General features: G+C 59.4%; 40 protein-coding genes and 2 tRNA genes (1 of these 42 running past the window's edge). 4 read left to right on the forward strand and 38 right to left on the reverse strand.

What is annotated here, in order from left to right; all coding sequences use genetic code 11:
* The 3 genes in view from FVE66_RS18620 to FVE66_RS18630 are tightly spaced (each overlapping or abutting the next) and all read right to left on the reverse strand, a layout consistent with a single transcriptional unit that may run on beyond the window.
* Window positions 1–1607: the 5' portion of a DUF262 domain-containing protein gene (locus FVE66_RS18620; RefSeq protein WP_151448967.1), read on the reverse strand. It extends 265 nt beyond the left edge of the window; 1607 of the gene's 1872 nt are visible here — the first part of the coding sequence; its start codon is at window positions 1605–1607; its stop codon lies off the left edge, out of view.
* Window positions 1604–2863, reverse strand: a complete 1260-nt coding sequence (locus FVE66_RS18625) for a restriction endonuclease subunit S (RefSeq protein WP_151448968.1) — start codon at window positions 2861–2863, stop codon at window positions 1604–1606. The genes FVE66_RS18620 and FVE66_RS18625 overlap by 4 nt, the downstream gene beginning before the upstream one ends.
* Window positions 2854–5319, reverse strand: coding sequence for a type I restriction-modification system subunit M (locus tag FVE66_RS18630; RefSeq protein ID WP_151448969.1), 2466 nt, complete (start codon window positions 5317–5319; stop codon window positions 2854–2856). The genes FVE66_RS18625 and FVE66_RS18630 overlap by 10 nt, the downstream gene beginning before the upstream one ends.
* 246 nt (window positions 5320–5565) lie before the next feature.
* Here FVE66_RS18630 and FVE66_RS18635 point away from each other — a divergent pair, with 246 nt between their 5' ends.
* Entirely contained in the window at window positions 5566–6147 is a 582-nt protein-coding gene (locus FVE66_RS18635; RefSeq protein WP_151448970.1) for a hypothetical protein, read from the forward strand.
* Between the two features lie 329 nt (window positions 6148–6476).
* On the opposite strand, the gene FVE66_RS18640 is transcribed toward FVE66_RS18635, so the two are convergent.
* Window positions 6477–6552, reverse strand: a tRNA-Arg gene (locus FVE66_RS18640).
* 205 nt (window positions 6553–6757) lie between these two features.
* Between FVE66_RS18640 and FVE66_RS18645 the strand changes: the two genes are divergently transcribed.
* The gene (locus FVE66_RS18645; protein WP_151448971.1) at window positions 6758–7621 is read left to right on the forward strand and encodes a c-type cytochrome; all 864 of its coding nucleotides are present in this window, start codon (window positions 6758–6760) and stop codon (window positions 7619–7621) included.
* Window positions 7622–7716: 95 nt separating this feature from the next.
* Here the strand turns inward: FVE66_RS18645 and FVE66_RS18650 are convergent, their stop codons facing one another.
* The 12 genes from FVE66_RS18650 to dinB all read right to left on the reverse strand — a co-directional run bounded on the left by FVE66_RS18650 (window position 7717) and on the right by dinB (window position 16938).
* Window positions 7717–9039: a type II toxin-antitoxin system HipA family toxin gene (locus tag FVE66_RS18650; RefSeq protein ID WP_151448972.1), complete on the reverse strand. Its 1323-nt coding sequence runs from the start codon at window positions 9037–9039 to the stop codon at window positions 7717–7719.
* The gene (locus tag FVE66_RS18655; protein ID WP_151448973.1) at window positions 9040–9444 is read right to left on the reverse strand and encodes a helix-turn-helix domain-containing protein; all 405 of its coding nucleotides are present in this window, start codon (window positions 9442–9444) and stop codon (window positions 9040–9042) included. It lies immediately after the preceding gene.
* Between the two features lie 254 nt (window positions 9445–9698).
* A complete protein-coding gene (locus tag FVE66_RS18660) occupies window positions 9699–10376 on the reverse strand; it encodes a YiaD family glycine zipper/OmpA-like lipoprotein (RefSeq protein ID WP_151448974.1) in 678 nt (225 codons plus the stop codon).
* Window positions 10377–10477: 101 nt separating this feature from the next.
* On the reverse strand, window positions 10478–10897 hold the full coding sequence (locus FVE66_RS18665) for a hypothetical protein (RefSeq protein ID WP_151448975.1): 420 nt from the start codon (window positions 10895–10897) through the stop codon (window positions 10478–10480).
* Complete coding sequence (locus tag FVE66_RS18670; protein ID WP_151448976.1) at window positions 10894–11274, reverse strand: phage holin family protein; 381 nt, start codon at window positions 11272–11274, stop codon at window positions 10894–10896. Before FVE66_RS18670 ends, FVE66_RS18665 begins: the two co-directional genes overlap by 4 nt.
* Window positions 11275–11289: 15 nt before the next feature.
* Window positions 11290–11592 (reverse strand): ElaB/YgaM/YqjD family protein, encoded by a 303-nt coding sequence (locus FVE66_RS18675; protein WP_151448977.1) that lies wholly within the window; start codon window positions 11590–11592, stop codon window positions 11290–11292.
* A 186-nt stretch (window positions 11593–11778) separates the two neighbouring features.
* On the reverse strand, window positions 11779–12912 hold the full coding sequence (locus FVE66_RS18680) for an ABC transporter substrate-binding protein (RefSeq protein ID WP_161993341.1): 1134 nt from the start codon (window positions 12910–12912) through the stop codon (window positions 11779–11781).
* A gap of 208 nt (window positions 12913–13120) precedes the next feature.
* Window positions 13121–13927: a YdcF family protein gene (locus tag FVE66_RS18685; RefSeq protein ID WP_151448979.1), complete on the reverse strand. Its 807-nt coding sequence runs from the start codon at window positions 13925–13927 to the stop codon at window positions 13121–13123.
* Between the two features lie 7 nt (window positions 13928–13934).
* A complete protein-coding gene (locus FVE66_RS18690) occupies window positions 13935–14447 on the reverse strand; it encodes an energy transducer TonB (RefSeq protein WP_151448980.1) in 513 nt (170 codons plus the stop codon).
* Window positions 14448–14681: 234 nt separating this feature from the next.
* Window positions 14682–14758: transfer RNA gene (locus FVE66_RS18695), tRNA-Asp, on the reverse strand.
* Between the two features lie 88 nt (window positions 14759–14846).
* Window positions 14847–15764, reverse strand: coding sequence for a recombination-associated protein RdgC (locus FVE66_RS18700; protein ID WP_151448981.1), 918 nt, complete (start codon window positions 15762–15764; stop codon window positions 14847–14849).
* A gap of 73 nt (window positions 15765–15837) precedes the next feature.
* Window positions 15838–16938 carry a DNA polymerase IV gene (gene dinB, locus FVE66_RS18705; RefSeq protein ID WP_277753174.1) on the reverse strand — a complete coding sequence of 367 codons (1101 nt, stop codon included), beginning with the start codon at window positions 16936–16938 and terminating at the stop codon, window positions 15838–15840.
* Between the two features lie 141 nt (window positions 16939–17079).
* On the opposite strand from dinB, the gene FVE66_RS18710 reads away from it, so the two are divergent.
* A complete protein-coding gene (locus FVE66_RS18710; RefSeq protein WP_241673281.1) occupies window positions 17080–17532 on the forward strand; it encodes a hypothetical protein in 453 nt (150 codons plus the stop codon).
* A gap of 35 nt (window positions 17533–17567) precedes the next feature.
* Here FVE66_RS18710 and FVE66_RS18715 read toward each other — a convergent pair whose 3' ends face one another.
* The 3 genes from FVE66_RS18715 to FVE66_RS18725 are packed head-to-tail and all read right to left on the reverse strand — an operon-like array spanning window position 17568 to window position 20190.
* Complete coding sequence (locus tag FVE66_RS18715; RefSeq protein WP_151448983.1) at window positions 17568–17873, reverse strand: DUF2288 domain-containing protein; 306 nt, start codon at window positions 17871–17873, stop codon at window positions 17568–17570.
* Window positions 17874–17883: 10 nt separating this feature from the next.
* Entirely contained in the window at window positions 17884–18090 is a 207-nt protein-coding gene (locus FVE66_RS18720) for a SlyX family protein (RefSeq protein ID WP_151448984.1), read from the reverse strand.
* 36 nt (window positions 18091–18126) lie between these two features.
* Complete coding sequence (locus tag FVE66_RS18725) at window positions 18127–20190, reverse strand: UvrD-helicase domain-containing protein (RefSeq protein WP_151448985.1); 2064 nt, start codon at window positions 20188–20190, stop codon at window positions 18127–18129.
* A 148-nt stretch (window positions 20191–20338) separates the two neighbouring features.
* Between FVE66_RS18725 and FVE66_RS18730 the strand changes: the two genes are divergently transcribed.
* Complete coding sequence (locus FVE66_RS18730) at window positions 20339–20821, forward strand: SRPBCC family protein (RefSeq protein WP_151449023.1); 483 nt, start codon at window positions 20339–20341, stop codon at window positions 20819–20821.
* 37 nt (window positions 20822–20858) lie between these two features.
* Here the strand turns inward: FVE66_RS18730 and FVE66_RS18735 are convergent, their stop codons facing one another.
* The 19 genes from FVE66_RS18735 to FVE66_RS18825 all read right to left on the reverse strand — a co-directional run bounded on the left by FVE66_RS18735 (window position 20859) and on the right by FVE66_RS18825 (window position 40074).
* Window positions 20859–21968, reverse strand: coding sequence for a GGDEF domain-containing protein (locus tag FVE66_RS18735; protein WP_161993342.1), 1110 nt, complete (start codon window positions 21966–21968; stop codon window positions 20859–20861).
* Between the two features lie 167 nt (window positions 21969–22135).
* A complete protein-coding gene (locus FVE66_RS18740; RefSeq protein WP_151448987.1) occupies window positions 22136–24247 on the reverse strand; it encodes a primosomal protein N' in 2112 nt (703 codons plus the stop codon).
* Between the two features lie 621 nt (window positions 24248–24868).
* The gene (gene hemE / locus FVE66_RS18745; protein WP_151448988.1) at window positions 24869–25948 is read right to left on the reverse strand and encodes a uroporphyrinogen decarboxylase; all 1080 of its coding nucleotides are present in this window, start codon (window positions 25946–25948) and stop codon (window positions 24869–24871) included.
* Between the two features lie 57 nt (window positions 25949–26005).
* Window positions 26006–26782, reverse strand: coding sequence for an SGNH/GDSL hydrolase family protein (locus FVE66_RS18750; RefSeq protein WP_241673282.1), 777 nt, complete (start codon window positions 26780–26782; stop codon window positions 26006–26008).
* 178 nt (window positions 26783–26960) lie between these two features.
* Window positions 26961–27383 carry a F0F1 ATP synthase subunit epsilon gene (locus FVE66_RS18755; protein WP_151448989.1) on the reverse strand — a complete coding sequence of 141 codons (423 nt, stop codon included), beginning with the start codon at window positions 27381–27383 and terminating at the stop codon, window positions 26961–26963.
* A 78-nt stretch (window positions 27384–27461) separates the two neighbouring features.
* Window positions 27462–28862, reverse strand: a complete 1401-nt coding sequence (atpD, locus tag FVE66_RS18760; protein ID WP_151448990.1) for a F0F1 ATP synthase subunit beta — start codon at window positions 28860–28862, stop codon at window positions 27462–27464.
* A 45-nt stretch (window positions 28863–28907) separates the two neighbouring features.
* Window positions 28908–29777 (reverse strand): F0F1 ATP synthase subunit gamma, encoded by an 870-nt coding sequence (gene atpG, locus FVE66_RS18765; RefSeq protein WP_151448991.1) that lies wholly within the window; start codon window positions 29775–29777, stop codon window positions 28908–28910.
* Window positions 29778–29807: 30 nt separating this feature from the next.
* Window positions 29808–31343, reverse strand: coding sequence for a F0F1 ATP synthase subunit alpha (gene atpA, locus FVE66_RS18770; protein ID WP_151448992.1), 1536 nt, complete (start codon window positions 31341–31343; stop codon window positions 29808–29810).
* A gap of 58 nt (window positions 31344–31401) precedes the next feature.
* Window positions 31402–31935, reverse strand: a complete 534-nt coding sequence (locus tag FVE66_RS18775) for a F0F1 ATP synthase subunit delta (RefSeq protein ID WP_151448993.1) — start codon at window positions 31933–31935, stop codon at window positions 31402–31404.
* Between the two features lie 2 nt (window positions 31936–31937).
* Complete coding sequence (locus tag FVE66_RS18780; protein WP_151448994.1) at window positions 31938–32408, reverse strand: F0F1 ATP synthase subunit B; 471 nt, start codon at window positions 32406–32408, stop codon at window positions 31938–31940.
* A 78-nt stretch (window positions 32409–32486) separates the two neighbouring features.
* On the reverse strand, window positions 32487–32729 hold the full coding sequence (gene atpE / locus FVE66_RS18785) for a F0F1 ATP synthase subunit C (protein WP_151448995.1): 243 nt from the start codon (window positions 32727–32729) through the stop codon (window positions 32487–32489).
* 82 nt (window positions 32730–32811) lie between these two features.
* Window positions 32812–33651, reverse strand: a complete 840-nt coding sequence (atpB, locus tag FVE66_RS18790) for a F0F1 ATP synthase subunit A (protein WP_151448996.1) — start codon at window positions 33649–33651, stop codon at window positions 32812–32814.
* 1 nt (window position 33652) lies between these two features.
* On the reverse strand, window positions 33653–33991 hold the full coding sequence (locus FVE66_RS18795; protein WP_151449025.1) for an ATP synthase subunit I: 339 nt from the start codon (window positions 33989–33991) through the stop codon (window positions 33653–33655).
* Window positions 33992–34211: 220 nt separating this feature from the next.
* On the reverse strand, window positions 34212–35108 hold the full coding sequence (locus tag FVE66_RS18800) for a ParB/RepB/Spo0J family partition protein (RefSeq protein WP_151448997.1): 897 nt from the start codon (window positions 35106–35108) through the stop codon (window positions 34212–34214).
* 17 nt (window positions 35109–35125) lie between these two features.
* Window positions 35126–35896: a ParA family protein gene (locus FVE66_RS18805; RefSeq protein ID WP_151448998.1), complete on the reverse strand. Its 771-nt coding sequence runs from the start codon at window positions 35894–35896 to the stop codon at window positions 35126–35128.
* An 18-nt stretch (window positions 35897–35914) separates the two neighbouring features.
* On the reverse strand, window positions 35915–36553 hold the full coding sequence (gene leuE / locus FVE66_RS18810) for a leucine efflux protein LeuE (RefSeq protein ID WP_151448999.1): 639 nt from the start codon (window positions 36551–36553) through the stop codon (window positions 35915–35917).
* Window positions 36550–37230 (reverse strand): 16S rRNA (guanine(527)-N(7))-methyltransferase RsmG, encoded by a 681-nt coding sequence (gene rsmG, locus FVE66_RS18815; RefSeq protein WP_151449000.1) that lies wholly within the window; start codon window positions 37228–37230, stop codon window positions 36550–36552. The genes leuE and rsmG overlap by 4 nt, the downstream gene beginning before the upstream one ends.
* Entirely contained in the window at window positions 37227–39155 is a 1929-nt protein-coding gene (gene mnmG / locus FVE66_RS18820; protein WP_151449001.1) for a tRNA uridine-5-carboxymethylaminomethyl(34) synthesis enzyme MnmG, read from the reverse strand. The genes rsmG and mnmG overlap by 4 nt, the downstream gene beginning before the upstream one ends.
* A gap of 157 nt (window positions 39156–39312) precedes the next feature.
* A complete protein-coding gene (locus FVE66_RS18825; protein WP_151449002.1) occupies window positions 39313–40074 on the reverse strand; it encodes a sulfite exporter TauE/SafE family protein in 762 nt (253 codons plus the stop codon).
* Between the last annotated feature and the right edge of the window lie 365 nt (window positions 40075–40439).

Genomic DNA, 40439 nt, shown 5'->3' on the forward strand with positions numbered 1-40439 from the left:
GGCAGGAGCAGCAAACCAGCTACTTGATTTCGCCAGTCCTGAAACTCTTGTTGCGATGAGCATTCGTGCTTGTAGCGATCGTAATCGTCTGCCCAAATGTGTTCAATGTCGCATGGGTTTTTTGTGTCTCGATCAACGTACTTATCGAAAAGGTCAGGTTTCCCTGAACCTACTTCAACGTAAGTGGTGATGCGGGCGAGAAGGTGATAAATGTAACGGCGGCTGAACTGATTGAGACCAAGCCCCTCGATGCCAGTACGGCCTCTGGCTACGCTGCCTTCAAAGGTCACGTCATCTTCCGCCAGCTTGTTGGTCAGGATCGCGACCAATTCAGGCAGCGGTTTCTCCCGAATCTCCTTGCACAGCAGGTACATCGCATAACTAGTGCTCGAATACCCCACTCGGATGTAATTAACTGTGCGCCGCATCAACCAGATGTCAAGGTAGGTCGCCGTAGCCGCCATCTTGCGTTGGACGGTATTGTCATCATCCTTGATGGTAAGCGGTGCAAGCAGCACCGTGTTCTGCCAAGTGAATTCATTATGTGCGTTGTAGAACACAGCTTCAAGACCAGGCGTGTAGGCGAGACTAGCGCTGAGTATTTTCCGATAGGCCTTGCCGAAAAAAGGAAAGTGCTCCGTTATCAGCGAAAGATTTTCTGTCTCGTCGCCGATCTGCAAGCGCACGCGGTTGTCACGCGCCCATCGATGGAACACCGAGCCAATCAATTCCCAATCTTTATCGGTGGAACCAGCCTTGCGTTCACGGATGCTTTCCGCGAATTGTGCACGGAACCAAGCCTTGATGCAGTTGGCGTCGCGCTCCGGTTCATTGGCGTGATTCCATGAAATTAGTTCCAGTACCTGGCTCTTCCATACCTGATTAGCATTACGCCGTTTACCTTCCTCTGTAATAGGTGCAAGGAGGTAGGCTTTGAGCATATCGACTGGGCTGAGTGGCTTGCCACGGTCGTTCATGGTCTCAAATATTGCATAGGCGTAATTGTCGTTATCCGTAGCGATCTCGATCAACCCGACCTTGTTTAACAACCAATAGATGAAATGCGGTAACGCATCATTCAATTCTCCGACCAAATCCATCTGCACAATGTTCTGATAACGGGCGTACATGGTTTGGATGGATTCGTCCTTGCCATCTGGATTGAATGGCGCGGAATGGAATAAGGCCTCGATGACCGGCAAGCGCTCAGGGATACTGAGATTAAACAATGGGTCGCCGTATGGCGCGGAGTAGATGAGCGGTGCAAGACTGCCGACAACGGTCAATGCTTGTACCTTGGCAGCATTATGCAGATAGATCAATAACAGAGTTAGCGAAGTTACGCGCTGCTGACCATCCACCAAATAATTCTTGCCATTACGTTTGCTGATGATGATCGAACCGAGGAAGTAATCTTCGTATTTACTCACCTCGCTCGTTTTGTGACCGGACTGATAGCAATTTAGAAATTTATCCCTGAGATCGATTAGCAGTTCCTCAATATTTTCTCGCTCCCACTTGTACTCGCGCTGGTACTCGTCAATAGAAAAAGATTGACTTTGCAGCAAATCCTTGACGGTACGATAATACGGAGTAATGGTGCTCATACGAGGCGAATCCTTCCAGTCAATAGTTCTTGCATCATGCCTTGCTTGATGATATAGGACTTGTCACGGCGTTGTTCGAGAGCAGCAAGTTCGGCATCCATATCGGAGAGAACGGTGGCGATGGCGGTTTGTTCAATCAACTCAGGAGCCAAAAATTCGAACGTGACGAAATCCTTTTGATACAAGTGATTTATGGTAGAGCCAGCAGTTATCCTCGAAAGGAAGTCATCAAATATCTTTGAAGTCAACACATAAAAAAAGAATAGAGGACTGAAAGACTCATTCAATGGCCTTATTACGTATACGCCACTATTTAATGTGGCCGGCCCATTCAAATTTTTAACATAGCCGACTTTTCCAATTGTTCCGTCTTTGGTTAGCAGGACATCACCATTTCTAAGCTGTATATTTCTGTCTTGGCTATAGCGCCATTGATCAACAAAATGACAGCTCGACCAATCAACTTGGCCATTCAAAAAATCCGTCCCAGTAACCAAGTAATATGCGCCGCTAGTCAAATATTCTGCAGTAGTCAATGCTTGCCAACCGATTCGAGCTTTCAATGAGGCATGCTTGGCCATATTGACCACCTCCCACTCCCCACTAAAACCCGGCAGGCGTGTCTGTCCGGTGAGGAGCTGCTGCATGGCGGCCTGTTTGATGTTGCGCTTCTTGGCGATCAGTCGATCCAGTGAATCGAGCAGGACATCGACGTCTGATAGGGCGGCGGCGATGGCACGTTGTTCGTAAATCGGCGGGAACGGTATCGCTATCTTCCTAATCAACTCAGTATTGAGATTTGGTTGCCCGTTGCCTGTTGCAACGACTTCGCGCAAATACTTCGTCTTCGTGTTGAAGTATTGGCAAACAAACTCCTTGTCTCCGATCCGCTGACCAGTTATGGCTGCAATACCGTCATTCGCACAACAGGTTGTGCCAAGAATCTTGGCAACACCGAGAGTCGCGCCGCTGTTTGCGATTATCATCGTTCCTTTGGTTAATGTGCGGCTATGCTTCGAGCCTTCTTCCGTAAGGAATCCCGCGGTTTCCGTAACATATATTTGATGATCTTCGATGTTTGTAAGAGCAGCGACGGTTAGCCAACGAATAAAGCTGCCTCCGAAATATCTTGAGTCACCTGCTGGCCTTGGTGAACCTCCCCTCACGACACGTCCGAGATCTTCTAGTAGCCTCACATCCCAATTCTCAGGAATTATCCCAGCCTCGGTAAGTTTGTAACCTGGCGTCACTTCCACGCGATCCCCATTTTCTCTAGATGCTCGTCCACGCGAGTTGAAAGCACTTCCACTTCATCATTTATTCGCGGCAGCGGTATCGCATAGCGTTCAGCCAGCTCACGAATGCGCCCCGTCAAGGTCTGCGACACACGATCCAGTTCACCTTGCACCTCAGCCGCCAACGTGCCGATCCACTTGTCGTCCACCACAAGCGTTTTGACTTCATCTTCAGTGAGCTGCCCATATTTGGCTGCGACCTTGGTAATCAGCGCATCTTGTGCCGCTTTGATTCTGCTGCTGGTATCCGCCTCTATGTCAATAAGGCCAAGGTAGGTTTGCAAGCCTTGGCGTTCATCAACTAGTTCCTTGTCGCCCTTGATTTCTTTCAGCCTTGCGGCGATCGATGCTTTGGTGAGTTTGTCCTTGTCGTTCTTAGCATCTTCAAACAACCCGCCTTCACCACCATGCTCCTCGGCCATTTCTTCCAACTGCTGCACTAGCCCAGCAAGTTCCGCCTCCATCGTCTCGATGGCTGTTTGTTCTTTTGCGTAGTAGCGGGCGATGACGAGACCTGGCGGGACAAGCTCAGCGGCGTATTTCTTTTTGCCGACAACAAAATCAGGCTTGGCCTTTGTTTTTCTGGCCTTGTCGTCCACGATGAGTCGGGGTTGCGCGGCTTCGACCCAGCCATCGGCGACAATCAGGTAACAGTCATCTTGGATGGTCTCGCTCCAGTAATCCATCAAGTGCTGATAAACGTCGTAGGCATCTAGCAGGGGCGCATGTTCAAATTTGACGAGCAGTGACTCGGCTACGGTTTCGATCAGCGCCTTTGGGTGACTGTCCTGGTTCAATCCTTTCAAGAGTGGGGTATTGACTGCCCTCCACTTGTCGAAAAGCTGCGTGGCCTTGGCGTTGAATGCGGTGAACTCCTCGTGGGCGAAGATCGTTGGCTTGATGTCGGCAGCAGGAATCCGCAATTCGCTATACCGCGGACGGCTTTCCTTGAACAGTGCAGCACGCACAGCGGGAAGGACTTCCCAGTAGCGCTGAAGTGCATCAAGGTCTCGATTGGGGATGCCGCCACGCAGGTGGCCTTCGATGTCTTGTAGGTCTTCAGGCTCAGTGCTGTCGATATACCGTGGCAGGTTGAGGTTGTAGTCGTTCCTGGCGTCGCTGATCTCGGCCACCGGCACCATGCGGGCATAGCCGGGAATTTCTACCTGTCGCGTGAAGCTATCCACGATTCGGTGGATGTCTTGATCACGCAGGCGATTTTTGGGGCCGTCTTTGCGAAAACCCTTGGACGCATCGACCATGAAGATACCCTTGCGGGCATTTGCGCCTTCTTTGTCCAGAACGATGATGCACGCGGGGATGCCTGTGCCGTAGAAGAGGTTGGCAGGTAAGCCAATGATGCCCTTGATGACGCCGCGCTGGATCAGGTTCTTGCGAATTGCGCCTTCGGCGTTACCCCGAAAGAGTACACCGTGCGGCAAGATGCACGCGCCTTTGCCGGTGGATTTGATAGAGCGCAGGATGTGCAGCAGGTAAGCATAGTCGCCCTGTTTGCCTGGGGGGATGCCATAGCCATCAAATCGACCATAGGGATCCTCGCCAGGGTTCAGACCCGTACTCCAGCGTTTGTCACTAAACGGGGGATTGGCGACGACGTAGTCAAAGGTCTTGAGGCCCTCGCCATTTTTGCCGTCGGTGAAAAGCGGGTTGGCTAGGGTGTTGCCCTGCTTGATTTCTGCCGTTGCGTAGTCGTGCAGGATCATGTTCATGCGTGCCAGGCCCGCGGTGGCATTATCTTTCTCTTGCCCGTAGAGCGTGACCTTCACGTCCTTGCCGCGATGCGCCTCTTCGCCGATTTTCAGGAGCAGAGAGCCGGAGCCGCAGGTAGGGTCGTAGACAGTTGTGTTGTTGGTTGTCTGTGCATTGCGGATTCCCAGCACCTGCGCCAAGATACGGCTAACTTCCGCGGGGGTGTAAAACTGTCCCTTGCTCTTGCCACTTTCTGTGGCGAAGTGACGCATCAAGTATTCGTAGGCATCACCAAGCAGGTCATCGCCGTCCGCGCGATTCTGTGAGAAGTCCAGTGCCGGGTTTTCAAAAATCGCAATCAGGTTGGTGAGGCGGTCGACCTTTTCTTTACCATCGCCCAGCTTGGCTGGGTCATTGAAGTCGGGCATGTCCGACAATTTGTTGGCAAGCGCCAGTGGGCCAAGAATCTTGGTGTTGATCTGGTTGCCAATATCCGATGTGCCCTTGAGCGCCACCATATCGGCAAAGCTTGCCCCTTGGGGAATTGAGATGGGTGCGTATGGCTGACCAGCGAATTTATCACTGATGTACTTCACAAACAGCAAGACGAGGACGTAATCCTTGTACTGGCTGGCGTCCATTCCACCCCGTAGTTCGTCGCATGATGCCCACAGGGAGGAATAGAGTTCCGATTTCTTCAGTGCCATTTCGGGATTTCTTCTTTCGATGATTCGGTGCTGCTATTTAATCGGCCAACCTCATCAATCGCCCCGGAGCGCGATGGCCACGAGTACGAGCGTGGGACTGGCGCGGAGGGGCCGGGGTCGGCCAGCTGGAAAAGCCTTAGCTGCTTCGGGGGTTGTTTCGTGATGCTTACCAGAAAGATTCATTCTAGTTAATTTTGACCGCCTTGGGCACAATGGTCGGCAGAGGCTGCTCCGTCTGAGATCGGGATGGCTGGAAGCAAGGCTTCCATTTCGGTTTTTTCGCTTGCCACACACGCCATCGGCAACAAGCAATCTAAGGTGAGTAAGGACTCAATGCAACCGCAACCAAGCTGTGAAATCAGGAGCGCGAGGGAAGCAGTGGAAGCGGCTGGGGCGGAGCAATTGGGTCGGATCCTGTTCGAGTTCGGCAAATTCGAGATGGACGTCGCCCTTTGTGTAGTCTGGGCGTGCAGCGGCCAGCGTATGGACGTGCTTACGGGCCAAGTGAACAACTCTTCGTTCGGCGATAAGCTCGACTTGCTTCGCCAATTGGTTGACCAGTACACTGCCCCCGACTCGTCAGCTTGGCGAGCTTACGGCGACTGGTTGGCTCGCGCCGACGACATGCGTCGTTTGCGCAACCGCTTCGCCCATGGAAGATGGGGTGTCGACCCAAAGAGCCACGAGATCGTCAATGTCGCCGGCGTTCCGACGTCACTTCACCAAAATGAAGTGCGATTCACGATAGAGGGTCTATCGGCTGTTATTGGCAATATTAAAGAATTGCGGGCGTCGCTGGCGCTGCTGCGAGAAGAATGGCCGCTCTAGCTCAGCATCGACAGTCATGACTACCAAACTGCTTAATCGAGGGAACCGGGCTGATGAGCTACGCGTACTTGCAGGAGAGACCTTTCAGACGTCCAAGAAAAAGCCCCACAGGTGAGTGCGGGGCCTAGAGTGACCAATTTATTCGGCAAGCCCCCACTGGTCTAGGGGATGACTAAAGCGCCACCGAAGTAGCGGCCTCTTGCCTTATTGAATTTGTTCGTGTGTCCAATCCGGGCGTCAGAATCCCCTTCCGGTAGCACAGGGGTAGCACAGGCTTGAAGTCGGAAAACAAAACTGCCTAAAACCGTCTGCTAAGTCTTTGATTTCAATGGTGCGGCTGGCTGGAATCGAACCAGCGACCCTTGGCTTCGGAGGCCAATACTCTATCCACTGAGCTACAGCCGCATGAGGGGAACTTCGGGGTACTGCTGAAGAGGACTGCAGGATACCGGTTTTCGGGGTGATAGTCCACGGAAAGACCGTTTTTGGTGCCAAATCCCCGGCCTTGCGACTATAATCAAAGGTTTGCGATGTTGCGGCCATGTAACCCTTCCCGGCTCCGGGGACGGTCCGCGACACGACACGATTTCGAAAATAGTCTGAGGGAACAATGAGCGACGCACACGACGAGCATCAATCCGCGATTAAAACGCCCAAGCAGCTCATTGCTGCGGTCCTGGCGGGATTTATCGTTCCGATCATCGCCATCATCCTGCTGGTGCAGTACGTGGCCAGCGATTCCAAGGTCGGCGCCGGTTCGAGCGGCCAGACCACCGAAGGGATCGCCGCGCGCATTGCGCCGGTTGCTGACCGTGGCTTCACGCTGAAAGATGCCAGCGGCCCGAAAGTGCTGCAGGGCGGCGAAGAAGTCTACAAGGCGGTTTGCCTGGCCTGCCACGCTACCGGCGCTGCCGGCGCACCGAAAACGGGTGATGCAGGCGCTTGGTCGGCGCGTATCGCACAGGGTTACGACACCGTCCTGAAGAACGCGATTGCAGGCCTGCGCGGCATGCCTGCAAAAGGCGGCAATCCGGATCTCGACGATGTGGAAGTTGCCCGTGCCGTCGTATTCATGGCCAACCAGTCGGGCGCCAAGTTCAAGGAACCTGAAGTGAAAGCTGCGCCGGCTGCGGCTGCGGCTTCCGCTCCTGCAGCGGCGACTCCTGCTGCCGCTGCAACGGCTCCGGCTGCCGCAGCGGCACCGGCACCAGCCAAAACCGCAGCCGCAGACGGCAAGAAAGTGTATGACACTGCCTGCATGGCCTGCCACACCGCAGGTGTAGCCGGTGCTCCAAAGCTTGGTGACAAGGCCGCTTGGGCGCCCCGCGTCAAGCAGGGCAATGCCATCCTGTACGAGCACGCAATCAAGGGCTTCCAGGGCAAAGCGGGCATGATGCCTGCCAAAGGCGGCTCCGCTGCTTCGGACGATGAAGTCAAGGCTGCAGTCGACTACATGACTGCCGCAGCGAAGTAAGTAGTCTGCATACAGAGAAAAGCCGGCTTTCGAGCCGGCTTTTTTTATTCCCGCAGGGGAGCGGGGCCAGCTGCAACAAACATGGCTGGCGGCGCTCAACCGGGCTGGACCGCCCTGTTCCTCCGGCGCCATGCCTTGGCGTCGGGATGGTTTTCGAGGTGGGCGAGCAAGCGGTTTTTCTGGCCTTCGCTCAGCACCGATTCACTGATCAGCGACGGCCACGTGCGCATGGCGCGGTTGACGGTATCCCTCAATACAGCGGTCATCTCGATTTCCGGCAATTCCCAGATATTGGCGAGCTTGCGCACCGTGCCGGGTGCAAGCATCTGCTTTCCGGATTCATCCGGCAGGAATCGCAAGGCATGGCCTTTGCCGTCCATGTAGGCGCCATAGGCCACGATGTCGTAAGCAGGCGAGAGCCGGGGCCGGCCATCGACGCCGTACAACAGGCTGAAGTTCTTGGTGTGGGCGTCGTAGTTGCCCAGCAATTCGTTGACTTTCACGCGGCGTAGCAGCTCGAGCACGTCGGCATGGCCGCTTGCAGATGCATCGAGAAGGACCAGTCCGATGGAGGCGTAATCCCCTTGGTACTTGTCCTCAGGGGACAAGCCCAGCGCCTGCGCGAAATCTTCCATGTGGAGGCGGCCGGTTGCAGTCGGGGCATCGCGGTCGAAGCGGCGCACCAGCAGGAAGTTGCGGGCGTCGTCGCGCAGGGTAAATGGCAGCTTGTCTGCGATCTGGTGCAGCGGCATCAGGGCCGCTTCGCAAACCCTGACACCCGCTGCCGCTGCCAGCAGCAACGAGGTGTGCTCCACTTCAGGCAAGCCCTGGTAGTCGGACGCTGGCAGCTTGGCAATGAAGTGCGCGCCATCTGCCGCAGCCTTCGAGCGCATCACGTAGCGCCCGCCCGGCTCCTGGACCAGGTCTACCTTTGGCTGCACACCAGAGAGCGAAACCGCCTGCGGAGTCGGAAGCTGATGCGAACTGTATTCGAAGCTGTCCTGGCCCTGCGTCAGAAGCCGTCCCATCCTGGCGTCGTCCAGCTTCTCGGGCAGCGCCCACACATCACCGGGCAGATCCTCTCCACAGTATGAAAGCAGGCTCATTTCATCGTCGGCTTCGATGCCAGCGTCGGCAATGAGTTGCTTGCGCAATACACCTTCAGGAAGCAGGTTCCGGAAAAACACCGGAAGCCGGCGCTTGCCGCCGCCGAACCTGACGTGGTCGGGCGGGTTGACGAGCTGCGCGCGGGTTTCCTCTTCGGACTCGCCCAGCAAGAGCACCGCAAGGGTGGGGCGCGAAGGATCGAGGGCATACTCTTCATCGAACTGGAAATAGACACGGCCATCTTCCAGGTCGAACAAGGTGCCGACATCGGTGTGGCCGAGCTTGATCCGCAGCGCGCGCAGTTGGCTCATTTATTTGGCAGTCTTCGCTCGCGCCAGCCTGCCGGCAATGCGCCGCTGCAGCCCGGTCGTGCTGGCTGGCTCGTCCATCACCATCAGCGGTGTGCTGGACGCGCCCTGCCCGGCACCGGCCGCCGCCAGCCGGCTGGCCAGCCGTTTCTGCAGGCCGGTCAACTGCGCCGACTCGCCGGCCGGCTCAAGGTAGGAAGTGGTGTGCCTGGGGACGAGCACGACATCCAGGCCAAGCTGCTCGCATAGCGCGAGCAGGGTATTGAGCTCGACATTGCCCACTCCTTGCTCGAGGGCCGACAAGGTGTTGCGGTGCACGTGACTTTTTTCCGCAAGCGCCAACAGCGTCAGTTGCTGCCGCTGGCGCGCCGTCTTAATCTTTGAACCAATGTCGCGCAGGGTAGCCATGCTTATTCAACTGTGCATTTCATGATTTGCACAGTATAGACAGCAAAATGGCCGGCATGCAAACGAAATGCGCACATCTTATTGTGCATTTTTTTAATCTGCACATTTTAATATGCAGATTGATACAGGAAGATCTGCTGCCCGGCCAAGGCAGTGATTGAAGAACCTGGGATTGCTGGCGCTACGGTCGGGCAGCAGCATGCAAGCGGCACACCCGAACGCGTAGCTGTGAGACCTTGCCGCAGCCGGCAGACTTACCGCTGCTGCGAACCCTGCGCAGTAGCCTGCTGCTCTGCCACGAAAATTTCGACACGCCGGTTACGGGCGCGATTGGCTTCAGTGTCGTTGGCAACCAGCGGCTCATGCGACCCACGTCCGTCGATCGCGAAGCGGTTGGATGCCACGCCGCGGGTGACCAGATAGTCGCGGGTACGCGCTGCACGGTTGACTGACAATGGATCATTGATGGCGTCGCTGCCGCTACTGTCGGTATGCCCGACAATGGTGATGCGGGTGCCGGTATTCTCGACCAGCGTGGTGGCGAACTTGTCGAGCACGGGCCGGAAGTTCGGCTTGACGTCCGCGCGGCCCGAGTCGAACGAGATATCGCTCGGGATCTCCACTTTCAGCCGATTGTCCTGGGTCTGGGTAACCTGCACGCCGGTACCCTGCGTGGCCTGCTGCATCTGCTGCTTCTGCTTCTCCATCCGACTGGACCAGATGTTGCCGGCAACCGCGCCGGCCGCACCGCCAAGCACTGCGCCGGTTGCGGCCCTGCCACCACCACCGCCGCCGGTTGTGGCGCCGAGCACGGCACCAATGCCAGCACCTACGCCGGCGCCGATAGCGGTGCCGCGCTGTTTCTCATCCATGTTCGCGCAGCCCGTCGCCAAGCTCGCAGCAACGAGGGTTAATACAATAGTTTTGCGCATGGGAATCCTCCGGGGGGTGTTGGGTGTCGTTGTGAATCTGGCATGTGCATTTGAGACTTGCTGCGGGAAGCGAAGTTCGGAAGCCGGGACGAAGCGCACTATCACTTCCGCCAGGACGGCTGGCCCTGCTCTCCGGAAAACTCGTCGGAGGACTGCTCCCGGACTTTGTTCTGGCGCTGCGTGACGATACGCCAGCCCAAATATCCGGTAGCGCCGAGTGCAGCGATAATCGCCGCCGGCTTGAGCAGATGCCGTCGTGACAGGAAACCGGCGCTGCTCGCCAACACTGGCAAGAACATGCCCAGCCTACCGTCCAGAAGGGCGTCGAGGGTGAACAGCTGACGCGCGGCTTCGGTGCCACCGTCCACCAGATGCGAGACTGCGCTTTTGACCAGTGCCTCTGCATGGAGGTTGGCAGCGAGTGTTTGCTTTGCCTCGATCACGCCCAGACGGAACATCTGGCCCTGCAAGAGGAGAAGCTTTTTTCGCTGGCCTGCCGGCAATTGCAGGTCGTTCTTCATAGCAGCGCATCCCGGTCGCTGCGCAACTCGGCCATGGTGGCCGGCATCGACAGCTTGTCCTCGCGCAGCATGGACTGCGCGCGCCTGAACAACAGCAAGGCCGCGAGCGTGAACACTGCGCCCAGCACTGCGAGTATGGTCCACCCCATTTTCGGCCACGCCAGCATGACGATCAGCAAGGACCAGTAAGCCAGCGCGAACCAGACCGCAAGCACGCCCAGCGCGCCGACCAGCAGCAGTTTCAGCAACTGGCCGCGCACCTCGCCCAATTCGACCGCGGCCAGCTCGATGCGGCTGATGACCAGCCCTATGGCATTACGGGCCAGGCCGGACACACTGGCAAACAGGCCGGGCTGCTGCCCGGTGCGGTCATCCATTTGATTGGACGCCGCTTATTTGCGGGCAATCAGCACGCCGATCAGCAGGCCTGCGCCAGCCGCTACTGCTACTGCCTGCCATGGGTTCTTGCGTACGTAACCGTCTGCCGAATCAGCGAGTTCCTTGCCGGCTTCGATCGCGGCGGCCTGCAATTCCTTGGCCTTGCCGCCGGCCTCGTCGAGCAGCGCCATGCCCCTCGCGCGCAGGTCGTCTGCCTTGGCGCCGGTGGCCGATGTCGCTTCGCGAAACAGATCCTGCGCGTCGCGCAGCAAGGTGCCGAAGTCGTTGCGGACAGTCTTGAGTTGGGATTGGACCATGGGAATTCTCCTGATTCTGTTGGTTTTGCTTATGGACGGACTGCGGAGAGCGTCTTGTTTGCCGACAACTGCATTAACTTGAGCGCAACAAGGCACTGTCTATTGTAACTGCGGACACTTTGCGTGAAAACAAGTGCGCGGTTGACAATTGCCCTCCTCGTCCCTCGCCCTCAATCACCTCAATCCTCAACGCACCAGTGCACCGCTCTTGCTGACCACCGTCAATTCCACGAAGCGCGAGCCGACATGATTACTGGCCGAGAAAGCGACCGGATAGCCACCCATGTTCATCTGCCCGAGTCCCTCCAGCGCCTGCCGCACCGAGGCCCTGCCGGGCGACTTGCCTGCTTTGCGCAGCGCTGCCACCAGGACCCTGGCGTTCATGAAACCTTCCATCGACGGATAGGAGTACGGCGTCCCCTTGGCGTAGCGGGTCATCAGTGCCTGGTATTCCGAGACCAGCGGCAGCGTGGCACTGTACGGGAAGGGAAAGACCTGCGAAATGCCAACCCCCTGTGCCACCGATGCGCCGATAGCCTTGGTCATGCCTTCGACGTTGGCCGTCGAGATGTTGAACAGGAAGCCGCGGCCACCGGCCGCGCGGTACTGCTTGACGAACTGCGCGGCCGGCGCGGTGAGCGCGACCATGACGACCGTGTCCGGATCGGCAGCGATCACGTCCTTTACCGCCGTATCGACCTTGGTCGTGTAGGGCTCGTAGGAAACCCGTGCAGCAACAGCGATATTGCGCTTTTTCGCGGCATCTTCCAACGCGCGCACGCCGGCATCGCCGAACGGATTATCTTCGTAGAACACCGCAATGCGCTTGGTGCCGAGGCCGGCGACGTGACGCACGATCGCGTCAATCTCGTCGGCATAGCTGGCCCGCAGATGGAAGATGGCTGGATTGTGCGGCTCGCGCAGCAGCCGGGCACCGGTAGATGCGCCAACCAATGCCAGTGGCGTATTGTCGAACAGGCTCTGCTTGAACATTTCCGAAACATTGTCGGTGCCGTAATAGCTTGTCAGCGCAATCACCTTGGGATCGGCGATGAATTCCTTCGTGTTGCTGACGGTCGCTTCGATCTTGTAGCCGTCGTCCTTGACCAGGTGAATGATCTTGTGGCCGTTGACGCCGCCCTCCGTCGCATTGATGTGTTCGAAGTAGATGCGCGCGCCGAGCGAAAGGCCGCGGCCCACCTCGGCGGCCTCGCCACTCAGCGGCGCGGATTGCGCGATGACGACGTCAGCATGGGCAGCGTAAGACGCGAATCCCGCGACGACAGAAATAAGTCCAGCCAGAAGGTTCTTGAAACGCACGATTTGCTTTATGGGAACGTGAAGGGGAGCTTATTTAACCATGATCGATACGCTACATCCACAGCGCATTCGGGCTGTTTGTTTTTCGCGCAACACCCTTGCGCAAAACAGAAAATACCGTCCGATAGACAGGCGAAGCGCTTGTTAATCGCCTTGATGACGGGCGAATTACCGACTGGTTACGGGCGCACTACGAGCAAAGTAATCGCTAATCGGCGCGGCTTGTTTTTCCACTCGTATCAATGTGCTGATATCGCATGCGGTACCACAGCATGCCTATCCATTCATGCATCGCATAGCGGCTGCGCTCGAGGGTGCCGGACTGCGGCAGGAGCTGAAGCGGAGTGAGCACTGGCGGATTGTTGCTGAAACTGGTGGGTGCAGGAACGACGTCGAGGCCGGCAGCCGAGAAAATGCGGCGCGCGCGCGGCATGTGCATCGCATCGGTCACCAGCAAGATGTGCTTCACACCCGCCTGCTTCAGTACTGCGGCGCTGTTCGATGCGTTTTCCGCAGTGTTGTCCGAGCGCCCTTCTTCCCAGCGCACCGGCACCTTGAAGCTGTCGCGCAGCGCGCGGCTCATCAGGGCCGCCTCCGGTTCCTCGCGTCCATCCGGGCTGCCGCCGGTGACGAGTATCGGCAGGCCGGTCTGTTGATGCAGCCATGCGCCGTAACGCAGGCGCGCCAGCGCGATCGCGCTCGGCTGGTCCTTGCCGCCAAATTCCAGTGCGTTCGGGATGCGGCCACCGCCGAGCACGACGATGGCGTGCGCATTGGCCTCGCGCGGCGCGAGCAGGGGCGGCGACTCGGCCTCCAGCGTATTCACGAGCCAGGCAGCCGAGAACGGTGTCGACAGCAGGGCCAGCAACACCAGTGACAGTGCGATCAGCATTCGTCCCATGCTTCGCCATCGGGTCAGCAGCAACCCGCCACCCAGGATCGCGAGCAGCAGCAGGTTCAGGGGCGGGAGAAGAAAAGCACTGACAATGGCGACCGTGAGTACGCTAGCGCTCATGCCGGCCTCATTCGCTCAGTTGCGCTTGCGCGATCGAGCGCAACTGAAAACGACCGTCGCTGTTGAACAGCCAGCTTTCGGCGATGTCCACACGTCCGTTGCGCAGCAGGTGCCGCGCCGGCTTCGGGAAGGGGGCGGCGACCTTCAGCGAGGCCAGCGCCGTCGCTTCGGTGCGGGAATCTCGATTCGAGCGCAGTATCTCGCTGCGCATGAGCTTGCCTTCGCTGTCTATGCTGTAGCGGACCACGACGACCGAGCGCAGCAGCGCCTGCGGACGCCCTTCATACACCTTGGCCGAATTGACTTGCGAAATGCGCTGGGCGAGGTCGACCTTGTAGGCGTCAAGGGCGTTTGCCGCGCGATTTGCAGCGGACTTTGCAGGGGATGCGGCATCGGGCGTGCTTGCCACGGACTCCGGTGGCGGCAAGGGGACGGGGCTTGACGCCTGCGGCGCAGGCGGGGGTGGCGCTGAGCACGCTGCGCCGAGCAGCGCGAGCAAGACAATCGTGAGTTTTTTCATGGCACCACCCGGCAGCGGAAACGAGCGGATTGTAATCCCGCCATGGTTTCCATCTCTCCATTTTTTCGACTGCTTACAAACGCAACAGGTGCGGCAGATCAAGGGATGGGCGGTTGCAGCACTGGGCGCACGAGGAAGCCACACAAGGAAGCCAGGCCAGAAAGCCACACAAAGGCCCTTCTCAAGGCCCGAAAATGCAAATGCCCGCTTGCGCGGGCATTTGCAATAATACTTTGGCGGAGTGGACGGGACTCGAACCCGCGACCCCCGGCGTGACAGGCCGGTATTCTAACCAACTGAACTACCACTCCACGGCCTCGTTGCGACATGAGACTCAAGGGGCGCAAGTCTACATGAAGTTGTTTGATTTTGCCATAGGCGGCGAATCAAAATTTCAGATCATGCAGCGGCTGCGCGCAGCGCGTTCTCTTCGCCACCCAGCGCTTCGACCAGATCGGCAATCATCTTCGACAGCTCGCCGGTCATCAGCGCGAAATCGCCATCGAAACGTTCGTCTTCATCCTTCGACGACACATCGCTGCTTTCCTTCAGCACGTCCAGCGGCGTCACCCGCTTGATCGCAAGCGACTCGGTCAGCACGAACGAGACGCGGTCGGCCCAGGTCATCGCCAACCGGGTGCATTGCTTGCCTGCTGCGATATGACGGCGCACGTCATCCGGGTCGATCGTGTGGCGCACATAACGCACGGTGGCCTTGCTATCGCCGGTGGCCTGCAATTCCGTGTCCTGGTCGACGGTGAATCCGCCGGGCCCATCATCGGCGGCAAGCCAGTCGGTCATGGCCGTACGCGGCGAACGCGCGACATGCAGCGTCTCGAGTGGCAATTTGTCGACCGCCTTTATCAGCAGCTTCAGGACATCCTCCGCCTTGGCGGCGCTGCCGGCATCGACCACCAGCCAGCCGCGTACCGGATCGATCCAGACAAAGGTGCTGCTGTAGATGCTGAAGGCGCGCGGACGGAGTTCATCGGCAACCTGTTCCTTCAGCTCCTTCATTTGCTTGCGGCCCGGCTTGAAGCCTTGCTGCTCTTCCAGCTCGACTGCCTTGGCCTTGGCGACCTGGTTGATCACGGTCGTGGGGAGCAACTTCTTTTCGCGGCCGAGCAAAAGCAGCAACTGGCGGTCGACGACATGCACCAGTTTGCCGTGCGGGCGGGGCGCTACCCAGCCCATGCTCTGCATTTCCAGGCTGCCGGTGGCAACAAAGGATTGTGGCGCGAGCGCCACTTCCAGCTGGTCAGCAGTGACGGGCCAGGGGGCGGGAAGACGGTAGATCTGCAGGTTCTTGAACCACATAGGGTGTCGCGCAAAAAGCGGCCATTCTACAGAAGGCCGGCGACTACAGGCGCTTTCAGGCTGATGAAAAACGCTAGCCTTGCTGGTCGAACAAGCCTGTTTGTTCGTGCAACAGGCCTGATTGTTGGTCGCGCGCCTCGGCTACGCCGATTCCTGCGCCAAGCAGCCGCACCGGACGCGCGCGGCGCTGATAAGCGGTTTCCAGCAAACGATGGAAGGTCTCGTCATCCAGCATGCTGGCGCTGCATTCGGCCGTGGTGCGCTGGAAATCGTCGAAGCGGATCTTGATGAACAGCTTGCTGATGCTGTGCCCCGCCCTGGCGCGCTGTATCCGCTCTGCCAACCGCAGCAGCAATTCGGGCAGCGCCTCGCGGCAGGCAGCCAGGTCCGGCAGGTCGGTGACGTAGGTTTCCTCGACGCTGACCGACTTGCGCTCACGCGACGGGCATACCTCGCGCACGTCGATGCCACGGCACAGGTGATACAGGCGTTCGCCGAACTTGCCGAACTGTTGCTGCAATTCGACCATGCTCCAGCTGCGCAGGTCGGCGCAGGTTTGCGCACCCAGCCGCTTGAGCCTAGCAGCAGTGACCTTGCCGACGCCGAACAGCTTTTCGACCGGCAGCGCTGCGACAAAAGTGTCCACCTCGTGCGGCCGCACGACGAATTGTCCGTCCGGCTTGTTCCAGTCGCTGGCGATCTTGGCAATGAACTTGTTGGGCGCAATCCCTGCCGAAGCGGTGATGCCGACCGTTGCCGCGATACGGCCGCGTATCTCTTGAGCAATCAGCGTGGCGCTGCCGCTGCACTGCTGTACGCCACTGACATCGAGATAGGCCTCGTCCAGCGACAAGGGTTCGACCAAATCGGTGTAATCACGATAAATCGCCAGGATCTGGCGCGACGCAATGCGGTACTTCTCCATGGCCGGCGGCAGCACGATCAACTGCGGACATCGCTTCAGGGCCTGCGCGGTCGACATGGCGGAATGCACCCCATAGCGCCGCGCTTCATAGTTGCAGGTGGCCACCACGCCGCGCTGGTCGGCACGGCCGCCGACTGCGAGCGGCTTCCCCTGCAGGGAGGGGTCGTCGCGCATTTCCACTGCGGCGTAGAAGCAATCGCAGTCGCAGTGGATGATCTTGCGGACAAGCAGGCTGGGGTCGAGGGTCACGCGGGGGTCGCCAGGCAGGAAAACATTGCTACGCACAATTCTACCGATCAGCGGCGCAGCGCGCAGGGACAAGCCGGCGCAAACCACAATGAACTCCCGCCCTCGGCCACTTTCTAATTGTTTTGATGAAAGGAGAGCAACATGGCTGACAGCACATTGGACCCGGCCAACTTCGGGCGGCCCGACCGCAAGCTGGGCAGCGGTCATGGCACGCGCGCGCTGGGGCCGAGCGATATTTCGGATAGCGGCAGCGACATCATGGGCAGCGCCGGCCTGGCGCACGACGAGTTGATTGCGCTGGACACGGGCACGAACTCGGATCCGGAATCCGGAAGCGCGGCACATACGGCGGGGCCGGACATCGGCGATGCCGATCTTTCCAGCGACAGCGATTCGAGTGGAACCGGCGAGCATGCGACCGCCGGCCGCGACACGGTGGCGCGCGCCGGAAGCGATATCGGCTTTGACGAGATACAGAATATCGCGGACCTGAGGCTCGAAGAAGATATCAGCGAAGCGGCGGACATCGACAAGGGCCCGGAATGGCGGGCCCGGCAAGCGGCGCGCTCACCGGGAGGCGCATCGAAGAGGTGAAAAAGACCGCAGGCGCTGCAAATGCCCTCAGGCCCTTACTTCGCCTGCACCAGTATCCACGGCTTCACCACCACGGCCCACACCTGCAGGTCCTGCTCCAGCCAGGCCCGGGCCTGCTCGTCCGTGACTTTTGCGACGCGCTGTCCGCTGATCCAGTCGCTGAACGCGGCGGTATCGTCGCGGGTCATCGCGGCCGCCACCTCGATCAGGTCGAGCTCCGGCGACACCGCGATCACCATTCCCGAGGCGAACCAGCGCGTCAGTTCGGACCACGGTATGGCGGCGGTCTCCTGGTTCAGCTTCGCATGCAACAGAGCTTCGTTTGTGTTGGTAGTACTCATGTCGGTCCAATCAGTAATGCGGTGGCTTCTCGTTCGCCGCGCCGGAATCTGCCTGGCCTTCCTGCACGTCCCTCATCCGCATTGCCAGCGCCGTGCACAGCGACTCAAGTTCGTCGATTTTCTGCTGTTGACGGAAGACCGTCCGGTTCAGGGTTTCCAGCAGGTCTTCCTGCCGGGTCAGCTTGATTTCAATGTCGACCAGACGGTCTTCGTTCATGGCGGTTCCTTCGAATGTTCATGTACCCGTCGCGCGTCAGGCCGCCTTCGGCTTTTGCAGCAAGGCCTTCAGGTTGGCAAGCCGCGCCTGCGGGGTGATTTTCTCGGCTTCGGTCGGCACAGCATCGCCTTCGTCGAGCTTCATCTCCTTGATGAAGCGCGAGACGTCGCAATGCACGCTTTCGCGCGCCCTCTTCCGCTTCTTGCACCAGCTGACCGTCAGGCTGCGCTGGGCGCGCGTGATGCCGACATACATCAGCCTGCGCTCTTCCTCTATGCGCGCGCCGATCGACTCTTCAGGCGCATCGGGATCGCCCTTGTGGGGCAGGATGCCTTCCTCGACGCCAACCAGGAACACATGCGGAAATTCCAGGCCCTTCGAGGCGTGCAGGGTCGACATGCGCACCGCATCTGGTTCTTCGTCGCGCCCATCCAGCATGCTCATCAGCGCGACCATCTGTGTCAGGTCGAGCAGGCTTTTTTCCGGGTCGGTGCCGTCGCGCCCGCCAGTGCCCTTCTCTTTCAGCCAGTTGGTGAAGTCGAGCACGTTCTGCCATTTCGACTGCGCCTGGCCGTCGTCGAAGGTGTCATAGAGGTAGGCTTCGTAATGGATGGCTTTCATCATGTCGTCCAGCACACTGGCGGCGTTGTCGCCGCTGCCGGCCGCGCCGACCCGGCTGGCGCGCGCCTCGAGCTGGTTGATGAAGTCGCCGAATTCACGCAGCGGGCGCAGTTGGCGCTCGTTCAGCTTCGATTCGATGCCGCCTTTGTAGATCGCCTCGAACAATGAGCATTGCCATTGACCGGCGTAGGCGCCGAGCGCTTCCAGCGTGGACTGGCCCACGCCGCGCTTGGGCGTCGTCACTGCGCGGATGAATGCGGGATCGTCATCCTCGTTGGCGATCAGGCGCAGGTAGCTGATGATGTCCTTGATCTCGCTGCGGTCGAAGAAGCTCTGGCCACCGGACATCACATAGGGGATCCGCTCGCGCCGCATCGCCTTTTCGATGATGCGCGCCTGGTGATTGCCGCGGTACAGGATCGCGTAGTCCGAAAAACGCGTGCGGCGCTCGAAGCGGTGCGCCGACAACATGATGGCGATCTGCTCGGCTTCATGCTCGTCGTCGTCCATCGCCATGACCTTGATCGGGTCGCCCAAGCCGTGCTCGGACCACAGCGATTTTTCGAACAATTTCGGATTGTTGCCGATCACCGCATTGGCGGCCTGCAGGATGCGCGTGGTGGAACGGTAATTCTGCTCGAGCTTGATCACCCGCAAGTCGGGGAAGTCGACCTGCAGCGTCTTCAGGTTCTCGATCGTGGCGCCGCGCCAGGCATAGATGGCCTGGTCGTCATCGCCCACCGCCGTGAACATCGGCTTCTTGCCAACGCCGGTCACCAGCAACTTGACCAGTTCGTACTGGCAGGTGTTGGTGTCCTGGTACTCATCCACCAGCAGGTAGCGCAGGCGGCGCTGCCATTTGTCGCGCACTTCTTCGTTGCTGCGGAAGAGTTCGACCGGCAGCCTGATCAGGTCATCGAAATCGACCGCCTGGTACGAGGAAAGCGTGGCCACGTAGCTCCGGTATATCCGCGCTGCCTGCATTTCCAGCTCGCCACTGGCTTGCTGGACTGCCTCGTCCGGCGTGACCAGCGCGTTTTTCCAGAGCGACATCTGGTTCTGTATCTTGCGGATCAGCTGCTTGTCGGTGGTGGCGGCCAGGTCCTGTACCAGGGAATAGCAATCGTCGCTATCGAGGATCGAGAACCGGTCCTTCAATCCCAGTTCCCTGGCTTCCCGGCGCAATATCTGGACGCCGAGCGAATGGAAGGTGCTGACGGTAAGGTGCTTGGCCTGCCTTGGCTCTTTCAGCAACTTGGCAATCCGCTCCTGCATCTCGGTCGCAGCCTTGTTGGTGAAGGTCAGCGCAGCGATGTTGCGCGCCTCGTAATTGCAATGCTCGATCAGGTGGGCGATCTTTTGCGTGATGACGCGGGTCTTACCCGATCCTGCGCCCGCCAGTACCAGGCACGGTCCTTCCATGTAGGCAACTGCTTCACGCTGGGGAGGGTTAAGCCCGGAAAGATGCGGATTTGACATGCAGGAACTCGTTGGAATAGCGGGCCATTTTAGCGGATCGGGACCGCCCGGGACTGCTGATGCAATCATTGATGAACCCGCTGCAACGCAGCTTGTCTCAATGGCAGCGCACGGCGGCGTGCGCTTGGGCCATGGTAAAGTTATCGCTATGCGATTTTCACATCTGGTCGAGATCAACGACCCACTCAATCCCCTGATCGACACCCTCACCCGTGAACAGTTGTGGAACGGGCTGGTGCTGCGGGCGGAAATGTCCAGGCGCTTCATCCCCTGGCTGGACGAATGCAACATCACCAGCCGCTCGGAAGATTCCATCGAGCGCGCGCTGCGCTACGGCGATGCCGTGATCCGCGACCGTGTAACCTATCGCAAGCTCGAAAGCGTGCACTATCACGTGCCAAAGCAAGGCGACATACCCGAATCGGACTTGACCATGACCATCGAGACGCCCTACGAGGGCCGGATGTTCGTGCGTTTTGAATATGACGATCACGCCAGCGAAGCCGGGGGCGAGGCCGAATCGATGGTGAACGATATCCGTCGCTCGGCCTATACGGAGTCCGACATCGACACGATCCGGACCATTCGCGAAATGGCGGCCAATGGCCTGCTTGACGCTCCGATGATGTAAAGCTGCCGGACTAAGAGCAAGGGTCTACGCCCGACGGTTAGCGGGCGACCGTGCGCACGCAGTTGCGACCGGCGCGCTTGGCCTCGTAGAGGGCCGCATCGGCGCGGTTTATCACTGCGGTCAGGGTGTCGCCCGGGTGCCAGGCGCCAATCCCCGCCGAGATGGTGAGATCGAGTCCCGGCGCAATTTCGCTCCAGTCATGCTGTGCAATCAGGTTGCGGGTGCGCTCGAGCGCGACTGTTGCCGTGGACAGTCGCGCGCCTTGCAGCAGCAGGGTGAATTCTTCACCGCCGTAGCGGCCCAGGCTGTCCGTCGCGCGACGGGAAAACTCGAGCATTTGTCCAAACTCATGCAGTACGGCGTCGCCCACGAGGTGGCCGTATTTATCGTTCACTTCCTTGAAGTGATCGATATCGATGATGGCGACGCAAAAACTGGTCTGGCTGCGCGCCGCGCGGCGCGCCTCATCCTGCAGCAGGCGCATGAACTCACGGCGGTTCCACAGCCCGGTCAATTCGTCACGACTGGCCAGCACGGTCAGCTTGTCGCTGGCGGACTGCAATTCTTCATTCTTGCTTTTCAGGTCCGTGCGCAACCGGGACACTGCGGCACTGATTGACAGGAAGCGGCCAAGGGCAACCACGGCAACCAGCCAGAACAACAATTGCTCGGGCAGGCTCTTCAGCGGGGCCACGTCCACAAGATCGCCAACCGCCGCGATAGCCAAGCCAAGGGTAATGGACAGGTAGTACCAGGTTGCGAGGTACATCCGCGTGCTGAAATGCAGGCTGGCATAGGACAGCGGCATGAACAGCAACACGATGAACAGGTGCGCTAACTGCGGCGCAAGCAGCAAGCCGGCCACATTTGTTGCACACGCGGCCATCACCTGGGTTGCGGTCATCGCAGGGTCTCGCCATCGACGGCTGAAGCCGCTGGCGATCGCGGTCAGGAATACCGAATTGATGATGATGCCAACTGTGAGCAATATGACCGGCACCCTGAAGGGGATCGTGCCGATCCATGCAAATCCGAGCAGGATGATGCCTGTAAGGAGGTAGTCAAGTGAGGCCAGCGCCGTCCTGCGCAAGCGCAGCCGCGTATTGCGATCCAGCGAAGCGATCCAGCTTTGAGCGAGTGCCCCCATTTTTCCCCGGCCCGTGCGAGGCATCGAACCTCGTGGCGATCTTGAAGCTGCGATTTTGAAGCTGCAATTCTTAAGCTGATTGCGAACCTGATTGTTAAGCCGACTGTAAAGCCGATTGTAAAGCCAGTTCCCGCCAGCGGCGAGTGCTGCATCCCGAGTGTTGCAAATCAGATTTCCATCGGATCCACCTCGAGCGACCAACGCACGCGACTCTTCGTGTGGCGAAGCTGGTGTACCCAAGCCCGCAAGAACGACTGCAGTGCCGGGCGCGAAGACGACTCCACCAGCATCTGTGCCCGTTCCAGATCCGCCACGCGGGAGATGGTCATCGGGATCGGATCATTCAGCATGACCGATGGCGGCCGGTCATCCGCGGCATTGATCGCAGCTTGCAGGAACTCGAGCGCCGCTTCCAGCGTCTTTGCCTCGGCGCGCAGAAGGGCCTGATGAACGAATGGGGGCAGCCCGGCCTGGGCCCGCTCCGCCAGGGTCACGGCGGCGAAGCCCGGATAATCGTGGGCCGCCAGGGTAGCGTACAAGGGATGTTGCGGGTAACGGGTCTGCACCAGTACCTGGGCCGGGTTGCCCCCCTCTTTTCCCTCGGCGCGGCCGGCACGGCCTGAGACCTGCATCAGCTGGGCAAAGAGCCGCTCGCTGGCCCGATAGTCATGCGAGAACAGCGCAGTGTCGGGGTTCAGGACCCCGACCAGCGTCAGGTTTTTGAAATCGTGTCCTTTTGCCACCATCTGGGTGCCGACCAGGATATCGACCTGGCCGCTGTGGACGCTTTCGAACGCCGCCTGCGCAGCCCCCTTGCGCCGCGTCGAGTCGGCATCGATGCGCAAGATGCGCGCCTCGGGGAATACCGCCTGCAGACCTTCCTCGACCCGCTGGGTGCCGCGGCCCATCGGCTGCAGGTCGATGTTGCCGCAGGTGGGGCAGGAGCGCGGTATGCGCATCTCGAGGCTGCAGTGATGGCAGCGCAGGCGCTGCTCGGGCTTGTGCAGCACCATGAATGCCGTGCATCGCTTGCAGCTGCTGACCCAGCCGCATGACTCGCAGTTCAGCACGGGGGCATAGCCTCGGCGGTTCAGGAACAGCAGGGATTGTTCGCCGCTTTCCAGGCGTTTTTTCAAGGCGGACAACAAAGCGTCACTCAGCCCCTGCTTGGGCTTGTCGCGTTCAAGGTCGACCAGCCCTACCTTCGGCAGCGCGGCATTCTGGACCGCCCTCTGCGCCAGCGCCAGCTTCTGGTAGCGTCCGGACTCCGCGTGCTGCCACGATTCAAGGGAGGGGGTGGCCGAGCCAAGGACGATCGGAATCTGCAGCTGATGCGCTCGCCATACTGCCAGGTCCCGGGCCGAATATCGCAGACCCTCCTGCTGCTTGTACGACGCATCGTGCTCTTCATCGACAATGATCATCGCCAGGCCAGGCAGCGACGCGAGCACGGCAAGCCGGGTGCCGATGATGATTCGGGCACGCCCCGTATGGGCTGCCAACCAGTTCAGCAGCCGCTCTCCCTCGGCCAGTCCGCTGTGCATGGTGGCGATCGGCTGGTCCGGGAATCGGGCCTGCACGTGGGACAGCAATTGCGGGGTGAGGTTGATCTCGGGGACCAGCATCAGCACCTGGGCATCTGGCGAGCGCGCCAGGATTTCCGCTGCCGCATGCAGGTACACCTCGGTCTTGCCGCTTCCCGTCACGCCGAACAGCAGGATCGGCGCGAATCCTGGCTGGCCCGTTATATGGGCGACTGCCACGGCCTGTTCTTCATTCAGCGATGGCGGGGTAGCAGCGTCGTCCGAAATGGGGCCGGAGTGGCCGAATGATCGAGCCGGCGGCGTTTCGGCCTGGGCCGCGTCCGGGTTCACCTTCGCCGCTTTGCGGCGACGGGGGCCGGCCTGCTCCGGCGCCAGCTTGCGCAGTGCTTTCAGGAGCGGTTCGGGCTTTGGCCCGCGCAACTGCTTTGGGAGAGCAGGCAGCGCCACCTCGCCCAGTGGCCGGTGATAATACTCGGCGGCGAAGGCGCACAGCGAAAGCCAGCGCTCACTCAGGGGACCGAGTTCCCGTCTCCAGGCCAGGATCGTCTTGATCTTATCCGGTGCCAGCTGGCTTTCGCCAATGATGGCGGCGACGATGCCGGCCACCTCGCGGCGCCCGAACGGAATCAGCACCAGCGAGCCGACCGGTGGCACATCCTGATCAACCGGACACGCGTAGTCGAACAACCCTTCCAGCGGCGTATCGAGGGCAACCTGGAGAATGACCGGTTTCAAAGTTAATGTAAGACTTTAAATATTGGCGTAAGGCCCGGTTTTGTAAGGGCTTTTCCCAGTATCCACAAAATCTGTGGATAACTATGGGGATAACAGCTGCTTTTGGGCCGGAACACTAGATTCCATGCGGGTTTCGGCAGATTGCCATAGCGCAAGGCAAGAATAAATACCCTATCTTTTCAATGACTTACGAAATCCGTTTTTCACACATGGCGAGCGGCGTCAAGCGCGCCGGCAACGTGCCGAAATTGTGCATAACTGAAATTTGATTGTCACGAAAATTGACTTCAAACAGAGGGAAAGTTTGCAAATACGTCAGAAAGTCCCGTTTGTAACCTGAGAAAGCACATGAAGTATTAATGAAAACACGCGGTTTCTTAATGGAAATCTTCTGACGGGGAAAAGCTGTGGAAAACTTTGTGTACAACGCCTGTGTCCCGCTCTGAATCCTAAGCTGACAATTCTCTGCCGATGCGGGCCACGGACCTTCCCTGGCGGAATTTCCTGTTTTGATTCAGAAACTTAGCGCCACCTTCCCCGAACAGCCATTCAGGGACCGGTTGCTGCTTCGCACAAATATCCAGATGTGCATAACTGTGCATGGGCGTGCACAGGATCAGGTCATTTGCGGAGTTCGCGGCTGATTGCATGAACCGCCTGCACCAGTTCGGTCACAGCCTCGGGTGGGGTGAATTGGGAGATTCCGTGGCCGAGATTGAACACGTGTCCGGAGCCAGGACCAGGCCGGCCAAATGATTCCAGGACGCCGCGCACTTCCTGGCGAATCTGGTCGGCACCGGCAAACAGCACGACCGGATCGAGGTTGCCCTGGAGCGCGACGCGGTCGCCAACCTTGGCCCGGGCTGCAGCGAGATTGACTGTCCAGTCGAGGCCAACGGCATCGGCACCGCTGTCGGCAATCTGGTCCAGCCACAGTCCACCACCCTTGGTGAAAACAATCAGCGGAATGCGTTGGCCATTGTGTTCGCGCTTGGTCAGGCGTATCACTTCCTTCATGTAATCAAGTGAGAAGCGCTGGTACACGCCGTCGGCCAAGGCGCCACCCCAAGTATCGAAAATCATCAGTGCCTGGGCGCCGGCATCGACCTGGGCGTTCAGGTATGCCGCCACCGACGCTGCATTGATGGAAAGAATCCGGTGCATGAGGTCAGGGCGGTTGTAGAGCATCGCCTTGACTGTGCGGAAATCGTCGGAGCCGCCACCTTCAACCATGTAGCAGGCCAGTGTCCACGGACTGCCAGAAAAACCGATCAGCGGTACCCGTCCCTGCAGCGCGACGCGGATCTGCGTGACCGCATCGAATACATATTGCAGCGACGAAAGGTCCGGCTGCTGCAAAGCCATGACCGCCTTTTCATCACGCAGCGGGTGGGCGAAACGTGGCCCCTCGCCCTCGGCGAAACTGAGTCCCAGTCCCATCGCATCGGGAATGGTCAGGATGTCCGAGAAAAGAATTGCGGCGTCAAGCGGGTAGCGATCGAGCGGCTGCAGGGTGACTTCGGTCGCCATTTCCGGGTTCTTCGCGAGGGCGAGGAAGGATCCTGCGCGGGCGCGTGTGGCCCGGTATTCCGGCAAATAGCGGCCGGCTTGTCGCATCAGCCACACCGGCGTGTAATCAGTCGGCTGGCGCATCAGCGCGCGCAGGAAGGTATCGTTTTTCAGCGGGGCGAAGGAAGGCATGGACGAGGATAGTCTGCGTGAAGACCGCTATTATCGCCTAAAGCGAGGCCTGCACGGTCACTGCTGCCCTTGGTCGAGAGCGATGCCGGCGACAAAGTCGGGCCGCCGGCAGGCTTGCACCAGGATCTCGGCCCACACTTCGCAACCTGCTGCCGACGGATGATAGCCATCCGGCGCCATCAGGGCAGCATCTGCCAGTGCAGATGGCAGCGGGGCATGGCTTGTGTCGGGCCGGGACGCGGCAATCCGGGCAAGTGCGCTGTCGAGTGCCGATGCCTTCAGTCCCAGCACCGCCCGCAGCGGCCATGGCAGGGCCGGGAAATCGGCCAGCGGTGGCACGCCGGAGAGCACGATGTGGCGCGGGTTGATGCGCTGCTCGATCAGTTCAAGCATCCGGATCATGTCGGAATGCCATTCATGGCCACGACGGAATGCGGTGCAATCGTTGACACCAAAAGCGACACAGGCGATGTCCACGGCTTGCGCAGGGAGCAAGGGCAACAGGTCGCGGATTGCATCGGCGACGGTGGCGCCATTGCGGCCCCACGCGCTCCACTCTACGGCGCGGCCGGATCGTCGTCCCAGGCTTCCCGCCATCATGGCAGCCAGGCTTTGCTGATAGCTAGTGACGCCGATTCCGGCCACCGGCGATTCACCGATGACCAGCAGCTTCATCGGCTCGCCAGGCCCACCCGCGATCTGCCCCCAAGGGTCGTCTGTCGGCTCCGGCAGCCGTGGCACGTGGCGCCGGGTATGCCTGCCCTGAAGGATCAGCACCGGCATCAAGGGCAGCGCAACCAGTTCCGGCAGGAGTTCACGCAAGCGCTTGATCATTCTGGAATCAGTGTGGCGGTGCTGGACGGCTGGACTGCCTGCTTGCCGTGCTCGATCATCATGGCCATCTGGGCTCCTTGATTCCTGCGTCAGGACCATGCGGTCCTATGCGGTCACCCGGCGGAATAAAAAAGGCAGCCGAAGCTGCCTTTCTTTGCCATCCTTAGTGCGCGACGAATCAGCGCTTCTGCCGCAGCTTGTGGATCGCTGCCAGTTGGGCAACGGCCACTGCCAGCTCAATCTGCGCTGCTGCGTAGTCGATCTTGGCTTCGCGGTTGACCAGTGCTTCTTCCGCCAGTTTCTTGGCTTCAGTTGCCTTGGCTTCGTCGAGGTCGTGACCGCGGATTGCGGTATCGGCCAGCACCGTCACGCTGTTGGGCTGCACCTCGAGGATGCCGCCGGCGACGAAGACGAATTCATCTTCCTGCTGGCCGCTCACCTTGATACGCACCGCACCGGGACGAATACGGGTGATCAGCGGCGTGTGCTTCGGATAAATGCCGAGCTCGCCGGATTCGCCCGGCAACGCGACGAATTCAGCCTCGCCCGAAAAGATCGACTCTTCGGCCGAGACCACGTCAACGTGTATCGTATGTGCCATAAATTTGCCTTGTCTGCGAAATCGGAAGTCCAGTCTTGCGAAGGGTCCGCAGCGATTTGCCGCGGACCAGCTTTCGCATTACTGCATCTTCTTCGCTTTCTCGATGGCTTCGTCGATCGTGCCAACCATGTAGAACGCTTGTTCCGGCAGGTGGTCGAGTTCGCCCGATGCGATCATCTTGAAGCCCTTGATCGTATCTTTCAGCGAAACGTACTTGCCTGGCGAACCGGTAAACACTTCGGCGACGTGGAACGGCTGCGACAGGAAACGCTGCATCTTGCGTGCACGGGCCACCACCAGCTTGTCTTCCGGCGCCAGTTCGTCCATGCCCAGAATCGCGATGATGTCACGCAATTCCTTGTAGCGTTGCAGGGTGCCCTGCACTGCTCGTGCCGTCTCGTAGTGCTCCTGGCCGACCACGTGCGGGTCGAGCTGGCGCGAAGTCGAGTCCAGCGGATCCACTGCAGGATAGATACCCAGCGCAGCGATATCACGCGACAGAACGACGGTCGAGTCCAAGTGGGCGAACGTGGTAGCAGGCGACGGGTCGGTCAAGTCATCGGCTGGCACGTACACGGCCTGGATCGAGGTGATCGAACCGGTCTTGGTCGACGTGATGCGCTCCTGCAAGCGGCCCATTTCTTCAGCCAGCGTTGGCTGGTAACCCACTGCGGAAGGCATACGGCCCAGCAGTGCGGACACTTCGGTACCGGCCAGCGTGTAACGGTAGATGTTGTCGACGAAGAACAGGACGTCACGGCCTTCATCACGGAAGCCTTCGGCGATCGTCAGGCCCGTCAGCGCCACGCGCAGACGGTTGCCCGGCGGCTCGTTCATCTGACCGTACACCATCGCGACTTTCGAGTTCGGCAGGTTTTCGAGGTCAACGACCTTCGCTTCCGCCATCTCGTGGTAAAAGTCGTTGCCCTCACGGGTACGCTCGCCCACGCCGGCGAACACGGACAGACCCGAGTGCGCTTTTGCGATGTTGTTGATCAGTTCCATCATGTTGACGGTCTTGCCCACGCCGGCGCCGCCGAACAGGCCGACCTTGCCGCCTTTTGCAAACGGGCAGACCAGGTCAATAACCTTGATGCCGGTTTCCAGCAGGTCGGTCGAGGGCGAAAGCTCGTCGTAGGCCGGAGCCTTGCGATGGATCGGCGCCGATTGCTCGGCGCTGACGGGACCACGCTCGTCGATCGGGTTGCCCAGCACGTCCATGATGCGGCCGAGGGTCGCCGTGCCGATAGGCACCGTGATCGCCTTGCCGGAGTTCTGGACCATCATGCCGCGACGCAGGCCTTCAGAGGATCCCAGTGCAATGGTACGGACAATGCCGTCGCCCAGCTGCTGCTGGACTTCCAGCGTCAGCGCAGTGCCTTCCATTTTCAGTGCATCGTAAACCCTGGGCATCGCGTTGCGCGGAAACTCCACGTCCACCACTGCACCGATACACTGAACGATCTTGCCTTCAGCCATTTTCGTTCCTTCAATTATCTAAATTTTAAAATTCTTGACGTCTGCTTAAACAGCGGCCGCACCGGACACGATCTCAGACAGTTCCTTGGTGATCGCTGCCTGCCGGGTCTTGTTATAAACCAGCCGCAGTTCATTGATCACATTGCCTGCATTCTCGCTCGCTGACTTCATCGCCACCATCCGGGCCGATTGTTCCGAAGCCAGGTTTTCGGCGACTGCCTGGTAAATCAGTGCCTCGACATAGCGCACCAGCAGTTCGTCGATAACGGCCGCAGCGTCCGGCTCGTAGATGTAGTCCCAGGCATGGGTGCTGGCGTCAGCCGTCATCTTCTCGGACGACAGCGGCAGCAGCTGCTCCATCACTGGCTCCTGCTTCATGGTGTTCACGAAACGCGTGTACACCACGTAGACGGCATCCAGCTTGCCCTCCTGATAGGCATCAAGCAAAACCTTGACCGGTCCGATCAGCTTGTCCAGATGCGGCGTATCGCCAAGCTGGGTCGCATGCGACACGACCCTGGCGCCAATCCGGTTCAGGAAGCCGAAACCCTTGTTGCCGATAGCGACTGTTTCCGCCTTCACGCCTGCGGCATCCAGCTCGCGCAGCTTCGTCGTGACAGCGCGCAGTGCGTTGGTGTTCATGCCACCGCACAAGCCCTTGTCGGTCGTGACCACGATCAGGCCAACCGTCTTCGCACTATCCTGACGAACCAGGAAAGGATGCGTGTATTCCGGGTTCGCAGACGCCAGATTTGAAGCGATGTTACGAATCTTGTCACTGTACGGACGAGCAGCCCGCATCCGTTCCTGCGCCTTGCGCATTTTGGAAGCGGCGACCATCTCCATCGCCTTGGTGATCTTCTTCGTGTTCTCTACGCTCTTGATCTTGCCGCGTATCTCTTTACCTGCAGCCATCTGCAATTACTCCTTGCGGTCGCGTTGTCTTCAGAAGGTTTTCTTGAAGTCGGCGACTGCTTTTGCCAATTGCTCTTCGGCGTCCTTGTCGAGCTGCTTCGTGTCTTCGATCTTCTGCAGCAGTGCGGCGTGGCTGGTCTTCAGGAAGCTGTGCAGTCCGGATTCGAACGCCAGCACCTTGCTGACTTCCACGCTGTCAAAGTAACCCTTGTTGACGGCAAACAGCGACGCGGCCATCAGCGAGATCGGCAACGGCGAATATTGCGGCTGCTTCAGCAGTTCGGTGACGCGTGCGCCACGGTCGAGCTGCTTGCGGGTCGCTTCGTCAAGGTCAGATGCGAACTGCGCAAATGCTGCAAGCTCACGGTACTGCGCGAGGTCGGTACGGATACCGCCGGACAGGTTCTTGATCACCTTGGTCTGCGCTGCACCACCCACACGCGACACCGAAATACCGGCGTTGATTGCAGGACGGACACCAGCGTTGAACAACGAGGTTTCCAGGAAGATCTGGCCGTCGGTGATCGAGATCACGTTGGTCGGAACGAATGCGGAAACGTCGCCAGCCTGGGTTTCGATGATCGGCAGCGCCGTCAGCGAACCCGTCTTGCCCTTGACTTCACCCTTGGTGAACGCTTCGACGTAGTCGGGGTTCACGCGAGCTGCACGCTCGAGCAGGCGGCTGTGCAGGTAGAACACGTCGCCAGGATAAGCTTCACGGCCCGGTGGGCGGCGCAGCAGCAGCGACACCTGACGGTATGCAACAGCTTGCTTGGACAGGTCGTCATACACGATCAGGGCGTCTTCGCCGCGGTCGCGGAAGTATTCGCCCATTGCGCAGCCGGAGTAGGCCGAGATGTACTGCATGGCAGCCGATTCGGATGCGGTTGCAGCGACCACGATGGTGTATGCCATGGCGCCGTTCTCTTCGAGAGCGCGCACGAGGTTCTTGACGGTGGATGCCTTCTGGCCGATCGCGACGTAGATACACGTCATGTTCTGGCCCTTCTGGTTGATGATGGCATCCACTGCAACTGTCGACTTGCCGGTCTGGCGATCGCCAATGATCAGCTCGCGCTGGCCACGGCCAATCGGCACCATCGAGTCGATTGCCTTCAGGCCGGTCTGCATGGGCTGCGACACGGACTGACGGGCGATAACGCCCGGTGCGATCTTTTCGATCGGCGAGGTCAGCTTTGCGTTGATCGGGCCTTTGCCGTCGATCGGCTGGCCGAGCGCGTTGACCACGCGGCCAATCAGCTCCGGGCCGACCGGCACTTCGAGAATGCGGCCGGTGCACTTGACCGTATCGCCTTCCGACAGGTGTTCGTATTCACCCAGGATAACGGCGCCGACGGAGTCACGCTCGAGGTTCAGCGCGAGGCCGAAGGTGTTGCCCGGGAACTCCAGCATTTCGCCTTGCATCGCATCGGACAGGCCGTGGATGCGGACGATGCCGTCGGTCACGGAGATGATCGTGCCCTGGTTGCGAATCTCAGCGGTGTCGCTTAGACCCTGGATCCGGCTCTTGATCAGTTCGCTGATTTCAGACGGGTTGAGTTGCATGCTAACTCCTAAAAATGTTCTGTGTGCTTACGTGACGATCACTGGCTTGCGGCGTTCGTCACGCTGCCATGGCGACGTGCATCTTTTGCAGCTTGGCGCGAACCGAAGTGTCAAGCACCTGGTCGCCCACCACGACGCGCACGCCACCAATCAGCGAAGGATCGACAGTGACGCTCGGATTAAGCTTGCGGCTGAATTTCTTTTCCAGCACTGCAACCAGATCCTGCACCTGGGCCGGAGTGATCTCGAATGCACTGAAGATCTGCGCATCGGCTGCGCCTTCCTGGGCATTCTTGAGCACGTGAAACTGCGCGCCGATTTCGGGCAGCAGCGTCAAGCGGCCGTTCTCCGCCAGCATCGCCACGAAGTTTTTTGCCTCGGGCGTGACTGGCGACTTCAGCGTCGACAGGAAGATCTCGGCGGTGTGCTCGTCCGACACCCGAGGGTTGTCGTCCAGCATCTTCACTTCGGGCAGCGCCGCGACCTGCGCCATTTCGCTGACCAGGTCCGACCAGGCCTGCAGGTTGCCTGCAGCCGCCACGCGAAACAGCGCTTCGGCATAGGGGCGGGCAATGGTTGCGAGTTCAGCCATGATTACAGCTCTGCCTTCAGTTGGGTGAGCAGGTCGGCGTGGGCGGCCGAATTGATTTCGCGCTTGAGGATCTGCTCGGCGCCACTGACTGCCAGGGTCGCCACCTGACCGCGCAATTCTTCGCGGGCACGGGTAACCTGCTGTTCAGCGTCGGCTTTGGCGGCAGCGATGATGCGTGCTGCTTCTTCGGCTGCGGTCTTCTTGGCGTCTTCGATGATGCCCAGTGCGCGCTTCTCAGCGTCGGCGATGCGCTTCTGACCTTCGTCGCGTGCGCTCGACAGCTCGGCTTGAGCACGCTTTTCAGCGGCGGCCATTTCTGCCTTGCCGCGATCTGCTGCGGCCAGACCCTCGGTGATCTTCTGGGCGCGCTCGTCGAGCGCCTTCATCAACGGCGGCCACACGAATTTCATCGTGAAGCCGGCAAGGATGAAGAAGACCACGAACTGAGCAAACAGAGTTGCATTCAGGTTCACAGTAATTTCCTTCTCGTAATGACGATTGCCGGGCCCTGGGTACTTTCGTCCTCGGCCCGGCGAATTGGTTACAGCTGCTTATCCAACGAACGGGTTGGCGAAAGCGAACATCATGGCGATACCGACACCGATCAGGAATGCAGCGTCGATCAGACCAGCGAGCAGGAACATCTTGGTTTGCAGTGCGTTCATCAGTTCAGGCTGGCGAGCCGAAGCTTCGATGTACTTGCCGCCCATGATGGCGATACCGAGACAAGCACCAATAGCGCCCAGACCGATGATCAATCCGCAAGCCAGTGCAACCATAGCGACGTTAGTCATGAAAACTCCTTAATAGTCAAAGTCAAAATTAAAAATACGGGAAACTGCAAAACAAGATTTTTACTGCAAAACGTTCGAGGTCTTAATGCCCCTCATGCGCCTGTCCGATATACACCAGCGTGAGCATCATGAAGATGAACGCTTGCAACAACACGATCAGGATGTGGAAGATCGCCCAGACGGATCCGGCTACGACCTGCATGCCGAAGCCCCACCACGTTGCCGTCGAACCGAGCAGTGCGATCAGGAGGAAGACCAGTTCGCCGGCGTACATGTTACCGAACAGCCGCATGCCGAGGGACACGGTCTTGGCGGCAAATTCGATGATATTCAGACCCAGATTGGGGATCCACAGCGCCGGATGCGATCCGAACGGCGCACAGAAAAGCTCGTGCACGAAACCGCCCAGGCCCTTGATCTTGACGCTGTAGTACAGCATCAGTGCCAGCACGCCGAGAGCCATGCCCAGGGTACCGTTCAGGTCAGCAGTCGGAACCGCGCGATGGTAGTGAATATGCAGGCCAAGGGCCTTGAACAGCTTGTCGAACATGTCGACTGGCAGGAAGTCCATCGCATTCATCATGAAAACCCAGATGAATACGGTCAGGGCCAGCGGAGCGATGAATTTGCGATTGCCGTGAACGATGGATTTGGACTGGTCCTCGACCATCTCGACGATCATCTCGACCAGGGCCTGGAAGCGGCCAGGAACGCCGGCAGTTGCCTTGCGTGCGGCCAGCCACATCAGGAAGCAACCCACTGCCCCCATGGACACCGACCAGAACATCGTGTCCAGGTTGATGATCGAAAAATCGATGATCGATTCCTGCTGGCGCGAGGACAGATGCGTCAGGTGGTGAACAATGTATTCAGATGCCGTCGGTGCTTTCGCCGCCCCTGCAGCCGCCAGGTCAGTTGCCATTTCAATGCCTAAACAATAAGATTAAATAACTTTTCATAGCCACGACGAACCCGACGATCAATGCCAGCCAGTTCAAGTCCCGGTACAACGTGGCGACCGCGAACAACAGTGCGACCGTCAAAGCAATCTTGATAAACTCGCCGATGAAAAACGTCATCGGATTTGCGCCTTCCGGTTTGCGAGCGCTCGCAAAGAGGCGCAGTGCGAAAAGACCATTTGGCACGACGTAACACAGTCCGCCCAGCCACGCCGAAAACAGCGCGTACTTGCCACCCATCAAACCGGCAATCACGCCGACCGCTGCCGTAACAGCAAGTTGCATTAGGACGAGGCGAAGCATCATTGTCCAGATTCGTGCAACCGCGCGACATTAGCCGCATACGTGCCGCAATATTTTTTGAGATAAGGCTGCTTGGGGGGTGCGTCCGCCGAAGCCACGGGATTATAAGTGTTTTCCGAAGGCCGAGTCAAACTTTGACTTGGCGCGCAGCAATCTTTCCACACCGATCCGGATGATCCAGCAGTGGGTGATAACCACACGGAAATCACTGGTCAGCGAGCTACCCTCGCAGCCGGGCAATCACGCCATCCAGGGCATCCAGGTCGGTGAAGTCGATCACCAACTGACCCCGGCTTTTGGCGCCCATGCGGATCGTCACGGTCGTTGCCAGGAGGTCGGAAAGCTCCTCCTCCAGCCGCTTGATGTCGCGTGACTTGTCCTTGGCGTCACCGCGCGCGCCGTCGCCTTGGGACTGCTCCTGGGTGGCTCGCACGACCAGCTTTTCTGCCTCGCGCACCGACAGCCGCTTCGCCACGATCTGGTTGGCCAGCGTGATCTGCGTGGCGGCGTCCACCGCCAGCAAGGCCCGTGCATGACCCATGTCGATGTCGTTTGCCATCAGCATGGTCTGCACCGGTCCGGCCAGGTTCAGCAGCCGCAGCAAGTTTGAAACCGCGCTGCGCGAGCGTCCGACCGCATGCGCCGCCTGCTCGTGAGTGAAATGGAAATCGCTGATCAGGCGGTGAATGCCCTGGGCTTCTTCCAACGGATTCAGGTCCTCCCGCTGCATGTTCTCGATCAGCGCCATCGCCGCAGCCGCTTCGTCGTCGACCTTCTTGACGAGTACCGGCACTTCGGTCAGGCCCGCGATCTGTGCAGCGCGGAAACGCCGCTCGCCGGCGATGATTTCATATTTTGGTCCGCTCCCCTGCTGCTCGATCGGCCGTACCAGGATCGCCTGCAACAGACCTTGAGTCCTGATCGATGCTGCCAGTTCATTCAGGGCTCCCTCGTCCATCCGGGTGCGTGGCTGGTATTTTCCGGCCTGCAGGTCGCCGACACCCAGGATAGTGGGCGCGGAATCGGGAATGCCGGAGGTCTCGGTGAAATCCGAGGACCCTGTGCCGAGCAGTGCTTCCAGGCCGCGGCCCAGTCCTTTTTGTTTTTTTGTCGCCATGGTGTGCATTCCCGGAATTACATGGATTTGATGCGTTCGACCATCTCGGTGCCAAACGCGACATAGGCCTGGGCGCCCTTCGAGGAAGGATCGAAGACGACGCCCGGCATGCCATACGACGGCGCTTCCGCCAGCCGTACATTGCGCGGGATGATCGCCTTGAATACCTTGTCGCCGAAGTGCTGTTCGAGCTGCGCGGACACCTGCTGGGACAGCGTGACGCGTGGATCGAACATCACGCGCAGCAGGCCGATGATCTTGAGATCAGGGTTCAGCTTTGCGTGCACGATCTTGATCGTGTTGACCAGGTCCGACAAGCCTTCCAGCGCGTAGTACTCGCATTGCATTGGTATGATCACGCCGTGCGCCGCACACAGGCCGTTGAGCGTCAGCATCGACAGCGCCGGAGGACAGTCGATCAGCATGAAATCGTATTCGGCTTCGACCTCGGCGAGTGCATTCTTCAGGCGTTTCTCGCGTTGTTCGAGTTCGACCATCTCGACCTCGGCGCCGGCCAGTTCACGATTGGCCGGCAGTACGTCGAACTTGCCGGTTTCGGAGTGCTTGCGGGTCGACTTCACGTCCGCCAAGCCCAGCAGTACCTGATATACCGTCGCTTCCAGCTCAGCCTTGTTGATGCCGGCACCCATCGTCGCGTTGCCCTGCGGATCGAGATCGACCAGCAGGACGCGCTGGCCGATCTTTGCCAGCCCAGCCGCCAGGTTGACCGACGTGGTGGTCTTCCCGACTCCGCCTTTTTGGTTCGCGACGCAGAAAATCTTGGCCATGATTTGCTTTGGTTGGTTCTAGTTGGTCGTAATCTTGATGCCGAAGCCGATCAGAAAAATACCGGCGAGCTTGGAAGACATTGCAGCAAGGCTGCGATTGCTCCTGAACCTGACCGCAGCCACATTGCCCGCGAGGACAAGGAAGGAGCCATAGGTCAGGGTGCAGCAGAGAATGATCGCCGCGATGGCAAGGAAAGTCGACGCTCCTTGCTGGGTGGCGGGGTCGATGAAGAGCGGGAAAAACGCCATGTAGAAGATGATCGCCTTCGGATTCAGCAAGGTCACCAGGAAGCCGCGCCGCAGGTCGACGAATTGGCTGAACGCCACCGCTGACGCAGCGCCCTCGCCTTTCGCCAGCAACAAACGCAGCCCCAGCCAGCACAGGTAGGCTGCGCCCACGTATTGCAGGCCGGCGAACCACATCGGATGCGCACGCAACAACGCAGCCACGCCAAGCGCAGCCAGCAGCATCAGCACCGAGTCTCCCAGCATCACCCCGAACAGCGAAGCATAACCGCCGCGCACGCCGCGCTGGGCGGCGCAGGTCAGTATGCAGAACGTGCCAGGACCAGGCAGCATCAGGAAAATCATGGTGGTGGCGATCAATTGCCACAGGTCGTTCACCCCAAGCTGCGCCAAGGACGGAAGCGCGATCATCGCGGGCTCTCCTGCGAGGCGCGCTGGATAATGACCAGATGGCGCTCGGCATCCAGGCCGGGTACGCTCAGTTGCTCGACGCCGGTTACGATCCATCCCGGCGGCAGCGCGGAAATTTCATCCGCGGGCATGACGCCCTTCATCGCAACGAAGCGCCCCCCCGCTTCAAGCAAGTGCGCTGACCAGGTAATGAAATCGCGCAACTCGGCAAAGGCGCGGGAGGTAATCACGTCGAACTTCACGGCGGGATCCATCTGCTCCACCCGCCCGGTCACAATGGTCACGTTTTCGAGGCCGAGTTCGGCCTTGGCCTGGGTCAGGAACGCAGTTTTCTTGTGGACCGTGTCGACCATGGTGACGCGCATCTCTGGCGCGCACTGCGCAGCCCAGATTGCGAACACCATGCCAGGTAATCCGCCGCCGGCGCCGACATCGAGCAGGCGGCGGGCATTCGCCACCGCAGGCACTGCTGCGAGGCTATCGAGCAGATGCTGGGTGATCATGCGCTCCGGATCGCGCACCGCAGTCAGGTTATACACACGATTCCACTTGACCAGAAGCGCGGTGTAATCGAGCAAGCGATCCAGCCCTGCCTGGCCAAGGTCGAGGCCGAGCGCCCCGATGCCGCGTTCGAGCAGGGCGGCAAGCGCCGGTCGGTTGAAGTTTCCAGCGCTCACGCTGCTGCTTCCGGCGGGGCCACGAATTCCTTGAAGCCACCCTTCTTCAGGTGGACCAGCAATAGCGAAATGGCGGCTGGCGTCACGCCGGATATGCGAGAGGCCTGTCCTAGCGTTTCAGGCCGATGCTTGGTCAGCTTCTGGCGGACTTCCATGGAAAGTGCAGCAACCTGCATGTAATCCAGCTCGGCCGGAAGCTTGAGGTTTTCATAGTAATCGTGGCGCTCGACCTCACGCGCCTGGCGGTCGATATAGCCGGCGTACTTCACCTGGATCTCGACCTGCTCCTTGACCGCAGGGTCAAGCGTCGCGGACGGCGCATAGTGCGTCCCATCAAGAGCGGTCATCGTCGCCAGGCTTTCCCACGTGACGTTCGGGCGGCGGAGCAGGTCAGCAAGTGCATACTCTCGCTCCATGCCTTTACCCAGAACACGTTGGGCTTCCGCCTCTGAAACAATCCGGGGATTTACCCAGGTCGATTTCAGGCGCTCCATTTCCAGCGCGACTGCTTCCCTCTTCAACTCGAAGGCAATCCATTGCTCATCGCCTACACAGCCCAGTTGCCGGCCGGCTTCGGTCAGTCGCAAATCGGCATTGTCCTCGCGCAGGCTCAGGCGATACTCGGCCCTGCTGGTGAACATACGATAGGGCTCGGCAACACCCTGAGTGACCAGGTCGTCCACCAGCACCCCCAGGTAGGCCTGGTCGCGGCGCGGAGTCCAGGACTCTTTCCCCTGTGATTGCAGGGCAGCATTGATTCCGGCCAGCATTCCCTGGGCGGCAGCCTCTTCATATCCGGTCGTGCCATTTATCTGGCCGGCGAAAAACAGGCCCGCGATTGCCCTGGTTTCGAGCGACACCTTCAGCCCGCGCGGGTCGAAGTAGTCGTATTCGATTGCATATCCGGGACGCAGTATGTGGGCATTTTCCAGGCCGCGCATCGAACGCACGAGTTCGAGTTGAATATCGAAAGGAAGACTGGTCGATATCCCGTTCGGATAGAACTCGTTGGTTGTGAGCCCTTCTGGCTCCAGGAATATCTGATGCGACTCCTTGCCGGCAAAGCGGTGGATCTTGTCTTCGATCGACGGACAGTAACGCGGACCCACACCTTCGATGACGCCGGTGTACATCGGACTGCGATCCAGTCCGCTGCGGATAATATCGTGGGTCTTGCTGTTGGTATGCGTCACCCAGCATGGCATCTGGCGCGGATGCATGGCTACCGACCCCATGACGGAAAACACCGGAATCGGATCGAGGTCGCCGGGTTGCTCGTCCATGACGGAAAAGTCGATGCTACGCCCATCGATCCGTGGCGGCGTTCCCGTCTTCAATCTTCCTTGGGGCAGCTTCAACTCCTTGAGCCGGGCCGACAAGGAGACTGCCGGCGGATCACCGGCGCGGCCAGCGGAGTAATTGTTCAGCCCGACGTGGATCTTTCCATCCAGGAAGGTGCCTGCCGTCAGCACCACTGCCCTGCTCCGGAACCGGATTCCGACCTGCGTTATTGCGCCAACCACCCGCTCACCCTCGACCATCAGGTCGTCGACTGCCTGCTGGAACAGCCAGAGGTTGGGCTGGTTTTCAAGCCGGTGACGGATGGCTTGCTTGTACAGCAGGCGATCTGCCTGGGCACGCGTGGCGCGCACTGCCGGCCCCTTCGACGAATTCAGGATGCGAAACTGTATGCCAGCCTCGTCCGTGGCGATTGCCATTGCACCGCCCATCGCATCGACCTCTTTGACGAGGTGGCCCTTGCCGATGCCGCCAATCGATGGATTGCAGGACATTTGTCCAAGCGTCTCGATATTGTGCGTCAGCAGCAAGGTCTTTTGGCCCATGCGGGCAGCAGCAAGCGCAGCCTCGGTACCGGCGTGCCCGCCGCCTACGACGATGACATCAAATTCAGTGGGAAATAGCATGGAGCGCCTCGGATCAGTCAGGCTGGAGCAGAGGCGAGATTATAAGCGGTTTTGGAGCCGGCCGATGTTTCACGTGGAACAGTCCGTGCGAGCGCTGGTGAATGTTTCACGTGGAACAATCAGGACCGGCTCCCGGGAAATGTTCCACGTGAAACATTCATCGCAAGAACGCGTCGTATGCTGTTTTCAGGACCAACGCAGACACCACGACCAGGAACAGGCGGCGAACAAAAGGTAGTCCACGCGTGATCGCCAATCGTGTTCCTGTGACAGATCCGACGATATTGCACACGGCCATCAGCAATCCCACCTGCCACAGGATATGTCCGGTCCAGGAAAAAAGAAGCAAGGCCGCCAGATTGCAGGCGACATTCACCACCTTCGCCGCTGCGGATGCACTGAGGAAGTCGAAGCCAAAGAAACGGACGAACATGAAAACCAGAAAGCTGCCTGTCCCCGGCCCGAAGAATCCGTCGTAGAAACCGATGCCGCCGCCGACCAGTACCGCCAGCAACTTCTCCTTGTGTCCAGAATGCTGGGGAGCATGATGCTGGCCAAAATCTTTTTTCACATAGGTGTAGATCGCGACCACAACCAGTACGAAGGGGAGCATCTTCCGGACAATATCCGGCGGTACGTGGGTGACGGTAAATGCGCCGAGAAATGCCAGCAGGAAAGCAGCTGCGGCAGCGGGTGCAGCGGTGGCCCACCTGACTTTAACCCGGCGAGCATAGCTTGCTGCAGCCGCTGCTGTTCCCCAGATGCCAGCCAGCTTGCTGGTGCCTAGCAGTGTTGCAGGGGCCGTCTGGCCGAACACGGAAAAAAGGGCTGGCGTCTGGATCAGCCCTCCCCCGCCGACCACCGCATCAATCAAGCCAGCGAGGAATGCAGCAGCACCCAGAAGGAAGAAGTCGGTCATGAGTCAGGGGCTGAGGAGAGAAGTTGCGGCCCGGAATTGTACTACCGGGCTGGGTGTATCGGCGCTGATCTGCACTCGGCCACATATGTGGCCTACAAGCAGCGGGCATCTGGAAGGAAGACTGATGGGATTCAGATTGCTCCGCTGTCCGAGTTCTGGGTATTGCCCAACTCCCTGGGTGACCGGTTTTGCGGCTCTCTGGCTTGCGGTTCGTGCGGCTGGGTTTGATGGTTGTGGTTGTGAAGCCGGGAGACACCCCGGCAGGTGTGTAACTTTCTTTTGGAAAAGAAAGTCACCAAAGAAACCAAAGTCAAAACCCACTTGGCCAACGCCCGCTTCGATCGCCAACCAGACTCGGATGTCTG

This window comes from Lacisediminimonas profundi (assembly GCF_008831265.1).
GTDB classification, from domain to species: domain Bacteria; phylum Pseudomonadota; class Gammaproteobacteria; order Burkholderiales; family Burkholderiaceae_D; genus Lacisediminimonas; species Lacisediminimonas profundi.

Excerpts from the sequence above, each read along its gene's own strand:
- FVE66_RS18800 (WP_151448997.1), bottom strand. The coding sequence starts at position 35,108 with ATGGCGACAAAAAAACAAAAAGGACTGGGCCGCGGCCTGGAAGCACTG.
- atpD (WP_151448990.1), bottom strand. The coding sequence starts at position 28,862 with ATGGCTGAAGGCAAGATCGTTCAGTGTATCGGTGCAGTGGTGGACGTG.
- atpG (WP_151448991.1), bottom strand. The coding sequence starts at position 29,777 with ATGGCTGCAGGTAAAGAGATACGCGGCAAGATCAAGAGCGTAGAGAAC.
- FVE66_RS18665 (WP_151448975.1), bottom strand. The coding sequence starts at position 10,897 with ATGAAGAACGACCTGCAATTGCCGGCAGGCCAGCGAAAAAAGCTTCTC.
- FVE66_RS18735 (WP_161993342.1), bottom strand. The coding sequence starts at position 21,968 with ATGGGGGCACTCGCTCAAAGCTGGATCGCTTCGCTGGATCGCAATACG.
- FVE66_RS18685 (WP_151448979.1), bottom strand. The coding sequence starts at position 13,927 with ATGAGCGCTAGCGTACTCACGGTCGCCATTGTCAGTGCTTTTCTTCTC.
- leuE (WP_151448999.1), bottom strand. The coding sequence starts at position 36,553 with ATGATCGCGCTTCCGTCCTTGGCGCAGCTTGGGGTGAACGACCTGTGG.
- FVE66_RS18775 (WP_151448993.1), bottom strand. The coding sequence starts at position 31,935 with ATGGCTGAACTCGCAACCATTGCCCGCCCCTATGCCGAAGCGCTGTTT.
- FVE66_RS18675 (WP_151448977.1), bottom strand. The coding sequence starts at position 11,592 with ATGGTCCAATCCCAACTCAAGACTGTCCGCAACGACTTCGGCACCTTG.
- FVE66_RS18715 (WP_151448983.1), bottom strand. The coding sequence starts at position 17,873 with ATGAGTACTACCAACACAAACGAAGCTCTGTTGCATGCGAAGCTGAAC.
- FVE66_RS18690 (WP_151448980.1), bottom strand. The coding sequence starts at position 14,447 with ATGAAAAAACTCACGATTGTCTTGCTCGCGCTGCTCGGCGCAGCGTGC.
- FVE66_RS18725 (WP_151448985.1), bottom strand. The coding sequence starts at position 20,190 with ATGTCAAATCCGCATCTTTCCGGGCTTAACCCTCCCCAGCGTGAAGCA.
- FVE66_RS18700 (WP_151448981.1), bottom strand. The coding sequence starts at position 15,764 with ATGTGGTTCAAGAACCTGCAGATCTACCGTCTTCCCGCCCCCTGGCCC.
- FVE66_RS18710 (WP_241673281.1), top strand. The coding sequence starts at position 17,080 with ATGGCTGACAGCACATTGGACCCGGCCAACTTCGGGCGGCCCGACCGC.
- FVE66_RS18805 (WP_151448998.1), bottom strand. The coding sequence starts at position 35,896 with ATGGCCAAGATTTTCTGCGTCGCGAACCAAAAAGGCGGAGTCGGGAAG.
- FVE66_RS18795 (WP_151449025.1), bottom strand. The coding sequence starts at position 33,991 with ATGCTTCGCCTCGTCCTAATGCAACTTGCTGTTACGGCAGCGGTCGGC.
- FVE66_RS18750 (WP_241673282.1), bottom strand. The coding sequence starts at position 26,782 with ATGATCAAGCGCTTGCGTGAACTCCTGCCGGAACTGGTTGCGCTGCCC.
- FVE66_RS18730 (WP_151449023.1), top strand. The coding sequence starts at position 20,339 with ATGCGATTTTCACATCTGGTCGAGATCAACGACCCACTCAATCCCCTG.
- FVE66_RS18630 (WP_151448969.1), bottom strand. The coding sequence starts at position 5,319 with ATGGCACTGAAGAAATCGGAACTCTATTCCTCCCTGTGGGCATCATGC.
- mnmG (WP_151449001.1), bottom strand. The coding sequence starts at position 39,155 with ATGCTATTTCCCACTGAATTTGATGTCATCGTCGTAGGCGGCGGGCAC.
- FVE66_RS18645 (WP_151448971.1), top strand. The coding sequence starts at position 6,758 with ATGAGCGACGCACACGACGAGCATCAATCCGCGATTAAAACGCCCAAG.
- FVE66_RS18825 (WP_151449002.1), bottom strand. The coding sequence starts at position 40,074 with ATGACCGACTTCTTCCTTCTGGGTGCTGCTGCATTCCTCGCTGGCTTG.
- atpB (WP_151448996.1), bottom strand. The coding sequence starts at position 33,651 with ATGGCAACTGACCTGGCGGCTGCAGGGGCGGCGAAAGCACCGACGGCA.
- atpA (WP_151448992.1), bottom strand. The coding sequence starts at position 31,343 with ATGCAACTCAACCCGTCTGAAATCAGCGAACTGATCAAGAGCCGGATC.
- hemE (WP_151448988.1), bottom strand. The coding sequence starts at position 25,948 with ATGCCTTCCTTCGCCCCGCTGAAAAACGATACCTTCCTGCGCGCGCTG.
- FVE66_RS18670 (WP_151448976.1), bottom strand. The coding sequence starts at position 11,274 with ATGGATGACCGCACCGGGCAGCAGCCCGGCCTGTTTGCCAGTGTGTCC.
- FVE66_RS18650 (WP_151448972.1), bottom strand. The coding sequence starts at position 9,039 with ATGAGCCAACTGCGCGCGCTGCGGATCAAGCTCGGCCACACCGATGTC.
- atpE (WP_151448995.1), bottom strand. The coding sequence starts at position 32,729 with ATGACTAACGTCGCTATGGTTGCACTGGCTTGCGGATTGATCATCGGT.
- FVE66_RS18660 (WP_151448974.1), bottom strand. The coding sequence starts at position 10,376 with ATGCGCAAAACTATTGTATTAACCCTCGTTGCTGCGAGCTTGGCGACG.
- FVE66_RS18755 (WP_151448989.1), bottom strand. The coding sequence starts at position 27,383 with ATGGCACATACGATACACGTTGACGTGGTCTCGGCCGAAGAGTCGATC.
- FVE66_RS18655 (WP_151448973.1), bottom strand. The coding sequence starts at position 9,444 with ATGGCTACCCTGCGCGACATTGGTTCAAAGATTAAGACGGCGCGCCAG.
- FVE66_RS18720 (WP_151448984.1), bottom strand. The coding sequence starts at position 18,090 with ATGAACGAAGACCGTCTGGTCGACATTGAAATCAAGCTGACCCGGCAG.
- FVE66_RS18635 (WP_151448970.1), top strand. The coding sequence starts at position 5,566 with ATGGCTGGAAGCAAGGCTTCCATTTCGGTTTTTTCGCTTGCCACACAC.